The 56,989-nt window shown below is 53.7% G+C and carries 55 protein-coding genes, 1 other RNA gene and 3 riboswitches (1 of these 59 only partly in view); of the genes, 14 read left to right on the forward strand and 42 right to left on the reverse strand.

Features of this window, described 5'->3' with window-relative positions; genetic code table 11:
• The 10 genes from rlmN to NST23_RS17145 form a co-directional block, all read right to left on the reverse strand.
• Nucleotides 1-415 carry the 5' end (the start) of a 23S rRNA (adenine(2503)-C(2))-methyltransferase RlmN gene (gene rlmN, locus NST23_RS17100; protein WP_122965080.1) on the reverse strand. The gene continues 656 nt to the left of window position 1, outside the view, so 415 of the gene's 1,071 nt are visible here — the first part of the coding sequence; it begins with the start codon at nt 413-415; the stop codon falls past the left edge of the window.
• A 198-nt stretch (nt 416-613) separates the two neighbouring features.
• Complete coding sequence (rsmB, locus tag NST23_RS17105) at nt 614-1,960, reverse strand: 16S rRNA (cytosine(967)-C(5))-methyltransferase RsmB (protein WP_217021456.1); 1,347 nt, start codon at nt 1,958-1,960, stop codon at nt 614-616.
• A 3-nt stretch (nt 1,961-1,963) separates the two neighbouring features.
• Nucleotides 1,964-2,914 (reverse strand): methionyl-tRNA formyltransferase, encoded by a 951-nt coding sequence (gene fmt, locus NST23_RS17110; RefSeq protein ID WP_217021458.1) that lies wholly within the window; start codon nt 2,912-2,914, stop codon nt 1,964-1,966.
• Nucleotides 2,915-2,919: 5 nt separating this feature from the next.
• Nucleotides 2,920-3,396, reverse strand: coding sequence for a peptide deformylase (gene def / locus NST23_RS17115; protein WP_063229878.1), 477 nt, complete (start codon nt 3,394-3,396; stop codon nt 2,920-2,922).
• A gap of 16 nt (nt 3,397-3,412) precedes the next feature.
• Nucleotides 3,413-5,848, reverse strand: coding sequence for a primosomal protein N' (gene priA, locus NST23_RS17120; RefSeq protein WP_217021459.1), 2,436 nt, complete (start codon nt 5,846-5,848; stop codon nt 3,413-3,415).
• Nucleotides 5,845-7,095, reverse strand: a complete 1,251-nt coding sequence (gene coaBC, locus NST23_RS17125) for a bifunctional phosphopantothenoylcysteine decarboxylase/phosphopantothenate--cysteine ligase CoaBC (protein ID WP_122965475.1) — start codon at nt 7,093-7,095, stop codon at nt 5,845-5,847. The genes priA and coaBC overlap by 4 nt, the downstream gene beginning before the upstream one ends.
• Nucleotides 7,096-7,169: 74 nt before the next feature.
• Nucleotides 7,170-7,376 (reverse strand): DNA-directed RNA polymerase subunit omega, encoded by a 207-nt coding sequence (gene rpoZ / locus NST23_RS17130; RefSeq protein WP_063229880.1) that lies wholly within the window; start codon nt 7,374-7,376, stop codon nt 7,170-7,172.
• A gap of 3 nt (nt 7,377-7,379) precedes the next feature.
• Nucleotides 7,380-8,000: a guanylate kinase gene (gene gmk / locus NST23_RS17135; protein WP_122965076.1), complete on the reverse strand. Its 621-nt coding sequence runs from the start codon at nt 7,998-8,000 to the stop codon at nt 7,380-7,382.
• Between the two features lie 16 nt (nt 8,001-8,016).
• A complete protein-coding gene (remA, locus tag NST23_RS17140; RefSeq protein ID WP_015891999.1) occupies nt 8,017-8,277 on the reverse strand; it encodes an extracellular matrix/biofilm regulator RemA in 261 nt (86 codons plus the stop codon).
• Between the two features lie 24 nt (nt 8,278-8,301).
• The gene (locus NST23_RS17145; protein WP_173599680.1) at nt 8,302-9,186 is read right to left on the reverse strand and encodes a YicC/YloC family endoribonuclease; all 885 of its coding nucleotides are present in this window, start codon (nt 9,184-9,186) and stop codon (nt 8,302-8,304) included.
• A gap of 187 nt (nt 9,187-9,373) precedes the next feature.
• Here NST23_RS17145 and NST23_RS17150 point away from each other — a divergent pair, with 187 nt between their 5' ends.
• The gene (locus NST23_RS17150; RefSeq protein WP_340964132.1) at nt 9,374-11,113 is read left to right on the forward strand and encodes an Rqc2 family fibronectin-binding protein; all 1,740 of its coding nucleotides are present in this window, start codon (nt 9,374-9,376) and stop codon (nt 11,111-11,113) included.
• A 60-nt stretch (nt 11,114-11,173) separates the two neighbouring features.
• Nucleotides 11,174-11,674: a hypothetical protein gene (locus NST23_RS17155; protein ID WP_122965073.1), complete on the forward strand. Its 501-nt coding sequence runs from the start codon at nt 11,174-11,176 to the stop codon at nt 11,672-11,674.
• A gap of 112 nt (nt 11,675-11,786) precedes the next feature.
• Here NST23_RS17155 and ssrS read toward each other — a convergent pair.
• A non-coding RNA gene (gene ssrS / locus NST23_RS17160) (6S RNA) lies at nt 11,787-11,980 on the reverse strand.
• A gap of 126 nt (nt 11,981-12,106) precedes the next feature.
• Between ssrS and NST23_RS17165 the strand changes: the two genes are divergently transcribed.
• Entirely contained in the window at nt 12,107-12,475 is a 369-nt protein-coding gene (locus NST23_RS17165; protein WP_217021461.1) for a hypothetical protein, read from the forward strand.
• Nucleotides 12,476-12,605: 130 nt separating this feature from the next.
• Nucleotides 12,606-13,028: a Gmad2 immunoglobulin-like domain-containing protein gene (locus tag NST23_RS17170; RefSeq protein ID WP_340964133.1), complete on the forward strand. Its 423-nt coding sequence runs from the start codon at nt 12,606-12,608 to the stop codon at nt 13,026-13,028.
• Between the two features lie 3 nt (nt 13,029-13,031).
• On the opposite strand, the gene NST23_RS17175 is transcribed toward NST23_RS17170, so the two are convergent.
• From NST23_RS17175 to NST23_RS17185, 3 genes are all read right to left on the reverse strand, one after another.
• Nucleotides 13,032-13,805 carry an enoyl-CoA hydratase/isomerase family protein gene (locus NST23_RS17175; RefSeq protein ID WP_340964135.1) on the reverse strand — a complete coding sequence of 258 codons (774 nt, stop codon included), beginning with the start codon at nt 13,803-13,805 and terminating at the stop codon, nt 13,032-13,034.
• Between the two features lie 238 nt (nt 13,806-14,043).
• Nucleotides 14,044-14,394, reverse strand: a complete 351-nt coding sequence (locus NST23_RS17180; protein ID WP_173598032.1) for a DUF4870 domain-containing protein — start codon at nt 14,392-14,394, stop codon at nt 14,044-14,046.
• A gap of 536 nt (nt 14,395-14,930) precedes the next feature.
• Nucleotides 14,931-15,875: a GntR family transcriptional regulator gene (locus NST23_RS17185; protein ID WP_122965069.1), complete on the reverse strand. Its 945-nt coding sequence runs from the start codon at nt 15,873-15,875 to the stop codon at nt 14,931-14,933.
• A gap of 137 nt (nt 15,876-16,012) precedes the next feature.
• Between NST23_RS17185 and NST23_RS17190 the strand changes: the two genes are divergently transcribed.
• A complete protein-coding gene (locus NST23_RS17190) occupies nt 16,013-16,183 on the forward strand; it encodes a YjzC family protein (RefSeq protein ID WP_083955748.1) in 171 nt (56 codons plus the stop codon).
• A gap of 63 nt (nt 16,184-16,246) precedes the next feature.
• Here the strand turns inward: NST23_RS17190 and NST23_RS17195 are convergent, their stop codons facing one another.
• On the reverse strand, nt 16,247-16,498 hold the full coding sequence (locus NST23_RS17195) for a hypothetical protein (protein WP_063229936.1): 252 nt from the start codon (nt 16,496-16,498) through the stop codon (nt 16,247-16,249).
• 168 nt (nt 16,499-16,666) lie between these two features.
• Here NST23_RS17195 and NST23_RS17200 point away from each other — a divergent pair, with 168 nt between their 5' ends.
• Complete coding sequence (locus NST23_RS17200; RefSeq protein ID WP_173598031.1) at nt 16,667-17,203, forward strand: DUF309 domain-containing protein; 537 nt, start codon at nt 16,667-16,669, stop codon at nt 17,201-17,203.
• Here the strand turns inward: NST23_RS17200 and NST23_RS17205 are convergent.
• Together NST23_RS17205 and NST23_RS17210 are read right to left on the reverse strand one after the other, a co-directional pair.
• Nucleotides 17,200-17,757 carry an RNA 2'-phosphotransferase gene (locus NST23_RS17205; protein ID WP_340964137.1) on the reverse strand — a complete coding sequence of 186 codons (558 nt, stop codon included), beginning with the start codon at nt 17,755-17,757 and terminating at the stop codon, nt 17,200-17,202. The genes NST23_RS17200 and NST23_RS17205 overlap by 4 nt on opposite strands.
• A gap of 29 nt (nt 17,758-17,786) precedes the next feature.
• Nucleotides 17,787-18,467 (reverse strand): CPBP family intramembrane glutamic endopeptidase, encoded by a 681-nt coding sequence (locus tag NST23_RS17210; protein WP_340964139.1) that lies wholly within the window; start codon nt 18,465-18,467, stop codon nt 17,787-17,789.
• Nucleotides 18,468-18,659: 192 nt separating this feature from the next.
• Here NST23_RS17210 and NST23_RS17215 point away from each other — a divergent pair, with 192 nt between their 5' ends.
• Together NST23_RS17215 and NST23_RS17220 are read left to right on the forward strand one after the other, a co-directional pair.
• On the forward strand, nt 18,660-19,859 hold the full coding sequence (locus tag NST23_RS17215) for an MFS transporter (RefSeq protein ID WP_122965065.1): 1,200 nt from the start codon (nt 18,660-18,662) through the stop codon (nt 19,857-19,859).
• Between the two features lie 108 nt (nt 19,860-19,967).
• The gene (locus tag NST23_RS17220) at nt 19,968-20,450 is read left to right on the forward strand and encodes a CcdC family protein (protein WP_063229897.1); all 483 of its coding nucleotides are present in this window, start codon (nt 19,968-19,970) and stop codon (nt 20,448-20,450) included.
• A 287-nt stretch (nt 20,451-20,737) separates the two neighbouring features.
• Here NST23_RS17220 and NST23_RS17225 read toward each other — a convergent pair whose 3' ends face one another.
• On the reverse strand, nt 20,738-21,145 hold the full coding sequence (locus NST23_RS17225) for an NUDIX hydrolase (RefSeq protein WP_122965064.1): 408 nt from the start codon (nt 21,143-21,145) through the stop codon (nt 20,738-20,740).
• A gap of 57 nt (nt 21,146-21,202) precedes the next feature.
• The gene (locus tag NST23_RS17230) at nt 21,203-22,009 is read right to left on the reverse strand and encodes a VOC family protein (RefSeq protein WP_122965063.1); all 807 of its coding nucleotides are present in this window, start codon (nt 22,007-22,009) and stop codon (nt 21,203-21,205) included.
• A gap of 75 nt (nt 22,010-22,084) precedes the next feature.
• On the opposite strand from NST23_RS17230, the gene NST23_RS17235 reads away from it, so the two are divergent.
• Both NST23_RS17235 and NST23_RS17240 read left to right on the forward strand, forming a co-directional pair.
• Nucleotides 22,085-23,230, forward strand: coding sequence for a CapA family protein (locus NST23_RS17235; RefSeq protein ID WP_340964142.1), 1,146 nt, complete (start codon nt 22,085-22,087; stop codon nt 23,228-23,230).
• Nucleotides 23,231-23,331: 101 nt separating this feature from the next.
• Nucleotides 23,332-23,484 (forward strand): hypothetical protein, encoded by a 153-nt coding sequence (locus NST23_RS17240; RefSeq protein ID WP_217021478.1) that lies wholly within the window; start codon nt 23,332-23,334, stop codon nt 23,482-23,484.
• 33 nt (nt 23,485-23,517) lie between these two features.
• Here NST23_RS17240 and NST23_RS17245 read toward each other — a convergent pair whose 3' ends face one another.
• Nucleotides 23,518-24,780: a homoserine dehydrogenase gene (locus tag NST23_RS17245; protein ID WP_173598028.1), complete on the reverse strand. Its 1,263-nt coding sequence runs from the start codon at nt 24,778-24,780 to the stop codon at nt 23,518-23,520.
• Nucleotides 24,781-24,859: 79 nt separating this feature from the next.
• A riboswitch (SAM riboswitch) is annotated at nt 24,860-24,970 on the reverse strand.
• Nucleotides 24,971-25,118: 148 nt separating this feature from the next.
• A riboswitch (SAM riboswitch) is annotated at nt 25,119-25,224 on the reverse strand.
• Between the two features lie 700 nt (nt 25,225-25,924).
• Nucleotides 25,925-26,122: riboswitch (cobalamin riboswitch) on the reverse strand.
• 515 nt (nt 26,123-26,637) lie between these two features.
• Here NST23_RS17245 and NST23_RS17250 point away from each other — a divergent pair.
• Entirely contained in the window at nt 26,638-27,855 is a 1,218-nt protein-coding gene (locus tag NST23_RS17250; RefSeq protein WP_173600261.1) for an IS256 family transposase, read from the forward strand.
• Between the two features lie 98 nt (nt 27,856-27,953).
• On the opposite strand, the gene NST23_RS17255 is transcribed toward NST23_RS17250, so the two are convergent.
• The 4 genes from NST23_RS17255 to zwf all read right to left on the reverse strand — a co-directional run bounded on the left by NST23_RS17255 (nt 27,954) and on the right by zwf (nt 31,778).
• A complete protein-coding gene (locus NST23_RS17255; RefSeq protein ID WP_340964144.1) occupies nt 27,954-28,478 on the reverse strand; it encodes a DinB family protein in 525 nt (174 codons plus the stop codon).
• 28 nt (nt 28,479-28,506) lie between these two features.
• Entirely contained in the window at nt 28,507-29,130 is a 624-nt protein-coding gene (locus NST23_RS17260; protein WP_122965058.1) for a cyclase family protein, read from the reverse strand.
• Nucleotides 29,131-29,187: 57 nt separating this feature from the next.
• Nucleotides 29,188-30,174, reverse strand: a complete 987-nt coding sequence (locus NST23_RS17265; protein WP_340964146.1) for a Gfo/Idh/MocA family protein — start codon at nt 30,172-30,174, stop codon at nt 29,188-29,190.
• Between the two features lie 104 nt (nt 30,175-30,278).
• Nucleotides 30,279-31,778, reverse strand: coding sequence for a glucose-6-phosphate dehydrogenase (zwf, locus tag NST23_RS17270; RefSeq protein ID WP_340964147.1), 1,500 nt, complete (start codon nt 31,776-31,778; stop codon nt 30,279-30,281).
• Between the two features lie 493 nt (nt 31,779-32,271).
• Between zwf and NST23_RS17275 the strand changes: the two genes are divergently transcribed.
• Nucleotides 32,272-33,474, forward strand: coding sequence for a saccharopine dehydrogenase family protein (locus NST23_RS17275; protein WP_122965055.1), 1,203 nt, complete (start codon nt 32,272-32,274; stop codon nt 33,472-33,474).
• Between the two features lie 76 nt (nt 33,475-33,550).
• On the opposite strand, the gene kynB is transcribed toward NST23_RS17275, so the two are convergent.
• The 3 genes from kynB to NST23_RS17290 form a co-directional block, all read right to left on the reverse strand.
• Nucleotides 33,551-34,168: an arylformamidase gene (gene kynB / locus NST23_RS17280; RefSeq protein WP_340964149.1), complete on the reverse strand. Its 618-nt coding sequence runs from the start codon at nt 34,166-34,168 to the stop codon at nt 33,551-33,553.
• Between the two features lie 140 nt (nt 34,169-34,308).
• Nucleotides 34,309-35,490, reverse strand: coding sequence for an AAA family ATPase (locus NST23_RS17285; RefSeq protein WP_287102355.1), 1,182 nt, complete (start codon nt 35,488-35,490; stop codon nt 34,309-34,311).
• Nucleotides 35,491-35,773: 283 nt separating this feature from the next.
• The gene (locus tag NST23_RS17290) at nt 35,774-37,009 is read right to left on the reverse strand and encodes a peptidoglycan-binding domain-containing protein (RefSeq protein ID WP_340964151.1); all 1,236 of its coding nucleotides are present in this window, start codon (nt 37,007-37,009) and stop codon (nt 35,774-35,776) included.
• 191 nt (nt 37,010-37,200) lie between these two features.
• On the opposite strand from NST23_RS17290, the gene NST23_RS17295 reads away from it, so the two are divergent.
• Together NST23_RS17295 and NST23_RS17300 are read left to right on the forward strand one after the other, a co-directional pair.
• Entirely contained in the window at nt 37,201-37,518 is a 318-nt protein-coding gene (locus NST23_RS17295) for an ArsR/SmtB family transcription factor (protein WP_063229913.1), read from the forward strand.
• Nucleotides 37,519-37,610: 92 nt separating this feature from the next.
• Complete coding sequence (locus NST23_RS17300) at nt 37,611-38,690, forward strand: saccharopine dehydrogenase (protein ID WP_173597057.1); 1,080 nt, start codon at nt 37,611-37,613, stop codon at nt 38,688-38,690.
• 269 nt (nt 38,691-38,959) lie between these two features.
• Here NST23_RS17300 and pyrE read toward each other — a convergent pair whose 3' ends face one another.
• The 15 genes from pyrE to NST23_RS17375 all read right to left on the reverse strand — a co-directional run bounded on the left by pyrE (nt 38,960) and on the right by NST23_RS17375 (nt 56,972).
• Nucleotides 38,960-39,598 (reverse strand): orotate phosphoribosyltransferase, encoded by a 639-nt coding sequence (gene pyrE, locus NST23_RS17305; protein WP_063229915.1) that lies wholly within the window; start codon nt 39,596-39,598, stop codon nt 38,960-38,962.
• A 28-nt stretch (nt 39,599-39,626) separates the two neighbouring features.
• Nucleotides 39,627-40,364: an orotidine-5'-phosphate decarboxylase gene (gene pyrF, locus NST23_RS17310; RefSeq protein WP_340964153.1), complete on the reverse strand. Its 738-nt coding sequence runs from the start codon at nt 40,362-40,364 to the stop codon at nt 39,627-39,629.
• 51 nt (nt 40,365-40,415) lie between these two features.
• Nucleotides 40,416-43,631, reverse strand: a complete 3,216-nt coding sequence (carB, locus tag NST23_RS17315) for a carbamoyl-phosphate synthase large subunit (protein WP_122965049.1) — start codon at nt 43,629-43,631, stop codon at nt 40,416-40,418.
• Nucleotides 43,615-44,712, reverse strand: a complete 1,098-nt coding sequence (locus NST23_RS17320; RefSeq protein WP_122965048.1) for a carbamoyl phosphate synthase small subunit — start codon at nt 44,710-44,712, stop codon at nt 43,615-43,617. Before NST23_RS17320 ends, carB begins: the two co-directional genes overlap by 17 nt.
• Nucleotides 44,713-44,797: 85 nt before the next feature.
• The gene (locus NST23_RS17325) at nt 44,798-46,078 is read right to left on the reverse strand and encodes a dihydroorotase (RefSeq protein WP_122965047.1); all 1,281 of its coding nucleotides are present in this window, start codon (nt 46,076-46,078) and stop codon (nt 44,798-44,800) included.
• A complete protein-coding gene (locus NST23_RS17330; protein WP_173597056.1) occupies nt 46,045-46,986 on the reverse strand; it encodes an aspartate carbamoyltransferase catalytic subunit in 942 nt (313 codons plus the stop codon). The genes NST23_RS17325 and NST23_RS17330 overlap by 34 nt, the downstream gene beginning before the upstream one ends.
• Nucleotides 46,987-47,159: 173 nt before the next feature.
• Complete coding sequence (locus NST23_RS17335) at nt 47,160-48,494, reverse strand: solute carrier family 23 protein (RefSeq protein ID WP_173597055.1); 1,335 nt, start codon at nt 48,492-48,494, stop codon at nt 47,160-47,162.
• Between the two features lie 153 nt (nt 48,495-48,647).
• Complete coding sequence (pyrR, locus tag NST23_RS17340) at nt 48,648-49,187, reverse strand: bifunctional pyr operon transcriptional regulator/uracil phosphoribosyltransferase PyrR (protein ID WP_063229922.1); 540 nt, start codon at nt 49,185-49,187, stop codon at nt 48,648-48,650.
• Nucleotides 49,188-49,401: 214 nt separating this feature from the next.
• Nucleotides 49,402-50,745 (reverse strand): PD40 domain-containing protein, encoded by a 1,344-nt coding sequence (locus NST23_RS17345; RefSeq protein ID WP_173597054.1) that lies wholly within the window; start codon nt 50,743-50,745, stop codon nt 49,402-49,404.
• 103 nt (nt 50,746-50,848) lie between these two features.
• Nucleotides 50,849-51,250, reverse strand: a complete 402-nt coding sequence (locus tag NST23_RS17350; RefSeq protein WP_122965043.1) for a VOC family protein — start codon at nt 51,248-51,250, stop codon at nt 50,849-50,851.
• A gap of 17 nt (nt 51,251-51,267) precedes the next feature.
• A complete protein-coding gene (locus NST23_RS17355; RefSeq protein ID WP_340964156.1) occupies nt 51,268-52,197 on the reverse strand; it encodes an RluA family pseudouridine synthase in 930 nt (309 codons plus the stop codon).
• Between the two features lie 36 nt (nt 52,198-52,233).
• A complete protein-coding gene (gene lspA, locus NST23_RS17360) occupies nt 52,234-52,686 on the reverse strand; it encodes a signal peptidase II (RefSeq protein ID WP_063229926.1) in 453 nt (150 codons plus the stop codon).
• Nucleotides 52,687-52,760: 74 nt separating this feature from the next.
• A complete protein-coding gene (locus NST23_RS17365) occupies nt 52,761-53,402 on the reverse strand; it encodes a serine/threonine-protein kinase (protein WP_122965041.1) in 642 nt (213 codons plus the stop codon).
• A gap of 163 nt (nt 53,403-53,565) precedes the next feature.
• Nucleotides 53,566-54,999, reverse strand: a complete 1,434-nt coding sequence (locus NST23_RS17370; RefSeq protein WP_122965040.1) for a phosphoglucomutase/phosphomannomutase family protein — start codon at nt 54,997-54,999, stop codon at nt 53,566-53,568.
• An 11-nt stretch (nt 55,000-55,010) separates the two neighbouring features.
• Nucleotides 55,011-56,972 (reverse strand): glycoside hydrolase family 15 protein, encoded by a 1,962-nt coding sequence (locus NST23_RS17375; RefSeq protein WP_173597052.1) that lies wholly within the window; start codon nt 56,970-56,972, stop codon nt 55,011-55,013.
• Nucleotides 56,973-56,989: the final 17 nt, after the last annotated feature.

Below are 56,989 nucleotides of genomic sequence, written 5' to 3' on the forward strand. Positions count from 1 at the left end.
CATCCAAGTTGCGCTTCAATCCGCCGAGCGTGGAGGCGCAGAACGTGCAGCCGATCCGGCATCCGACCTGCGTCGTCACACAGATGCTGTTTCCGTAGCTGTGGCGCATGATGACCGTTTCGATTGCGTGCCCGTCAACGAGCTGGAACAAAAACTTGATTGTGCCATCCGTTGATTGCTGGTGCGTAATTTCTGTCAAAGAGTCCAGACGGAATGTCTCAGCAAGCTTCTGCCGCAAGTCTTTGGACAGGTTGCTCATCTCATCAAAGGAAGTCACACGCTTTACGTACAGCCAGTCAAAAATTTGCTGGGCGCGAAAAGCCTTGTCACCTACGCTGATGAGCCACTCTTTCATTTCGTCTTGGGTCAAGCTGTAAATAAGCGGCTTAGCGCTTGTAAATGTCGTGAATGGCATTTCTTTTCCACATCCTCAAAATCATTGCTTGCACAAATTATCATTCTATCATTGTACCTCGCCACGCGTCACGCTTCAAACGGTTTTGGCATCCATTTCAGAAATGCGTCCCTTTTCCTAGTGTAAACCAATCCGCACATGCGCAAACAAAGGCAAAGGAGTGGCATTTTCCGCAATTGGCACGCCACCCCTCCCTTGCTATCCTTTTCGTTTCAATCGCGCGATAAAGAAGCCGTCACTGTCAAAATGCTGAGGCAAAATCTGCACGCAGGCACCAGACTCGTCCACTTGATTGCGAACGGCGTCAGGCAAGTCTTGCCCAAGCGTATCATCCAAAACAAACTCCGGGTGCTCTTTGACGAAGCGCTGGACAATTTCCTGGTTTTCCTTTGGCTCAATCGTGCACGTACTGTAGACGAACACACCTTCTGGCGCAAGCATCGGAGCCAATGCCTTGAGCAGCTCGTACTGGAGCTGGGCAATCGCCCGCACGTCCTCGGGTGTTTTGTTCCACTTCAAGTCGGGCTTGCGCCGGATGACGCCAAAACCGGAGCACGGTGCATCCAGCAAAATCCGGTCAAATGTCCCGAGTCCTCTGTCTGGCAAATCGAGCGCGTCGCTTGTAATCGGCTCGATAATCGTGATTCCCAGCCGCTTGGCGGTTTGGGCAATCAGCTCGCGCTTGTGCGGATGCAAATCGCTGGCGATAATTTGTCCGTGATTTTCCATCATCTCCGCTATATGCGTCGTCTTGCCGCCCGGAGCCGCACATGCATCGAGCACGCGCATGCCTGGCTTGGCAGCGAGTGCAGGGGCGACCAGCATCGAGCTTTCATCTTGGATCGTAAAAAACCCTTCCCGGAACAAACGCGATCCGGCCACGTGTCCGCCAGCCACCACGATCGCTTGCGGGCTCAGGGCAGACGGCTGCGCTACCGCTTCCTCTTGCGCAAGCTTGTCCAGCAGTTCACTGACCGTTGTTTTCAGCGAGTTGCTGCGGATCGAGCTGTGCGGCGTGCGGTTGTTGGCTTCGCAAATCGCGATCGTCGCTTCTTCGCCGTACACTTTCAGCCACTCGCGGACGAGCCATTCCGGATGGGAATGCGCAACGGAAATTTGTGCGGCGCGGTCGCCTTTTGGCAAACGCTCCCACACATCCGGCTGGCGCAGTACATTGCGCAAAACCCCGTTCACCATCGAGGCAATCCCTTGATGTCCGCGACGCTTGGCCATTTCTACAGCCTCGTGAACAGCGGCGCGCTCTGGAATGCGGTCGAGGAAACGAATTTGGTACAAACTCAGACGAAGCAAGTTGCGCACCCACATCTGCAGCTTTTTGTTCCCGACAAAATGGGACAAAACATGATCGAGTGTCAGCTTGCGCTGGATCGTCCCGTATACCAGCTCGGTCACCAATCCCGTATCCGCCGCACTGAGCTGCGCGCGATCCAGAACGCCTCTCAGCTCCAGATTGCTGTACGACTTATGCTCCTCTACCCGATTCAAAACGTCTAGCGCAATATCTCGTGCTCCCTTTTTTGCCACGGACTATTCTCCTACCTTTGTGCCGATTTCAATGCTGCTGCCCGCTCCGCGCAAAAAGTCGAGAGCACTCATCCGTTTTTTGCCTTCTGGCTGCAACTCGGTTACTTTTACCGCACCGCTTCCGCAGGCGATGACCAATCCGTCCTCTTCGCGGGCGATAATCGTGCCCGGCTCGTATCCGCCGCCAGCCTCCAGCCTTTTTTCCACCCACCACAGCTTCCACACTTTGCCTTCGCAAGTCGTGAAGGCGACAGGCCACGGGTTCAAGCCGCGCACCTGGTTGTAGATTTGCGTAGCGGTTTTCGTCCAGTCGATTTTTTCATCCGTCCGCTTGATGTTCGGGGCAAATGTCGCTGCCGAATGGTCTTGCGCTTCCGGCTGAATCTCTCCGGCCAGCAAACGAGGCACCGTCTCCAGCAAAAGCCGGGCACCCGCTACCGCCAGCTTGTCATGCAACAGCCCGACCGTATCCCGCTCCTCGATCGGCACTACGACCTTGGACAGCATATCTCCCGCATCGAGCGCTTCTACCATGTACATGATCGTCACGCCGGACTCGGCTTCGCCGTCGACGATTGATTTGTGAATCGGCGCGCCACCGCGATATTTCGGCAAAAGCGAAGCGTGCACGTTGATGCAGCCAAAGCGCGGAGCATCCAGCAAGCGCTTCGGCAAAATTTGCCCGTATGCCGCCGTGACAATCAGATCAAAAGACAGCGCGAGCACTTCTTCCAAAGCTTCTTCCGCCTTGATTTTTTCCGGCTGCAACACAGCAAGTCCATGACGCAAAGCCGCCTCCTTGACGGGGGGCGGCGTCAGCACTTGCTTGCGTCCTACGGGACGATCCGGTTGCGTAACAACTCCAATCACGTTATAGCCTGCTTCGATGAGCGCATTCAGGCTCGACACCGCGAAGTCAGGCGTACCCATAAACAGGATGCGAGCATCTTTCAAATCGGTTATTCCCCTTCCTCTTCCGGGTTCACCTGATACACCTTGTCGGCTACATCGATGAACAGGACGCCGTTCAAGTGGTCGATCTCATGCTGGGCGCAACGGGACAAAAGATCGTCTGCCTCCAGCTCGATCTCGTTTCCGAAGCGGTCTTGCCCGTGCAGCTTGATCCATTTGTGGCGGCGAACGTCTCCGCGCAGTCCCGGGATGCTCAGGCAGCCTTCCGGATAGTCAAACTGCTCGCCTTTGTGCTCGACGATTTCCGGGTTGACGATTTCGATCAGTCCGTCTCCGCAGTCCATCACAATCACGCGCTTGGAAATCCCTACTTGCGGTGCAGCCAGACCTACGCCGTCTGCATCGTACATCGTGTCAGCCATATCGTCCAAAAGCTTGTGCAGGTTCGAATTGAACTTGGTCACTTTGATCGCTTTTTCACGCAAAATCGGATCTGGATGTTTTACAATTGTGCGAATCGCCATGTGAATCATATCCTCCCTAAAGCAATACGTATGGATCGACGTCAATCGTCATCAATACTTTCTGCTGTTTGTTCCATTCTTCAAATGCCGCTGTCGCCTGAGCAAGCAAGTCAGACAGTTGCGGTTCATCCCGATATTTTAGCATGATCTGAAAGCGAAATCTATCCTTCACGCGCGCGATGGGCGAAGCGACAGGCCCAAGCAAGATCGTCGTTTGGGCAAGCCGCGGGCGCAAAAAGTCTGCCAAGGTGTGGGCGCCGCGTATTACGACAGGCACTTCCTCATGGCTGAACGTGATCAGCACCAGCCGGAAATACGGAGGGTATCCCGTGCGTCTGCGCTGCAACATTTCATCGTGATAAAAAGCCGGATAGTCGTGCCGGGTGGCGTGGACGATGCTGTAATGCTCCGGCGTGTACGTCTGGATGACGACATCGCCTTCCAGTTCGTGCCGACCGGCGCGTCCGCCTACCTGGGTCAGCAGTTGGAACGTCTTTTCCGCCGCGCGAAAATCAGGCAAATGCAGCGAGCTGTCCGCCGCGATAATGCCTGCCAGCGTCACCCGCGGAAAATCGAGTCCTTTGGCGATCATTTGCGTTCCCAGCAGCACATCGCCCTGTCCGTTGCGGAATTTGTTCAACAGCTCCTCATGTGCGCCTTTTCGCGAGGTCGTGTCCACATCCATGCGAATGACGCGAATGCCTGGAAACAGCTTGGCAAGCTCGGCTTCGACTTTTTGCGTTCCCGTCCCGAAAAAGCGGATATGCTCGCTCTGGCATTCCGGGCAATGGGTGGGCTGGGCGATCGTGTAGCCGCAGTAGTGGCAGCGCGCCGTATGGTTCGTTTTATGGTAGGTAAGCGAGATGTCGCAATGAATGCAGCGCATCGTATAGCCGCACGAACGGCACATGACGAACGTGGAAAAGCCGCGGCGATTGAGGAAAATGACCATCTGCTCCTCTTTTTGCAGACGATCCGCAATCATCGCATGCAGCTTCCGGCTGAACATCGAGCGATTCTCGGCTTGCAGCTCTTCGCGCATATCGACGACGTGCACCTGCGGCATCGGGCGATTTCCGACGCGGTCTGGCATTTGCAACAGGCCGTAGCGGCCACGCGTAGCCAGCGCATACGTCTCCAAAGCCGGAGTCGCGCTTCCCATAATCAGGACAGCATCGTTTCTTTTCGCCCGCCAGAGCGCAACCTCCCGCGCGTGGTAACGAGGTGTCTCCTCTTGCTTGTAGGAGCTTTCATGCTCTTCGTCGATCACGATCAGGCCGACATTGCGAAAAGGAGCGAAAATAGCGGAGCGTGCGCCCACCACGACTTTTACTTGATTGCGAATGATTTTGCGCCACTCGTCGTACCGCTCCCCTTGGGACAAGGCACTGTGCAGGACGGCAACATCGGCCCCGAAGCGCGCTTTGAACCGCTCCACCATCTGCGGCGTCAAAGAGATTTCCGGAACGAGAAAAATCGCCTCGCGCCCTTTTGCCAGCGTCTGTTCAATCGCCTCCAAGTACACTTCTGTCTTGCCGCTGCCCGTAACCCCGTGCAGCAAGTACGAGGAGTAAATCCCCATTTTTATAGATTGCAAAATCGGTGCCAAAACCTGCTGCTGGAGCGGGGTAAATTCCGGCTTCGGCTTCTCGGAAAAGCGCCGATTGGCGTATGGATCGCGGTACACTTCCACCTGCTCAATGACGAGAATGCCTTTTGCCTCCAAACTCTTCAAGGACGCGCGGCTAATGCCGTACTCCGCTTGCAGCATCTGGGTCGAAAACGCTTGCCCCTCATGCATGCGAAACAGTTCGAGCGCTCGGCGCATCTGCTCGGCACGCGCTGGCAAGGAGCGGATCGCTTCTTCCAGGCCGGATGCATCCAGCAAACTGCGCACAAAAGATTGCTGCTTGCGGGTAATCCGATCCGTCACCTGGTATTCCGTCGCCAAAAGTCCGCTGGAAATCCAGCCCGGAACGAGCAAATACTCCTCCGGAAACTGTTTTTCCACCTCTGCCAGCGGAAGTTGCCGTTTTCGCGACAGTTCCCATAAAAGCCCCGACTGTCCGCATGCGTCAGCATCCAACGCCTCTGTCGCGACCAGCCATTTCTCCGACTTTCCTTTCAGGACAGCCGGAATCATCGCCTGAACAGCAGTCACCCACGGGCACAAATACTGTTTGGACATCCATTCGCCCAGCTCCAGCAGTTCCGGGCTAAGCGGAGGCGTATCGTCGAGCACTTGCTCCACATCTTTCAAACGGGACGACGCGATTTCTCCGTCCGCTAGTTCCACAATTCCGGTCACATACCCTTGCAGCTTGCGCGGGCCAAACGGGACGATTACCCTGCTGCCCACACGGATGAGCGGACTAAGCCAAGACGGTACCTTGTAGTCAAAAGGCCGATTCGTTCGATTGACAGGCACGTCTACAATCACTTGAGCGATCATGACAGCTCCGACAGCGGCTTATGCTGCAGCTTCAACAGCACGGCATCAAACAGTTTGTCAGCTACCGCCCGCTTGCTCAGTTTATCCAGCGCCACTTGCTCGCCTTCCCGCGTCAAAAGGGTGACGATATTCGTGTCGCTTCCCATTCCTGCCCCTTCCAGCAGGACATTGTTGGCCACGATCATGTCGAGATTTTTGCGTTCGAGTTTGGACTGCGCATGCAGCAGGACATCTTGCGTCTCGGCAGCAAACCCGACCACGAACTGCTTCGTTTTGCGTTCGCCGATCGTCTTCAAAATATCCGGCGCTTTGTCCAGCTCCAAGACAAACGGACCGTCGCCCTTTTTCATTTTATGCTCCTGCACCGTTTTCGGACGGTAATCGGATACAGCCGCCGACTTCACGACGATATCGCTTTGCGGCAGATGCTCCATGACCGCGTCGAACATCTCCTGTACCGATTCTACCGCTACGAACTCGACACCAGCGGGACGGGCAAGCGAAGTCGGCCCGCTGATCAGCGTCACTTTCGCTCCCCGGTCGCGCGCAGCTTCGGCAATGGCATAGCCCATTTTCCCGGAGGCGTGGTTGGTAATGTAGCGAACCGGATCGATTTTTTCCCGGGTTGGCCCTGCTGTCACCAGTACGTGCTTGTCCAGCAAGTCCTGCTTGATCGCCGCTCCTGCTTGATCGTCCGCTTGGGCAAAAAAGCGTTGAACCGCTTCGACGATTTCCTCCGGTTCAGCGAGACGCCCTTTGCCGATCCAGCCGCACGCCAGCAAGCCTACCCCCGGCTCCACGAACCGATAGCCGAAAGACGCGAGCTTTTCCATATTCGCCGCGACCGCCGGATGGTGATACATATTGACATTCATCGCGGGTGCGACCATCACCGGGGCCTTGGTTGCAAGCAAGGTCGTCGTCAGCATGTCATCTGCGATTCCGTTCGCGATTTTGCCGATCACATTGGCCGTGGCAGGAGCGATCAGCACGAGGTCAGCCTTGTCCGCCAGCTCAATGTGGCTGATGACGTGCGGGTCTGGCTCCGTAAACGTATCGGTGTAGACCGGCAGATGCGACAAAGCTTGAAATGTCAGCGGCTGAACGAATTTCAAGGCGTTTTCCGTCAAAATGACATGCACTTGTGCCCCTGCCTGTGTCAGCTTGCTTGTCAGCGCCGCCGCCTTGTAAGCCGCAATGCCGCCACAGACTCCGAGCACGATTCGTTTTCCCGAGAGCGTATTCATCATCTGCAACTCCCCCTCTTCTTCCCTATCCGAAAAAAACAACCTGCTTGGAGGTTGTTTTTAAAGGTAAGCTCTTATTTACGTCCGTCCAAAAACTCGTGCACCAGTTCGTCGGAGATAAACTCTTCGAGAGCCACGCCTACAAACTTTTTGGATTTTGGTCTGACTACCTGCATTTCGCTGTTTTCGCGCAATTGGCGCGCGCGTTTGGAAGCGACAGTCACCAAAATGTACTTGCTTTCTGCTTTCGCAGTCAATTCGTCAATAGATGGATACAACATGATCTATTCAACCTCCTTTAACCATTTGCGATATTTGTGAACCTGGCGATCTTTTTTCAGATGCTCGGCTGTAATAATAGCCTGAATGCGATCGCAGGCAGACTCGATAACATCATTGACCACGACGTAATCGTAATGATCCATCAGCTCGATTTCCGCGCGGGCTACTTCCATCCGCTTGCGGATAACATCCTCTGTCTCCGTGCCCCGTCCTACGATCCGGTTTTCCAGCTCGTGCAAATCAGGCGGAGCGAGGAACAGGAACGTCCCTTGCGGAAAGCTTTCCTTCACTTGCAGCGCGCCCTGGACTTCGATCTCCAGAATGACATCGCGTCCTTCGTCCAGCATCTCATCCACGAATTGGCGGGGCGTGCCGTAGAAGTTCCCTACGTATTCTGCCCACTCCAGAAGAGCGTCTTGCTCAATCATTTGCTTGAACTCTTCCTGTGTCTTGAAAAAGTAATTGACTCCTTCCACCTCGCCCGGGCGCGGAGAACGTGTGGTAGCCGAGACGGAATACACCAGCTCGGGCATTCTTTCCCGAAGCGCCTTGCATACCGTGCCTTTGCCCACTCCCGCAGGTCCGGAGAGAATCAAAAGGAGACCGCGATCAACCATGCTCATTGTGTACACTCCTACTTTATTCGTCCGATTCGTCATCCTTCGTCGTCAGTCGCTGCGCCACCGTTTCCGGCTGCACCGCCGACAAAATGACGTGATCGCTATCCGTAATAATCACAGCGCGCGTCCGGCGCCCATACGTTGCATCCACCAGCATATTGCGATCACGCGCTTCCTGGATGATCCGTTTGATTGGGGCAGATTCCGGACTTACAATGGAAATGATACGGTTGGCATTCACAATATTGCCAAACCCGATATTGATTAGCTTGATTGCCATAACGGCCCAGCCCATCCTTTCATGCTACTCGACATTCTGTACTTGCTCTCTCATTTTCTCCAGCTCGGTCTTGATCTCGACAGCGAGGTGCGCGATTGGCAAGTAATTCGCCTTGGAAGCAATCGTATTCGCTTCCCGGTTCATTTCCTGGAGCAAAAAATCAAGCTTTCGCCCGATCGCTTCGCTTGCCGTCAATTGCTTTGCAAACTGGAGACAATGACTTTCCAGGCGGGTAATCTCCTCGCTGATATCACTCTTGTCAGCGAAAAAGGCCACCTCTTGAGCCACACGCGCAAGGTCCAGTTCAAACGGAACCTGGCTGGCCCACTCCCCCAGACGCTGCTGCAGGCGGGTTCGATGTTCCTCGATCCCCATAGGAGCCAACTGTTGAAGCTCCGCCACCCACGCTTGAATCTGTGCGAGCCGACTGGATAAATCAGCGTACAGTTGCTTGCCTTCCGCCTCTTTCATGGAAAGCAAGTCGATCGCCGCAGTTCGTACCTGATCCAGCAGCCATTCGGCTACTTCGTCATGGTCGTCTGCCGTTTCTTTTGTATGTATCACGCCAGGGAAGAGCAAAAGCTCCTTGACGCCAAGCGGACTTTCCAGTGAAAAGCGCTCAGCCATCGTGCGCGACAACGAAACAAGCTGTTCGGCCATCTGCCAGTCAATATCGATAGCAGAAGCCGCCTGACTTTTTCCGTCGATCGCGATGGTCACATCGACACGGCCTCTTCGGACGTACTGGCTCACCAGCTTGCGCACCTGATCCTCCAGCATGCTCCAAGCTTTTGGCAGTCGTACCTGTATCTCGGAATACCGATGATTGACGGCGCGAATCTCCACAGTCAAACGCACAGTTCCCCTGCTATCCTCTTGCCGTCCATAACCTGTCATGCTTCTAACCATCATTTTCACTTCCACAGACGCAAAATCGTTAATTTATTATAGGAGACAACTCTTGGCAGTGTCAACCGAAGGCGCAAGGCGACAACAAGATTCCTCCCTCTCCCGCTTTATGCTACACTGTGACTGGCAAACATTTTCTCCATTCGTTTTTCCTTCTCGGCATTTTTTAGGATAGAGGTGAGCTATAGTGGCATTTGACGGCGTAGTGACCCGTGCCTTGACACGGGAATTACATAAATGTATCGGCGGACGCATTTCCAAAATTCATCAACCGCATCATAGCGATATTGTCATGCAGGTGCGGACACCTGGGGAAACGGTCAAGCTCCTGCTCTCGGCAAACCCGACGTACCCGCGGATTCACATTACGACAGAAGAATTTACAAATCCGCTGGAAGCCCCGATGTTTTGCATGCTGCTGCGGAAGCATTGCGAAGGCGGCGTAATCGAGTCCATCGAGCAGATCGGCATGGAACGGATCATCCACATCGACGTCCGCACCCGCGACGAGCTGGGAGATACGGCGACCCGCCGCATTATCATGGAAATCATGGGCAAGCACAGCAACATCATTCTCATCGATTCGGCTACCGGGACGATTCTGGACAGCGCGATGCACGTCACCTTGGCGATCAGCCAGTACAGGCAGGTCACACCCGGCAGGACGTACGTCTCCCCACCGAGCCAAGACAAGCGCAACCCGTTGGCTGCGACCGAGCAAGAGTTCATTTCCTCCATCGATTGGAACAGCGGACGCCTGGACAAGCAGATCGTCGACGGCTATACGGGAATCAGCCCGCTTTTGGCAAAAGAGATCGTGCACAGAGCGAAGCTGGCAAATCGGGAAACGCTGTGGGAAGCTTTTTCTGCGGTCATGGAAGCAGTCAAGGCGCACGCATACGCTCCTTCCATCGTGGAACACGCTGGCAAAGCCTACTTCCACGTAATCGAGCTGACGCACCTCGCCGCGGGCACGACAACGCCGTACCCATCCGTGCAGACGTGCTTGCAGGCGTACTACGAAGGCAAAGCTCTGCGCGATACGGTCAAGCAGCGCGCCCACGACTTGATTCGCTTCGTGACTGGTGAACGCAACAAAAATGAAAAGAAAATCGAAAAGCTGGAGCAAACGTTACAGGAGGCGCACGACGCTGACCAATTCCGCCTGTTCGGCGAGCTGATTACCGCCAACATGCACCAAATGAAGCGCGGCGACACCGAGCTGGTCACGGTCAACTGGTACGACGAAGCGGGCGGAACCATCACGATTCCGCTCGATCCGCTGAAGACGCCGTCCGAAAATCTGCAAGCGTACTACAAGCGCTACAACAAGGCAAAAAACAGCCTGCAAATCGTCAGTGAGCAAATCGAGCAAGCCAAAGCGGAAATTCTTTACCTGGACGGCCTTTTGGTTCAGCTTGGGCACGCCAGCCTAAAGGAAGCCGAAGAAATTCGCGACGAGCTTGTCGAGCAAGGCTACATGCGCGATCGGAAAAAGCGCGGGCCGCGCAAGAAAAAAGATACGCGCCCTGAGCTGGAAACGTACGTGTCCACAGACGGAACGGAAATTTTGGTCGGAAAAAACAACAAGCAAAACGAATTTTTGACGAACAAACTGGCCGCTTCGCATGAGACATGGCTGCATACGAAGGACATTCCCGGCTCTCACGTCGTCATCCGCTCCCGGGAATACTCCGAGCAAACGTTGCTGGAAGCGGCAAATCTGGCCGCCTATTTCAGTCGCGCCAAAGAAGGCAGCCAAATTCCTGTCGACTACACCTTGATCAAGCACGTCAAAAAACCGAGCGGCGCCAAGCCGGGCTTTGTCATTTACGAGCAACAGCGCACCTTGTACGTCACACCGGACGAAGCCCTCGTCCGCCAGTTGAAAGCGAACGCTTCCTCCACGCATAGCGAAACCCGCTAAGCTCATACTAAGAGCAAAGAAGCATATCTTCGTGGTTTCAACTTTGGAAGGAGGATCAGGATGAACGTCATTGGCATCATCCAGACTGATCTAAACGAATTCAGCGTATTGTTTGAGCAGCAAAACGGTGGACAAGGCGGCAGCGGCGGTGGTGGCGGACAAAACGGTGGCGGCGACCAGCATTCGCAAAGCGGCGGTGGACAGGATTTTCAAGACAGCGACTCCATGTTCCTCAGCTTTCTGGACGAACAGCCCAGCTCCGGGGAAGGAAGCTCCACTAGCGGCCAGGGCGGGCAAAGCCAGGGGCAGGGGCAAGGGCAAGGGCAGCAAGGCGGGCCACAGGAACTGACCGTGCGCATTAAAGGCATACCCGAAGGCCAGAAAGCAAACTTCCTGCAAATGTACCAAATCCTTCAGGACGCTCAAGATTCTCAATCCCTGGAGCAAAGCTTGACGATTGTCAATAACAACGATCAGCAAGACGGACAAGATTCGTCGAGCCGCAGACAAAACCAAGGCCAGGGACACGGTTCCGGCAAACAAAACAGAACGACTCATTGATCGCCATGCTGCGAAAATCGTTTCGTCGACAACAGAAGACATAGAAAAACCACCTGGAAATCTCCAAGTGGTTTTTTCATGCTATCGGCAAATCTTTGCTTTTACATGCTTTCAAGTCCCCGCTTTGCCGTTGACCTCATGTTTCTATAACCTGCGCTCACACAGGTGGGTGACTGGTCTGCCCTTCAGCCTTCCCATGCATCCCCAAAAGGGAGGTGGGCCTGACATCCATCACAAATTTTCGTCTCCCGAAAAACACGTATAAGGTTAGAAACATTTACGGCCTTACGTACATCGCAGGATCTTGATACAACTACTTTACCACAGAATCATTCCACGCTCAACGGATTTTCTTTCCTTTCGTTTCCCATTCTTTTCCCACACCTTTTTGTAAGCTTGGACCCATCAGGCGAAAAGGAGTGAGGATTGTGTATGGATGAGAATGTGAAGCGGCTGTACGACAAAGCCGGATTTGGCAGCTACACGGGCGGAGCCGGCCTGCAAGCGGCGATCAAACAGCTCGTGACTGCTGATCCGGCTCCCCGCAGCTTCGAATCGCTCACCTCCCTTGTCGAGTTGCTGCTTGCTCATCCCCGTACGGCCGTTTTTGTGACGGAAAAAGTATTGCGCGCCTTTTACAAGCCTGCGCCAAGTGCCGACGAAATCGAATACTTCGCCCGGATTTATCGCCATTTTCGCAGCATTTATGCAAGCGTGATCGACGGCTATCTGGGCGGCGCTCATAAAAACGTCCTGGGACAAACATACGAAACTTTGCCGATTTTTCGGACAGGCTCCTAGCAAGCGAAAAAAGCTTTGGCCTTTGACAGCCAAAGCTTTTTCCTTTGGGACCGTTGCTTTTCCAGAATAAAACACCTGGCAGGTCGCCATCTTAAAAACGACACATACTTCTGGAAAAGGAAGGGATATCATGCGTTTTCCCCAAAAGCTTCTCGTCTTGTCCTTGCTGGCTGCCGCGTCCGTCGGTATGACCGCCTCCCCGCTGTTTGCGTCTGCGACTGCCCTGGAGCAACCTGCTGGCGAATCAGGCGGCAAATACGAGAACGAGTCCTTTCGCAACATATCGGTGACGAAAACGGGAGCGGGCCAATACACAGTAAAAGGCGAAGCACGCGTATTCGAGGCGACCGTCCGCTTTGTCGTGACGGATGGAAACGCCACATTGGCCGACAGTTTTGTTACAGCCAGTCAGGGTGGGCCAGCATGGGGTACGTTCAGCATCAACCTGAACCTCGACGCCTCCAAGCTGAAGGAGCCTGTCCTCGTCCTGTTTGAAGAAAGCGCCGAATCAGGGCAGCGCATTCACGAATTGAAAATCCCGTTGCCAAAATAAAGCTTACGTCCGCTTCCTTTTGGCACGAACGAGCGACTGAAACTCGGGATGGGCAATCAAGGACGGCTGCTGCTGTTTTTCCCAGGCAAGCGCGTACTCCAGGCCGTTAAACTGGCACCGTCCCAGCCCTTCCTTCGTAACTGCGTAAGCCTGGCTTGGCAAGCGGCGCACCATGGACACCAGTGCTTCCACTTCCTGCTCGATCCGGGCAGGCTCCACAGCTCGATAAATCAGACCGATTTGTTCGGCTGTTTGCCCGGAAATTTTTTCGCCAAGCAACGCAAGACGTTTCGCCCAAGCTGTTCCGACGAGCCGTGGCAACAAATAGGTGCCGCCGAAGTCCGTCGTCAGTCCGATCTGTACAAACGGTTCTTGCAAGACCGCATCTGTCGCCGCGATGACAAAATCCGCGTGCAGCGCCAAGTTCAGCCCCGCTCCGACTGCTACCCCTTCCACGACCGCAATGACTGGCTTGGGAATCTGATTCAACCGGGTAATGAAATCGTTGATCACCGAAAGCGCGTCATCTGCCTCGCTTTTCTCGCTCAGCGATGTCAATACGGTCAAATCGGCTCCCGAGCAAAAATGACCGCCCGCTCCCCGCAGAATGAGCACTTCCACCTCCGAATCATCCGCCGCCTCTGCAATCGCCTGTTGCAGCAAGGAAAACATCTCCACTGTCAGCGCATTCAGCACATGCGGGCGATTGAGCGTAATCGTGCAAACTCCCGCTTCTTTTTTTACCAAAAGGCTTTCTGCCTGTCCTGTGTGTTCCATTCTTCTCACTTCTCCTTTCTATTGGGACGCTTCCGGAATAACGCCTTGACGCTGTAGCTTGCGCAATCCTTCCTCTGTCCGCAAATTGAGCGAAATGCTCTTGTGGTGCGAACGCAAGGAAAACGCTCCGCTTGCTTTCTCCCCTATTTTCGCGATGAATGGTCATTCACCCTGCCTTTTTTGCGAGAAAATTACGAAAAAACCGCCCCTCAACGGAACGGTTCCCTCGTTTTGCTTTTCATTTCACAAAGCGCAGCGTCAGCGGATAGCGGTACGATTTGCCCTCGTTTGCCCGGATGGCGGCGATGACAACGAAGACGATCCAGAAAATGAACAAGGCGGTCAATAAGATCGCGCCGATAAAGACAATCAGCAACAAGCCGGAAATCGCGGCATAAATCGTAATCGAGATGCCAAAATTGAGCGCTTCCTTCCCATGCTCTTGAAAAAACTCGCCCTCTTCCCGCTTGACCAGCCAAATGACCAGCGGCCCCAGCACATTGCCAAAAGGGATCAGAAAGCCTGCCAGAGCAGACAGATGCACAATCATGGCCCACATTCGCTCGTCTTTTCCGCTCAAATGATTCATCGTTCACTCCCCCATTCCATTCCCGTTACTGTAAGTGTACGATATCTTCGCTTGAAACTTGCGAAAAAACGAAAAAAGCGCCCAAAAGGCGCTTCCCTCGCTATTAATATTTGCCACCGTGACTGTGTCCACCCCAAGAGGACCCAAAATCGCCGCCATGTCCACAGCTTTCACCGTGGTGGTGATGGTGACCGCAGCCACCGCGACCTGTTTTACATTCCATTTTGTAGTAAGGCTTGTAGTAGCAATGTTTTTTGTAGTATTTCTTCTTGCAGCACTTCTTGTAGTAGCACTTGCAATGAGACTTTCTGCATCCGCAACCCATGAACCTCACCCCCTCCTGATCGTTACATCTACAAGGTATGTAGGTGAAGGTGCATTGGCATGGTACACTTGTCTATTGTTGAGCCAAAATCAGCGGGTGTCCTGCCTGGCACAACAAAGCCGACAGAGCATCTGCCGGCGGGGTTTTGTCTATGTGTATGAAGAAAAAAGCTCTGGCAGGCGGCCAGTGAATAAGTGCGGGGATGAATCGATCATTGCGTGACAATTTTTCGCAGCTCGTTGATTCCGTGATGATCGGGAATTTCCTGGTATTCCTTCACTTTTGGCAAAGTCAGCAAATGCGGCCTGACCATATAGCCAGGCTTCGAAATATACACGACATCGCAGTTTGTAATCAGCTCGAACACATCGGGATGATTCGCTTCGATCGTGCGAATGTCCAGATGGGTAATGCCCGCGTTGTACAAATCATTGATCATTCCTGCCGCCCCGCGAATGGTAGCACAGACCAGTCCCACTTTTGTATGCCGGGGGTAAGCTTCCATGGCGGGAATTACCGTTGTCGGGTCGGGTATAAAGTCGAGACTGACGACTGGCGGGGCTTCGCGCGGCAGCCGATGCTTCGCGCGCAAATTCACGGAAGGATGCGTCACAATCGCTTTGTATTGTTGCAAAAAGCTCGGGTCCTGCTCGACTCGCTGGGAAAAATCCTCGAAGGTTCGCCCTTCCAGCATGACACTCGGAAGATGGTATTGCACCAGACGCAAATATTCGGCAAGCTCCAGCTCGGTGAAGCGCAGAAACAAAACGGGAAACTGGTTGATTTCCTGCATCACACAAGAGAGGACGCGGGTAAACTCATCCATCGAGTACCCCATCGCCTTTACTTTGTGCAATGTCTCTTTGGCCAGCAAGGCGAGATGCGCCGGATTGCGGGTCAATAGTGGATCGTTGACGATGTTGCTGACGATGGTCCCTCGCCCCTGTCGCGAGTCCACCATACCTTCCTGCTGCAAGCGGAGATAAACGCTGCGGACCGTGTTGTAATTGACCTTCAGCTGCGCAGCAAGCTCCCTTACTGTCGGCAACTGTTCATTCGGCGGAAGTTCTCCGCTGCGAATCGAGGAGGCAATTTGTTGGTAGATCTGTTCGTGGTACGAAACATTCGAATCCTTTTGCAGGGTCAGGCGTAGCATGAATTCACCTCTTCATCCATCATTGAAAACATCGTATATGAATTGCGAATCGAACGTCAATAGAAGCCGTCGGCATGATCCGTTCCTTCGCGGCAATACTAAGGCTGATCACACATCACGAGAAAGAAGGTGCCCTGATGGGAGAACAAAGCCGTTTTCGTGAAGGCGACAAATCGCCGAAAAATGGCGTGTACATGGAAATCGGGGAGACTGGCGCCAGCGTACAAGACCCGATGATCATCGAGCTGGACAGAGGACAAAAGTTTCCCGCTACACGCAACAAAAACCGGGTATGGACCCAAAAGTAGGCGCTAGTCCCACGCTCACGATCAAAAAACCAACCTTGCTGACACAGCCAGGTTGGTTCCTTTTTAGTTCTCGTCGTCTTCGTCCGCTTCGTCCTCGTCCTCATCTTCTTCATCGCCACTCAAATAGATGATGGTGACCCCGAGGCTTTCCAGAAGACTGATCACTTCTTTGTTCAGCTCCTGATCCATCAACAGTCCCAGGCTTTCCACCAATTCCAGCTCTTCCAGATCGCCTTGCTCGGCATCCTCAATCAATTCGATAATTTCCGTCATCCGCTTTTTTTCCAGGACGGCCATGAGTTCATCTCTTGTCATAAAATGTTTCACACCTCGATTTCTCTTCTCTATGCATTATAATAGTACATAACGAAACGGTTGAAAACAAAACGCTCTTGATCGTTTGACTGACCGCAAGCGGCGCACCCGCTTTCGCGAAAAAACATCGAGACGTTTTTCCCAAAAAAGAGCGAGGTGAAGTCCACCATGTATCCTGAGCCGTATCTGGACTACCTGGTTCAGTTTCATGTCGAACGCGACTACTTCGAGTGTCACGAGATTCTCGAAGAATATTGGAAGAGTGCTCCAGCAGAAAAGCGCCAGCCTGTGTGGGTCGGCCTGATCCAAATTGCCGTGGGCCTGTATCATCACAGACGCGGCAACCTGAATGGCGCTGGCAAGATGCTCACAAGCGCCCACGCGTTGGTCAAAGAACACCATGAAGAGATCGAGCGCCTTGGCTTGGACAGCATGGCCCTGCAGCGATTGCTGGCAGAGCGCCTGGATGAGATTCAAAAAGGCATGCCATACCGCAGCCTCACCTTGCCGATGCAAGCCGCAGAGCTGATATCCGCGTACAAAGCGGCTTGTGCCCGGCAAAATCAGCCTGAGCACCGCGACAGCGACATGAGCGATCCGTTTTTGCTGAACAAGCATACGTTGCGCGACCGCAGCGACGTGCTCGCAGAACGAGAGCGGCAACTGCAACTGCGCCAAGGAAAGCAGATCAATCCGGCGGACTAATACGCTTCTTCTGTTACAAAAGCGGCTGGAATCGCATCGCTGTACAAAAATGCTCCGCTCCCTTTGAAAAATCGGATGCCGGTTGCCCTCGCCTCTGCCGCCTGCACGGTCAGCACAGAGAGCGTGTCTTCCGGCATCCCGATCTCTTCGATCGTGAGCGCAAGCTGCACAAAGTCACTCGCGATGGGCAAAAGTCCGCTCGTGAGCACTTGCCGAACAAGCTTTTCGTGCGTGCCGTAGTACAGAAGCGCTGGAGGCTCCACCTCTGCGAGTCGGCCTGCTGCCTGGACTGGGCTTGAAGCAAAGCCGTAGGTGGCGCGAAGCAAAACGCCGCCATCCCAGTCAATTTGCCGCTGCGGGTCATTGTCCACGACTTGCCACAGATCGGAGCGGCGAATATTTTCCCACCCTTTGATCGAGCGCAAATAAGCGAGCAATGGTCCTGTTGGCGTGAATCCATATGTATTGAAGTAAAGCTGGACGTGCTCATTCTTTTGCCGCAGGATGCCCAGCAGATGCTTGCGCAGCTGGACTTCTTCGTGTGGCGCCAGCATGGCTTTCTCTCCTTTCCCTTATCTTCCCGCTAGTAAATCCACAAAACAACCGCCAAAGCCAACCCCAAATCTGCGAGCAAATGACTGAACCAGGTAGGATATATCGATGGGAACAGCCCTTTCAGCCAGCCCCAAATAACCCCGGCCACATATACTGCGCTGGTCAGCAGCAAGCCTCGCCACAAGCCAAACAAGGCTGTCGTGACAATCAGATGATAGAGCGTATAAAAAAAGCTGGTCAAAAGCACGGAGACGGCACGGGAAAGCGAACGCAGCATCCGCTGCAGAACAAAGCCTCGCCAAAACAATTCTTCCAGCAACGAGTTCACGAACACGAGGTATACGGCAAACCAGCCGATCCATTTGCGGCTCAACCCCCACGATTCCAAACCCGCCCGCACAGCAGCAGGCAAGCCCTCCGCTTGCAAAAGCAACCACAATCCAGCCTGAATCCCCGTAAAAAACAGCACGCCCAGCGCGATTCCAAACAGCGCTCCCCGCTTTTCGAACCGGCCCCACGCCAACTGCCAATTTTCCTGCAAACTTTTCTCCCACCAGCCGTGCAGCAGCGGGATTCCCACGCATACGACCAGATGGAAGGCAACAAACGTAACAAACAAGCTGTGCCGCTCTACCAGTCCGTAAAAGATGGCAAGCGTGGCAGCAAATCCATACCCGATCAACAGAAGCAGCGTACGTTTTCGCGCCATGCCGATTAGCTCCTTTTTTGCGTAATCGCCGCTCATTGTTCCAGTAATTTGCCCGTTATTGCTAGGAAGCATACATACAGCGTCAATAAATATACAAATATTTGGGCAGATGCTATACTGGGTTTTACCGTTTTGAAAAACTCGATCGGTTCATTTTTTTGTCAAAAACCAAAAAGATATGGAGTGGCTCTCATGTTGTGGCGCAACCGAACCTTTCTTTTGCTGATGACAGGGGAGATTGTCGCAGGTGCAGGCATGTGGATTTCCATCATTGCCAATCTGGCGTTCATGCAGAGCCTGATCCCTTCCGAAACCGTGAAGGGTCTGATTTTGATGAGCGGTCTGATCGCAAGCATCCTGTTGGCTCCGAAAGCGGGCGTCGTCATCGATATGTACGACAAGGGAAAAGTGATGCTCTTTGCCAGCATGGCCCGGACTTTAAGCCCTGTGTTCATGTTTCCCGCTCTCGCGTACGATTCCATTCTCTGGATGATCGTCTCCCTGATCGTCATGCAAGTGTCTGCGGCGTTTTACTTCCCGACCGTGCAAGCCTCCTTGCCTGCCATCTTGAGCAAAGATGAGCTTTTGAAAGCGAACAGTGCGTACTTGAATATTTCCACCCTGTCGCGCATTGGCGGAACGGCTCTCGGGGGTGTGCTCGTCGTCTCCATGGAATTGCCCATGCTGTACATTTGCTCGATCATTGCCTACGCGATTTTGGCTGTCGTCACCTTGTTTTTGCGGATTCCGCCCGTTACCTCGCGGAATATGAAGGAAAAAGTGGAGTTCCGCGAAGTGCTGATGATTGCCCGCAAAGACCCTGCCTTGTTTGTCGGATTGATCAACAACGGTTTGATTACGTTGTTTTTGGGCGGACTCAATCTGATGATCCTCAACCTAAGCGAGATGCAAAACGAGCCGCAGCTCATGGGCTGGATTTACGCGGTCGAGGGCACGAGCATTTTGATCGGCGGACTGCTCGCCAAACGGTGGATCGGCGGCAAAAATCTGGTCGCTGCCTCTACGCTCATGCTGTTTTTCTTCGCGCTTTCCCAATTCGGAATGTCCATGGCAGACAACAAAGCGATGGTGCTGTCTTCCTTTTCCGTGTTTGGCTTGGTCGTCGCCTTCTTTTTTCCGGTCATTGCGACGATCTTTCAGAAGCGCTTGCCAGCCCACCAGCAAGGACGTTTTTTTTCCTTCAAAAGCATGCTCGACCGCGGCTGTTTTCTGCTCGCGCTGGGGATTACCGGGGTCGGTCTCGACCTGCTCGGCATCACCGGCTACCTGCTGTTTATCGGCTCGCTGACGCTCTTGTCCGGCCTCTTGACGCTCCTCTACAGCAAAAAACACAAGCTCGATGTCCGGGCCAGCGACGAAGCGGCGGCTTAGCAAAAATGCCGCTTCGCTGTCTGCGGCTTCCCCATACGTCTCAATTTGGTGTAAACTAGACAAGACAACATTGAAAATTTGTTGAAAGTCTATGGAGGCGTTTTTTCCATGCAGATACTCACTTCTTCATCCTTTGGCATTTTGGTGCCGCTGGTGATGGCAACCGCGGTCATCTTTTTGCGCATGCGCCGGCAAAAAAAGCCTGTGTCTGCAAAAAGCATTATCCTGCCGCCGTTCTTCATGGCTACTGGCTTTGCCATGTTTTTCTTTCCGGAAGCGGCGCTGCCACCGATGTACGATCTGGCGGCTTTTGTAACCGGATTGATTTTCTCCATTCCCTTGATTATGACTTCGCGCTTTGAGATCATCGGTCAAGACGTTTACCTCAAACGTTCCCGTGCGTTCTTCTTTATTTTGGCAGGGCTTCTGATCATCCGGCTGATTATCAAGCTGGTGATCAACGACAGCTTCACCCCGATCCAGACAGGCGGCTTGTTCTTCCTGCTGGCGTTCGGCATGCTGGTTCCGTGGCGCATTGCCATGCTGTACATGTACCGCCAATTGACGAAAAAGACGTTCGGAACGCATTGATCGCCGGCGATGTTGATGTCGCAGAAAAGAAAGAGCAACCTGATTCCTTTTTTCGCAAAGGGAACGGGTTGCTCTTTTTTCTATGATTCAGTTATTCAGTCAAGTGCGTTTGGAAAAACTCAACGATGTGGCTAATCAGTTGCAAAAAGCTCTAAGGCCCGCCGTGAATGAGCAAACACACTCACTTTTTTCTCAAAACAAAAAAGCCGTCCCTGTTCGGACAGCTTTTTGCCTGCTGATTGATTTCGCCCGCTCTTTTCACTACGACCTACACTTGCCCGTTTGCCCTAAAACTCCACGTAAAACGGATGCTTTTCCTCCTGCAAACATAAAGAGATGCGCTGTCTGAAATTGCTCCAGGTCACCTTTTGCAAAGCTTCCTCGATCGGAAAGAAGCCCGACTCCAGACACTCAGGCGTTGTGATTAGTTTTCCGCCGATCGGTCTGGCGAGAAACAGGGCGTTGCAGATCGACTTGCTGACATTTTGAAACACGCCGCAAAATTTCGTCACTTCAATGTCCAAGCCGCATTCTTCCTTCGTTTCCCTGATCGCTGCTTCGCGGATGGACTCCCCTTGCTCCACCTTTCCGCCGGGCATTTCCCAGCCCCGTCTCGGCCCTTTGATCAGCAGCACTTCGTTGCGATCATTGACGATAATCGCCGCAGCGGACAAAGAATGCTTGGGTGATGTCACAAGCTCGCCTCCTTTGCGCCATTTTCTTGCTTTGCCCCTCGTTACTTTCTAGCAAATTCAAATCAGGTACGTCCCGCCACAAATGGAGTGCGATTCGTGAAGCGCTTTTGCCGCGCCTACTCTTGCAAAAAAAGGACGCTCTCCGCGCGATTGCAGCATCCGCTTGGCCGATCCATCCTGCTGCGGTTCACACAGCACGATATTTCCGCCAGGTAAAGCAAGCGTCAGGCAACGAGCGCCCATTTGCTCATCGTCGAACACTGCTTGGCTCGGCAAGCCGAACCACCGCGTCCAATCCGCTGCTGCCGCTTCCAGATCGGAAACAGCATAACCAACCGCTTGCAGCTCCGTCGCGCCATTTGGATGCGGAGCGATGATGCCGCGCTGTGTCAAATCGGCTTTGCGCTCCTCGTCTGTCTCGCTCCATTCAATCAGAAACGGCATTTGTCTCGCACTGTGCGGGTCTTCGGCAAACAGCATGCGCCACTGCAAAATCTTCCCGTCGTCTCGCGTGCGGCTGCCCGCTACCGGCCCTGTCACTTTGAGACCAAGTGACTGAAATCGCTCTACCCACGCGTCCATTTGCCGAGTGCGCAGGGCAATTTGCCCAAGTCCCTCACCGCGATTCGCCTCCCAGACCAGTTGCCGGATGAGCGGATTGTCGGATTGCTTGGCGACAGCTGCCTCCTCCACCGCCAAAAACTCCACATAAGATAGTCCCAAGTAGCTGAGACTGTTCCATGTTCCCCAATGGGTATGACGTCCGCCCGCGACAGCGTGAAAGCCTGCTTCCTGAAAAAGCCGGGCAGCCTCTCCAGGGGGACGGTGCACGAAATGAACCAGATGATCGAAGGAAAGCTGCATCTTTTTTCGCCCCTTTTCGTATTAGCTCTATAATAACAAATTCACCCATTTTTCGTTACCGTTGAAAGGAGCATAATGAATCAGACGCAGCAAAACCTAAAGCACATCCGGCGAAAACAACGACAAAAGAAGGGGCAAAGGATGGCGAAGCAAACGCTCTTGTTCAGTCTGCTCGTCATCCTTTGCTCAGGGATTTACTTCGCTTTCGACAAGCTGGGAAGCCATTCCGCCTCCCCTGAACACGATTCCGCACCACCTCCGGCTGTTGCCCACGAGCCGACTGTCCGGCTGACCTTCGTCGGAGATGTGATGATGTCCGGAAATGTGGAAAAAACGTTGCTCGAAAAAGGCTACGACTACCCGTTCACGCACGTCCGTTCCCTGTTTTTGCAGGATGACTTTACCATAGCCAATCTGGAGACGCCACTTACCACAAAAGGCACGCCTGCCGACAACAAACAATACGTTTACAAGTCCTCTCCTTTGGCTGCGCCTGCGATGAAAGCAGCAGGGATCGATGCGGTCAACCTGGCAAACAACCATTCGATGGATCAGGGCGTGGCCGGATTGCTCGACACGTTTGACGCGCTTGCCAAAAACGGGATCGCTTACCTCGGCGGCGGCAAAGACTCTGTGGAAGCCTTCACTCCCGTCGTGGTGGAGCGAAACGGCATCAAGCTCGCCTTGCTCGGATTCAGCCGGGTCATTCCCGAAGTCAGCTGGTTCGCCACGGAGAAACAGCCTGGACTGGCTGGCTCCTATGATTCCGCCAAAGCCGTCCAAGCGATTCAACAAGCAAAGGCACACGCTGATCTCGTCGTCGTGATCGCCCATTGGGGCAAGGAACGGGAAGACTTTCCCGTCGATCACCAAAAAGAATTGGCCAAAGCTTACATTGACGCAGGAGCAGACTTGATCGTCGGTGGTCATCCTCACGTCCTGCAAGGCTTTGAACGCTACAACGGCAAGTGGATTGCCTACAGTTTGGGCAATTTCATTTTCACCCGCTCGACGGAGCCAAAAACGTGGCAGACGATGGTACTGCAAGCAAGCTGCACAAAAGACGCTTCCTGTGAACTGACGATGCTCCCGTTCCATGCCGAGCTGGGACGAGCGGTACCGATGAATGACACGGATGGGGCAGCGCTTCTGCAACGAATCGAATCACTGTCGGAAAACGTTCAGATTGAAGCCGATGGTCACGTACAGGCACGCTCATGATAAATGAGGCGTGCCCGTTGCCTTTTTTGGCGAAACTTTTCCATATTGCTTTCGTAGACCATAGTAGAACCACTTTTTCCAGCGAAAAGGAGGCGGCACATATGACCGGATTGATTATCACCGTATCGGCGATCGGCCTTATTATACTCTGCAGTTATTTCATGACCAAATGGGAAAAAGTCGTCTTCCCCGGCAATCAGAAAAACGGGCCTTCAGATACCGATCAACAGCTCTCGGATAAAAAAAGCAAGTAGAAAGGATCAGCGCTGATCTAGACAGACTGCGAGCTATGCCGATTCGATCAGCGGGAAGCAGCGCACGGAAAGTCCGAAGTCACTTTTCAGCACTTGCTCATGCTCTGCGCGAATACCTGTAACGATCAAGCCCGCGCGCAGCACACCGCCCAAGTCGAATTGCACCTTCAATTTCGTCACGTTCACGCCAGCCTCCCGCAAGAAATGCAGCACGCGATCAGGTGTGGCGGCGATACACGAGCCTTCCAAATAACACAGCACCCGTTCGTCTTGCCCTTGCTCCAACTGAGCCGCGGCATTTTTTTCTGTCCAAACAGGATGCGGCGTAAATGGCTGGGTCAACAAGTAAGCCAAATCTTCAACGACAGCGCTTGCGGTCGGCAGTTCGCCTGCACCCCGGCCCGTAAACAACAGGTCGCCCACGATGTTCCCGGAGAGCTGCACCGCATTGAACGCATCCTGGATTTGCGCCAACGGATGGGCAATGGGCAGCACAGTCGGCTGAACCGAGAGGCGGATGCCTTGCTCGGCTTTTTGTGCCTGGGCAATCAGCTTGATCCGGTAACCCAGCTCGCTTGCGATCCGGATGTGTCCGGCAGACAAATCGGCGATTCCTTTACGCACGACATCCGCAAGCGGCAACGACTCCCCGTACACAAGCTGCGCGAGAATGTACAATTTGTACATGGCATCGAAACCTTCCACATCCGAACGCGGATCAGCTTCCGCATAGCCCAGCTCCTGCGCCTGCTTCAGCACTTCCTGATAAGAGAGCTGTTCCGCCTCCATTTTCGTCAAGATGAAGTTCGTCGTCCCGTTGAGAATACCGCGAACTCCTTGGATGTCATTTGTGCGCAAAAACTGCCGCAGCACACTCAAAATCGGAATCCCGCCAGCTACGCTCGCTTCATAAGCCAGATGCACCTGATGCTGGTTAGCCAGATCGACAAGCTCAGGGCCGCGTTTGGCGAGCAGCTCTTTGTTCGCCGTTACCACATGGCAGCCTTTTTCAATCAGGGCACGCACGTAATCATACGTAGGCTCGACACCGCCCATTACCTCCACGACAATGTCCACATCGCTTTTTAGCACATCCTCAAAATCGGTAGTCAAAAGCGCAGGATCAACCTGAACCGCCCGTTCTTTTTCCGAATCGCGAACCAATGCTTTGACAATCTCGATCCGTTTGCCCAACCGCTGCGCCAGCTTCTCCTGTTGCGAGCGAATCGTTTTGATGACGCCGCCCCCTACTGTTCCCAATCCCAGCAATCCTACTTTGATTACACCTGCGCTCATTATTACCACCTCATGTCATGTTTTGGAAAAATAAGAAAAACCTTCTTGCTAAGAAGAAGGTTTGGCATCAAGGTCCTTCTCCTTATCTCCCAGAACGATTTTCGTCCTGCAGGAATTGGCACCTTGTCACAAACTGCGTAACGGTTGCCGGGCTTCATCGGGCCAGTCCCTCCACCTCTCTAGATAAAGAAAACTATGAATTTTTGTTCTTTGCTAGATGTCAGTTCTCTCTTGTCTTTGAAATTGGGCAAATGTTTGCCTCGTTCCCACTTTTTCATACATCAAAAAACCTTCTCCGCTAAGAAGAAGGTTCGTCTTGACTGCTACGAGGCACCCGCTTCTTATCTATCGAGACGAAACGTCCCGCAGGAATTGGCACCTTGTCGCAAAAGCAACGGTTGCCGGGCTTCATCGGGCCAGACCCTCCACCTCTCTGGATAAGAACTATGATTTGCTATTGAGCCTATTCTAAGAAATTCCAATGCATTCGTCAACACAATTCTTTTTGTTTGCTGACAAGACTCGCAAGCAGGAAGACAGAACGGCAACCCCCTCAGCAAAGCAGCCGTTTCCACGCGCAAACACACTTTCCACTTCTGCCATGTTGCAGCAAGCGCACGTAACGATTCCTGCTTCGCTTTCCTCTGGCACTTCTTTTTCTTCAACATAGCCGCACCATGGACATATGAAAAGCTGAACCACGCCACTCCCTCCTTTTTCACGGCGACAATCTGGCAACGATATCCTTAAAAAGGCTCCGGTTCGCAAGCTTGCGATCCCTCACATTCGTACAAGATCTAGTCAAGTTGAATTTAATCGCGAGTCATCGTAGCCTCTTTGACAGGTAGATCAACCGCGAGACGCCCTGGTCCATTCGACGAACCGCTGCAAGCGAGAGGCAGCTTCAGCTCAGCTCTTTCGATTTTAGCCGCTTCTATCGCGAAGCTACTCCAGCGCCTCGATTAATCGCATCAATTTCGAGACAAGTTACCCCCTTCGACAGACCACACCAATCCCCCAAACAAAAAAAGCATTTTCCGACGACCGATACGATCGTTAGAAAATGCGCAAGCAAAGAGAAACGTATTCGTCCCCCTGCTGTCATGGCGAGTCCTCTAACACCTCCCTATCTCCCGTAGGTCCATCAGTGTCGTCGAAACAGGCAGGTCTCCTGACTTTGGGATCATCGTCTGGCGCTGCCTTCCCCATCCAAGTCTGGACAAGTGGCCTGTATGCGCAAAACTCCCCTCTTACAGTGGCGGGACCGTGTCGGATTTGCACCGAGCTTCCCTATTATCCTTGCGGCGATATACCTCAAGGAACCTGTTCCCACATATGAAATTGGAAAAATCACTACTGTTATTGTACCCTACCATTGCCGAGATAGGGAGGGCGAGTTGCGAGCGGCAGCGAAAAGATAGCGAGGAACACGCAGCGACAGCTGGAAAGCGAAAAACGAGAAACGAAAAGCGAGTAACAAAAAACGAGAAACGAAAAACGAGTAACAGAAAATGAGCGACGGAAAGCAAGCAGCAGAAAACAAGCAACGGAAAACGAGTAACGCAAAACGAGTAACGCAAAACAAGTAACGCAAAACGAGTAACGCAAAACGAGTAACGCAAAACGAGTAACGCAAAACGAGTAACGAAAAGCGAGTAACGAAAAGCGAGTAACGAAAAGCGACACACAGAAAGCGAAACAGCGGGCTTCTCCCGGCTTACAGCGAATACCGTTCCCGCAAAATTCTACAGTGGTGCGCCTCGTGTCCGGCGATAATATAGGCCAATGTGCGTGCCGACGAGAGCGTAAAAAGTTTTGTGTAAATGGTTAAACTTCCCATTAAGGAGATGATCATTTATGCAAGACAAGAGAGACATGACCATCAAGGAGTTAGCGAAGGATTGCCGAACCATCGAGGACGTGCACATCATGCTAAAAGATTTGTTCCGTGACACCATCCAGCAGTTGTTTGAAGCAGAAATGGATGACCATTTGGGCTATGCCAAACATAGTGCCGATGGTGATCATTCAGGAAATAGTCGGAATGGGTATAGCAAAAAGACGCTGAAAACAAAGTTCGGCAATACAGAAATTCGTGTCCCCCGTGATCGCAACGGCGAATTTGAACCTCACATTGTGAAGAAGCATGAAACAACCACAAATGGCTTGGAGGAGCAAATCATCGCACTCTACGCCAAAGGTATGTCTACTCGCGATATTGAAGAACACATGAAGGATCTGTATGGGATCGACGTGTCTCCTACGATGGTCAGTAAAGTAACCGACAAGATTATGCCGATGGTGGCAGAATGGCAATGTAGACCACTTGATCGAGTCTATCCGATCGTGTTTCTTGATGCCATTCACTTCAAAGTTCGGCAAGAGAATCGTATCGTTAACAAAGCAGCATACAGCGTTCTTGGCATTACTATGTCTGGTCATAAGGACATTTTGGGCATTTGGATCGGCGAGCACGAAAGTGCAAGCTTCTGGCTCAATGTGTGTACAGAGCTGAAAAGCCGTGGTGTAGAAGACATTCTCATCGCCTGCAAGGACGGTCTTTCAGGGTTTTCTGAGGCGATCCATGCTGCTTTTCCGAAAACCCAAATTCAACTGTGCGTCATCCACCAGATTCGTAACTCTATGAAATATGTTCCGTTCAAAGAAGAAAAGTTAGTCTTGGCAGATTTAAAGAAAGTCTATCAAGCCCTTACGTTAGAAGAAGCTGAGACTGCTTTTTCTACGTTCAAAGACAAGTGGGGAAAGAAGTACCCCATCATTATTCGCTCCTGGGAAAACAACTGGCTCGAACTGACCGCCTATTTCAGCTATCCCCCAGAGATACGCAAGATGATTTATACGACGAATATCATCGAGGGCTATCATCGGCAACTCCGTAAGGTCACAAAGACAAAAACGGCTTATCCATCCGACGATGCTCTACGGAAAATCATCTATCTGGCTACCGTTGAGGCATCGAAGAAATGGACTATGCCGCTTCGGAGTTGGAAAGAATGTATATCGCAACTTGCCATCCATTTTGGAGATCGATTGCAAGGGGAACTGTCCGCATAATCAACTGTTGAGTCGGCTTGACATGGAGCCTCTGCGGGCATGATTTCTTGCGATTGGGCGATGCCAGTAAAATATGCATCGCATGGCAAGCGAGCCTATCATGCCCGCCACTCCATGTAAAGCCGTTGACGTAACTGTCCACCCGTTAAAAACCCATTTACACAAAAAAATTTACATTCCCGTGCCGACAGCTTATTGCCATTTGCTGTGCCCGTTCTCGTCCACGCCTCGGCAGCAATCCCCCGCAGTTGGGCCAGCGTCGACTGTCGCACAGCGTTGTATTCTGCGAGCAAATCCGTCAGACTGCGCTCCTGATAGAAGCCTTCTGCTACATACGTATTTTCATCGAACCCCGCCAGCTCAGTCTGATCCCCTCTGGCGATTCTCAGCAAGCGATAGCTCATGATTCGCTCGGTATCGATGATATGGCCCAGCACTTCTTTTACCGTCCATTTGCCCGGAGCGTAGCGATAATCGATTTGTTCCCCTGTCAATCCGGCGAACATCTCCCCTGTCTGTGCTGCCTGTTGTTCGAGAATCGTCAGCAGATCACCTTCTGGCACTTGACTGACGTAGGTAGCAAAATAATCTTGGTACTCCTCCCGGTTTGGGCGGATCAGCATGCTCATGTCCTCCTCGGCTTCTCTCTATTTATCCTTCTTGCCAGCCTTCAAACAGCAGCACCCGCGCAGGAGCCGCATCTGTTCCTACAAGCTTCAGCGGAGCAGCCACCATAAAGTAGAGGCCCGGTGGCACATCGCGCAGACGCAGCCCTTCGATCACGACGATACCTGCGGCAAACAGCGTTTTATGCGTCGGATGCCCCTCTTGGCTCCGTTCAATCCCCAAAGCATCCGTGCCAATTCCCCGTACGCCTTTTTCAGCCAAATAAGCAGCGCCATCGTGCGCCAAATAAACAAATTCAAACGAAAAGGCGTCGTCTTGCGAATTTTTCGTTTGAAACAGGAGAAACTCTCCCGGGGCGATATCAAACTTTTCCAGCTCAGCCCGGCCAATCTGGTCCTCAACGTGCGTCAAGTCAAGCACACGGCAGTTCCCGACCAGTTTTTCCAGCGAGATGCTCTCAAATGTCTCTCCATCGTTCACCATGTGCAGCGGCGCATCTACGTGGGTGCCAGAGTGCACATCCATATCGATTCTGGACTCGGTTACGTACCCATTCGTAACCGTCTGTATTTTCGGTTGCTTTTCCGGCTTGTTCTTGTACACCGTCATGCCTTCAAAGATTGGTGCCGTCACATCGAACATTCTCATCGCGTTTTCGCCCCCCCTTGTCTTCCTGCTTTTTTATGATTTAGCTGTTCCCTTCCTTCAACGCGGCAAATCAGCAGGGTACACAACACCGATTTGTCTTCGCGCTTCGTCCATGACCTCCATGGTCCAGCGGGAAGCTGTATGTGAATTTGTCTCTGACTCTCTCAAGCCTGCCTCAGCCAAGCGAATGAACTCTCTGATCTCATAATGCATCGTTTTGGGCGTCTGGGGCCTGGTCACATCCTCGACCCTCCCGTCGCGGTAGCGAATCTCGATACGCGTGAGATGGTTGATTTTATCGATCACCATCGTCGCGTCCTCCCCCTGAATCTCCGCAGGCTGGTACGAAGTCGTGATCTTGGAAAAGCTGATGACGGCATCCATATTTTCGTACTTCAACAGCATGCTGCCCTCGCCATCTACCCCTGATTGCAGTAGAACGCCTTCCGCCTTGACCTGTTTTGGCTTGCCAAACAGCACAATCGCAGGATAGAGACAGTAAATCCCGATGTCCAGCAACGCTCCGTTGGAATAGGCGGGATCAAAAGCTCGCATAACCTGGCCCTGTCGGTAGGCATCGTAGCGCGAGGAATACTGGCAGTTGCTTGCGATATATCGGCGAATGGTGCCGAGCTTGGGCAAATGATCCTGGACTGTAGAAAAATTGGGTACGAGGGTTGATTTGACGGCTTCCATGAGCAGCACATCATTTCTTTTCGCTGCCGCAAGCATAGCTTCGACTTCTGCCGCGTTAGAGGCAAACGGCTTTTCGCACAACACATGCAGCCCCATGTCCATGCACAGGATCGCCTGTTCCGCATGAAAGCAATTGGGGCTTGCGATGTAGATGGCATCGATGGTTTCGCTCGATGCCATCTCTTTTATATCCGTGTATACAAAAGGGGCTTGGTATTTTTCAGCAAATTCCTGGGCGCGTTCGCTCGTCCGCGAGTAGACCGCCTGAAGAGAAAAGCCTTCGACGGTCAAACCTGCCTGGATGAACTCATCTGTAATCCAGTTGGTGCCGATTACGCCAAAACGCATGAATCGCTTCCCCCTTCTTTTTCACTTGACTCACCCCTGGCTTGAGCCAGTCTCAACCCGAAATGAGCAAGACACTCGCATAAGCCGAGGTGTACAGTCAGCCATTACCGATGCACCGGCTCTGGCTCCCTCTCTTCTACTTCATCCAACCACCAGGAAAATCCTTCCGCTTGCAGCAATTGTTTCGCTGCATCCGGCCCGTATGTTCCCGCTTCATACGAGACAAGCGGTACGAGATTGCGCTCAAAAGCCGTCAAGATTGGCTCTACCCATTTCCACGACAGGCGCACTTCATTCCAATGGGCAAAATAGGTCGAGTCTCCACGCAGCGCATCGAACAAGAGGCGTTCATAAGCCTCTGGGACGTCCTTCTGCCCGGAACTGAAATCAACGGTCACAGGCTCAATCTTTCCGCTATTGGCCGGATTCTTACTATTCAGCTGCAAAGCGATTCCTTCCTGTGGATTCACATGAATGATCAACAAATTCGGCGCTGTCTTTTCCTGTTGCTCCCGATACAGCTGCTCCAGCGGGTTTTTGAACTCAATGACGATTCGCGTCGACTTTTCCTTCATCCGTTTCCCTGTGCGAATGTAAAAGGGCACTCCGCTCCAAAACGGGTCGTCAATCCAGACTCTGGCTGCGATATACGTCTCCGTCATCGAGGTCGGCGATACTCCCGGCTCTTCCCGGTAGCCTGCCACCGGAACTTCCCCCATGCTTCCTGCGCGATACTGCCCCCGCACGATGTTTTTCGCCACTTCTTCAAGCGCCAGCGGCCGCACTGCTTCCATTACTTTACGTTTCTGCGCGCGAATGTCTTGCGCCGTAATCCGCTTGGGAATGTGCATGGCAACCATCATCAGCATTTGCAGCATATGATTTTGCAACATGTCACGCAGCGCCCCAGCCTGTTCGTAAAAACCAGCCCGCTCTTCTACCCCGACCGTTTCGCTCGCTGTGATCTGTACGTTTGCAATGTGACGATTGTTCCAGAGAGCGGCGAAAACGGGATTGGCAAACTCCAACGCCTCCAAATTTTGCACCATCGCTTTGCCCAAATAATGGTCGATCCGGTAAATTTCTTCTTCAGAAAAAGCTTTGGCCAGCTTCTCATTCAAGTCTTCCGCCGATTGCAGATCGCGTCCGAACGGCTTTTCGATGATCAGGCGCTTCCAGCCGTCAACAGAGCCGAGTCCGCTCGTCTGGATATTGGCAGCAATCACCTCGAAATACTCAGGGGCAACCGACAAATAAAACATCCGATTTTGCGGAAGCTTGTATTCGTCCTCGCGCTGCTTGATCCGTTCCAGCAGTGGCGTGTAAGCTTCTGCTTTCGTCACATCGACAGCTGCATAGGAAAAAGCTGCCAAAAATCGTTCAAGCTGTGCCTGATCAATCGCATCTCGCCGGGAAAACTCCCGGATCGACTGCTCCACGCTGCAAACAAACTCCTGACCAGACCAAGCTCGCCTGCCCACACCGACAATAGAAAAGCTGCCGGGAAGCTTGTCATCTACGTATAAATTAAACAAGGCCGGATAAATTTTGCGTTTTGCCAAGTCTCCTGTCGCGCCAAAAAGAACAAAGCTCATCGGTTCCATTTGTGTTTCCATCCTTCCGTACACTCACGATGCGGAATGCTTCGTTGGTTTACACCGTTATTATTAGAGAAATTCGCTTTATTATCAAGACAACTCTGCTTGACGAGTGCACCTCGACTTTTTCATGAAAGTGGATACAACCGCTTGCGGTCAACACTTTTCGCAACCCGCAGAGAGGAAAAACCGAGTCGTAGCTGTTTGCTGGAAAGACAAGTCCCATCCCCGAAAAAGAATTGCGCTTCGATATTCACTGTCGCGCATGGGACGTGAGGAATGCTTCATATACATGTACTATTCACCTTGCTTTTTCAATCGTTTGGTGAACAATCAAAACGAAAAAGGAGGTTTCTCATGGTGCTTTCCTTGCGTCCCCGCGAGCCGATCGATGATGCCCTGGCGGGAGTCCGCCGTTCATCGTCCATTTCGTTATTTTTGCAAAAATGGCTGTTTCGAATGCGAAGATAGCAGATTTGTCACCAGGGAGGAGGACTCTATGCGAGTCGCAATCTTAGGAGTAGGTGGAGTCGGACAAGTAAGCGCGTGCGAGTTGATCAAATCCCGTTTTGTCACCAAGCTTGTCCTGGCCGATATAGCCATCGGCCCAGCAGAAGAACTGGCCCAGGAGCTGCGCCGGGAGACGAATGTGGAAATCCAGGTAAAATGCGTGGATGCCCGCGACGTGTCCAGCGTCCAATCCATTTTGGGCGACATCGACCTTTTGCTGCACATCGGCTTGCCAGAAAACAACCTGGCGGTGATGCAGGCTTGCCTTCACACACGAACTCATTATATTGATACGGCTTCTTGCGGTCCGCAATGGCTGCAGCAGCAACTGTCCTGGAACGACCGTTTTCGGAAAGCAGGTATTTTGGGAATCATGGGACTCGGGTGCGACCCCGGTTTTTCGAACATCGCCGCACGATACGCTGTAGATTCGCTCGATGAAGTAGACGCCATTCTCATCCGGGATGGAGATAATTCGGTAGTGGATTACGACGGCTTCTGCTCCTATTTCAGCCCGCAGACGGCCATACAGGAATGTCTGGCAAAACCCAACTTCTGGACTGCGGCAAAAGGCGAACAGTATTTCCCGACACCTTTTGCCAACAAAGAAGAATTTGAATTTCCGGAGCCGATCGGCTGGCTGGACTGCTACAACGTGGAGCATGAAGAAGCCACTACGCTCGGCGAGACGATTGGACGGGCAAAAGGCTGCAAATACGTCGACTTCAAATACGCCCTGCACCCCGATTTCGTCAACACCTTGAAAGTGTTGCGCTATCTTGGGCTGGACAGCGATGAAGAGATTGAAGTAAAAGGAGTGCGCGTTGCCCCGCGCGACGTGGTCGTAACGACGATGCCCAAACCAGTAGACCTGGCAGGCAAAATCCACGGCTACTCCAGCGTCGGCGCGCTCGTCAAGGGCAGAAAAGATAACAAGCGAAAAGAAGTTTACGTCTACACGATCGCCAATCATGACGAGGTTTTCCAAAAAACCGAATTTCAGGCAACGATTTGGCAAACCGGCATCCCGCCTGTCGTTGCCGTTGACATGATGGCAGAGGGACTGCTTTCGATGACAGGCTGCATACCTCCAGAGCTGATCGATCCGATCCCGTTTCTCGCCAGACTGAAAGCGCGCGGCATGAATTGGGACGTCATTGAGAAAACTTCCCCCCTCTTGCAAATCACGTAGAGCGTAAGTTGAAATAAAGTTAGGAAAAAACCGTTCATGCCGCTCTAAGGTATGAGCGGTTTTTCATCGCTACAGCCTATCGGCGCAGGACAGCCCGCACAGGACTTCCATCAGCACCAGACAAGGCGAGCGGCAGTGCGATCAATTCATAGTCGCCAGGCTCGATGGCATCTAGCCATAACCCTTCCAAAATATAAATGCCATGCTGGTGCAGCCCGTGGTGGGCAGGCAGCTCTTTGCTCTCTAGCGGATCGACGGAAGGCACGTCCAGGCCAAGCAGCCTGATTCCTTTTTCCGCCAGAAACGGCGGCAGATCAGGACGAAGGTAGCAAATCTCAGCAGGAAACGTCTCGGGTTCGGACCACGACATGGTTTTGAGCAACAATCGGGTTACCCCTGACAAGTCGATTCCCGCCAGATCATCCGCTCCGATGCTTGCACGCCCCGACACATCGACTACTCTGGCTGCGCCTACGTACAGATCAAGCGGCAATTCCAGCGTCGTTTTCCCGTGATCATCAAAATGAAACGGCGCGTCCACATGCGTTCCCGTGTGAATGCTCATCACGAGCTTCCCGACATTGACGGAGCCGCTTTCTGATTTGGGCCAGTTCACGGTGTACTGAAAAGCTGTGTCCCCCGGCCACGTCGGCGTAGCTTTTGTGAGTGGTCGAGATATGTCATACAGCTTCATGTCGATTCCTCCCATTCCTTGCTGAATCAGCTCGATTACCCTCAGATTATAGAAAGACAGTCGTTGCGTCAATATTCTTTCTATTTCAGGAAAAACGGCAGGACCCCCTCACGTTTTTCAAGTGAGTCCGGTCCTGCCAGTCAAATGCGCCGATGCATGTCCAAATATTGTGCGACAGCCGCATAATGTCCGTCTCGGTTGATTTCTTGCAAATGTTCTTTGACCGTCCGCAGCCACTCGATCGTCGTCGGCCGAGTGGCTGCGATCGATTCGCGCAAATCGCTCATCTGAATGGGCCTTTCCACCCCTTTGGTCAAAAAATCGTGCAAGACTTGCTCGGTAGCAAGCTCAACTACGTACTCAATATCCGCTCCTGAATAAAATTCCGTCCAGCCTGCCAGTTGCGCGTAATCAATCGGCTCGGCGGGCCTGCCTCTCAGCTTCAACCGGAAAATTTCTGCCCGCGCTGCCCGATCCGGCGGACTGACAAACAGCATTTGCGCAAAGCCGATTTCCCGCAACCATGCGATGTCCAGCTCCCAGGGAACGGTAGTCGCTCCCATAAGGAACAGCCCTCGCTCAGCCTGCTGCCACTCGCCCAGTTTCGCAAGCCATGCAAATTCCGTATCCACCTGCTTCTGATAGGCGATCTGTTGCCCTTGTCGCCCGTCCAGCTCGTCCCAAAAGACAAGCAGCGGCTTATTTTGATAGCTGTCTGCCTCCGCAACAGCAGAAAAGGAAGACTCAGCGAGATAGGACATAACGTCGCTTCCTGCCGATTGCGCTATCGGAAAAAACGGAACGCGGCACTCCTCTGCCGTCGCTTTAGCGAGCAATGATTTGCCACAACCGGATGGGCCGTAAAGCAAAATCCCTCCTCGCTCTCCCCTTTCATGTACCACGCCTTGCTGTGTCAGGGCAGCGAATGTGTTTACGATCACTTCTTTTTCAGCTTGCAACCCGCCAACCGAATGATAGCCGGTCGTAAAGTCGGGCAACGCGCAACCATGCTCAACTGCTTTTCCTTTGCCCCCCTCTATCACCTGGATTCGTCGCGAGGGCCTCCAGCCAAAAAGAGAAGCCTCCCAAGAAGCGCTTCCTTTTTTGCTTTTGGAAAACGGCATTTCCCTTTGCAGCTTGTTCAATTCCACTGCAACTTTATCTTTTATTTCCCCATCTCCGAGTGAGAGAGCTTGCGTAAAAGCTTGCAATGCTTCCGTGCGATCCCCCAGTTCCGCATGCTCCATTCCCAAAAGAAACCATGCATGGGCATTTCCCCGATCATTGCTCAGCATGCTTTTTATGATCTCTATTTTCGCCATGTGATTCATCCTCTGCCATCAATATCCTGTGTCGTTATGTATGTCAGCTTTTGTTTTGCATGACTTCCATGCTAGGGAAAAAGTCTTCCACCCCATCCGAAAAAGGAGCGCGGACGTCTTTATTATAATGCAAACGTCCTGCAAGCAGAATATGGAAAGTCGGGATTGCGAACATTGGCGGACGAAGGACAAAATGACGTTGCAAACCGTTGCTTCGCCTGTCTAAACGAAAACGCTTCGTCTCTTTGGGAGAAACGAAGCGTTTTTGCCAGGTAACGGTTTTTTAGTCTTTGCCGTTTCCTTCGTTGTCCTCGGCATTTTGACCATTGTCTTTGCCAGATCCATTGCCATTGCCGGAACCGTTGCCTGTACCGCCGCCGCTGCCGTTTCCTTTGCCGCCGCCTTCTCCGGTTCCACCGCCGCTGCCGTTTCCTTTGCCGCCGCCTTCTCCGGTTCCGCCGCCGTTACCAGTTCCTTTGCCGCCGCCTTCTCCGGTTCCGCCGCCGTTGCCGTTTCCTTTGCCGCCGCCTTCTCCGGTTCCGCCGCCGTTGCCGTTTCCTTTGCCGCCGCCTTCTCCGGTTCCGCCGCCGTTGCCAGTTCCTTTGCCGCCGCCTTCTCCGGTTCCGCCGCCGTTGCCAGTTCCTTTGCCGCCTTCTTCACCAGTTCCGCCGCCTTGGCCTGTTCCACCACCGATGCCTTTCCCGCCACCTTGGCCTGTTCCACCACCGATGCCTTTCCCGCCACCTTGGCCTGTTCCGCCGCCTTGGCCTGCTCCACCGCCTTGGCCTGCTCCACCGCCTTGGCCTGCTCCGCCACCGATGCCTTCACCGCCACCTTGGCCTGCTCCACCACCGATGCCTTTGCCGCCACCTTGGCCTGCTCCGCCACCTTGGCCTGCTCCGCCACCTTGGCCTGCTCCGCCGCCGATGCCTTTACCGCCACCTTGGCCTGCTCCGCCGCCGATGCCTTTACCGCCGCCTTGACCTGCTCCGCCGCCAAAGCCTTTACCGCCACCTTGACCTGCTCCGCCACCGATGCCTTTGCCGCCGCCTTGACCTGCTCCGCCGCCAAAGCCTTTGCCGCCACCTTGGCCTGCTCCGCCGCCAAAGCCTTTGCCGCCACCTTGGCCTGCTCCGCCTCCGATGCCTTTGCCGCTACCTTGACCTGCTCCGCCGCGGTGTGGATTGGAAACGACTCGATCATAAGAGTAAACCATGCGATTAAGCGTGCGCTTGTCCACAGAGCCTGTCGCAGGCAAGCCGTGTTTTTTCTGGAAATGCTTGACGCCGCGCACCGTGACATCGTCGTAGTATCCGTTGATTTGTCCAGAATAGCTACCTAATGATTTCAACATCCCTTGAATCACATATACGTCTGGTCCCTGCGCGCCTTTGCCTACCGCGAGACCTGTGCTCGGGATGAAAAAGAGCAACGCCAGCGCCAGAAAGCAAGAGCCGAATACCTTTCTGATTTTCCCTACTGCTTCGCGGGAGACTGCGCTCCCCGTCCATTCCTTCATGACATAAGCACCTTCCTTCAACTTATTTGTAACCCCTCTTACTATTCCCTGATTTGCTTTTCCATTACATGAATCACAGCGAGAGCCGTTGCGGAAAAACCTTTGCAAATCAGCCGTTTTGAAGGTTGCAAAAAAAAGGAAGGAGGATTATAATACGTTCAAATGATTAAGTTTATTAACGGAGTGTAGCTATGAATCATCCAACCTGTAACGAAAAAGCGATCCACCTTTTTATGCAGCTGAGTCCTTATTTCCAAGGGCTAGGTGATCCCGTGCGCCAGCAAATCGTCGCCCTGTTGATTGACAAAGAAAGCTTGAACGTCACGCAAATTGCCGAGCATATCCCGATGTCCAGGCCGACCGTTTCCCATCATTTGAAAATATTGCGGCAAGCCGGATTGCTCCACTCCGAGAAAAAAGGAACAGAAATTTACTACCGCTTGGAAATTACAGAGGCGATGCTTCTGTTTAAACAACTCGTCACATTTGTCGAAGAAGAATGTTCATAACGAGCAACTGGCAAGGGACAGCGCGTCCCTTTTCTTCTCTACTTTATGTTGATAAACTTAAACAAATAAACATACAAACGGAGGAGTTTTCTTTGGCTGAGAAAAAAGGATTAATCGTCGGCGGGTATGGGACTGTCGGCAGCCAAATTGCCCGCATTTTACACGAGCAAAATCACGACTTGCAATTGCTGCTCGGGGGCAGAAATCCGGGGAAGCCGCTTCCTTTCGCCTCTCCCCGAGTTCATTCGCTTTTCGTGGACAATACGGCAGCAGACCCGCTTATTAATGCGCCAAAAGACCTGTCTCTCATTATTAATGCCGTCAACGATCCTGATGACAGGCTGCTGCTCGCAAGCGCTCGGCGGCAAATTCCGCTCGTGGACGTCACCCGCTGGACAGAGCGATTCTCGGGAGCCATCGACCGACTGCGAAGCGTTGATCTTCGTGCGCCAATCGTCCTCGCCTCTGGGTGGATGGGAGGAACGCCCGCCCTTTTCGGCAAAATGTACGCCGACGGCTTGCAGGAAGCGTCTGTCAATATATACGCCCTTTACTCTTTGCAGGATAAAGCAGGGCCGGATTCTACCGCGTACATGAACAGGATGACGATTCCTTTTCACGTTTTCGAAGGCAGCCAAACGCGAACCGTTCTGCCTATGACAGAGCCGCGTCCGGTTACTTTTCCGAACGGCTTTCGGGCCAAATGCTATCGGCTGGATACGCCCGATCATGTGACATTGGTACAAAATTCGTCTGTCCATTCAGCAAATTTCCGTATCGCTTTCGATCAAACATGGTCCACGTCCGCACTCGTTTTCCTCGTGCGGAGCGGAGTGTGGAAGCTGCTCGGGCAAAAGGCGCGGCAAAGCATTTTGTACAACCCGGGCACAGGCGCTGCGCACCATGTCACCGTCCAGATTGAAGGACGCGACCAGCACGGTGTGCTCACGCGCAGACAGGTGGAGATCACAGACCCGCAGGGACAAACTCACCTGACCGCTACAGGAGCTGCCATCCAGGCGCAAAGAATCTTGATGGAAGGCAACAATCTGGCTACTGCTGGCGGCATCTTTTTCCCTGAACAACTGGCTGATCTGCGTGAAGATCAGACGTGGATCACCCGCTTTTTCGAAGCAGAAGGTGTTCAAATTCGCGTCCGAAATCAAGTCTGACGGGCGTTTCCACTGCTACGCAGAACAGGCAGGCAAAAAGGATGGCCCCTGGATCGGGCACTCTTCTGCGCTCTCCAGTTGCGTTTGCAACGAACCATTCGGATGTCTTGCTTTTCCATCTGGCGACTTTTTTCCCCGAAGCGTAAACTCTCGCCCAGTCCGCCACTTTGTGCGTGCCAAGACAATCCTTGTTGGTCGTTTCCAAAAAACAAAAAGAGTGGAGCCGTTACTTCAACGGTGTCCACTCTTTTCCGAAGCCAAATCAGTTTTTATGCAAAAAACGTCCGTGGAGATTTGCGCCATTCGCCCAGCACGCTCTCCTGTTCCGCTGTGATTACGCCTTGTTCTTTTGCCGCCTCAAGCAGTGCCGTGTAGTGGGAAATCGTCGTGCAAGGAACGCCTGCTTCGGCAAACAAGCTTTCCGCATCCGGGAACTGGTAGCTGAAGATCGCTACGACGCCCAGCACCTCGCCGCCCTCTGCCTGAACGGCTTGCGCTGCTTTCAGGGAGCTGCCGCCTGTAGAAATCAGGTCTTCGATGACCACTACTTTTTGTCCGGCGGAAAGTGCGCCTTCGATCTGGTTTTGGCGGCCGTGTCCTTTTGCCTTGTCGCGCACGTAAATCATTGGCAAATCAAGAACTTCTGCCACCCATGCCGCGTGCGGAATGCCAGCCGTAGCCGTTCCCGCCACAACTTCGGCGTCTGGATACTTTTCTTTGATCAGCTCGGCAAATGCCTGGGCAATCGCCCGGCGTACGTGCGGGTAAGACATGGTGATGCGGTTGTCGCAATAAATCGGCGACTTGATTCCCGATGTCCAGGTAAAAGGTTGTTCCGGGCGCAGGTGAACCGCTCCGATCTCCAGGAGGTTCGCTGCAATTTGTTTGGCTGTTGTGTTTGTCGTCATTTCTCTTCATCCCTTCCGGCGTGAATGCTTACGCGCGATCTGCTTCTACCGCTGCCACGATGCTTTGCCAGACGCCTGCGGGATCTTTTGCCCCTGTGATGGCACGTCCGATCACGAGATAGTCGCTGCCCAGGCGGAAAGCCTGTTCCGGTGTCGTAATCCGCGTCTGATCTCCTTGATCTGTTCCCAAAGGACGGATGCCTGGCGTCACGGTTACGAAAGACTCGCCCGCTGCCTGTTTGATCATCGGCACTTCCAGTGGAGAAGCGACAACCCCGTCCAATCCGGCTTGCTTCGTCATCATGGCGTAATGCACGACGACATCTTCGACGGAGCCTGGGATCGCAAGCTCCTGGTTCATCGTCTGCATTCCTGTCGAAGTAAGCATCGTTACGCCGATCAGGAGAGGACGAGCAGCACCTGCCGCTGTCCCCAGCTCCAATCCTTCCCTCGCCGCTGCCATCATTGCCACGCCCCCGGCCGCATGCACGTTCACCATGTCAGCGCCAAGACGCGCGAGGCTTTTCATCGCCCCTTTGGCTGTGTTCGGGATGTCGTGCACTTTCAGGTCGACGAACACTTTCAATCCTTGTTCTTTCAAGTACGTAACGATGGCTGGGCCTTCAGCGTACGCCAGCTCCATCCCCACTTTTACGTAGCGGATGTGCCCGGAGAGCGGCTCCAGGCACTTCTTCACTTCATCCATGGTGGAAAAGTCGAGCGCAACAATCATGCGCTCCCGAACATCTGTCAATTGCTGTTGCACACTGCTCTCCCCTTTTCTCGTCCAGTCTGGTCTGCTACCCTTGACCCTCGTCTAGGATACGGTTGCTGCCACTTTCGCACCTGCGCGTTGGGCAGGCATTGCTTCTGTCGAGAACGTGATCGTTTCCAGCACATGCAGAAGGGCAGAAGCTGTGTCCAGCGAAGTCAAGCATACCGCGCCGTTCTCTACTGCTTCGCGGCGGATGCGGAAGCCGTCGCGCTGTGGCGTTTTGCCTTTTGTCAGCGTGTTGAGCACGATGTTCGCTTCGCCTGTATGGATCACGTCGAGCAGATTTGGCGTGCCTTCGGACAGTTTGTTCACGCGTGTAACCGACAAGCCTGCTTGCTCCAGATAATCAGCCGTTCCTGCCGTCGCCATCAGCTTGAAGCCGAGGTGGCGGAAACGTTTTACGATGTCGAGCGCTTCTTCCTTGTCTTTATCTGCTACTGTTACGAGCAAGGTTCCTTGTGTCGGGATGTTCATGCCAGCAGCGACCAAGCCTTTGTACAGCGCTTTTGCCAGCGTGCTCTCCCGGCCCATGACTTCCCCGGTCGACTTCATTTCCGGGCCGAGCGTAATGTCTACGCGACGCAGCTTGGCGAAGGAGAAGACCGGAACTTTGACCGATACAACCGATTCTTCCGGATGGTAGCCCGGTGTGAAGCCTTGCTCGACGATCGAGTGGCCGAGAATCGCTTTCGTTGCGATGTTCGCCATCGGAATGCCTGTCACTTTGGAAAGGAATGGCACCGTACGGGAAGAGCGCGGATTCACCTCGATGACGTATGGGCGATCTTTGTAGATGACGAACTGGATGTTGAGCAAACCTTTGACTTGCAGCGCACGCGCCAGCTTCGTCGTCATGTCGATCAGTTCATCCTTGATCGCCTGGGACAGCGATTGCGGCGGGTAAACCGCGATAGAGTCGCCGGAGTGAACCCCTGCGCGCTCGATGTGCTCCATGATGCCTGGGATCAGCACATTTTCGCCATCGCAGATCGCATCGACTTCTGCCTCTACCCCGACCATGTAACGGTCGACCAATACCGGGTGATCCGGGTTGACCTTCACTGCTTTTTCCATATACTCACGAAGCTCGGCTTCGTTGTAGACGATCTCCATTGCCCGTCCGCCCAAGACGTAGGATGGACGAACCAGTACCGGGAAGCCGAGAGATTCCGCTGCGACTACCGCTTGCTCGACAGATGTTACCGTCTTGCCAGGCGGCTGCGCGATATCCAGGCTGCGCAGGAGCGCTTCGAACTTCTCGCGGTTTTCTGCCGCATCGATGTTTTCCAGGCTCGTGCCCAAAATTTTGATGCCGCGCTCGGCCAGCTTGTCAGCCAGGTTGATCGCTGTTTGTCCGCCGAACTGCACGATCACGCCTTCCGGTTTCTCAACATCGAGAATGTTCATGACGTCTTCGATGTACAGCGGCTCGAAGTACAGGCGGTCGGATGTATTGAAGTCTGTCGAAACCGTCTCCGGGTTGTTGTTGATGATGACCGCTTCATAGCCCGCTTCGCGCAAAGCCCAGACAGCATGCACGGTTGCGTAGTCAAACTCGATCCCTTGACCGATCCGGATCGGGCCGGAGCCAAGTACGACCACGCGCTTTTTGCCTGTTTCGATGCGCTCATCTTCTACCTCGTAGCTGGAGTAGTAGTAAGGCGTTTGCGCTTCAAATTCGGCTGCGCACGTATCTACCATTTTGTATACCGGAACGAAGCCTTTTTCCATGCGAAGCGCACGTACTGCTTCTTCGGTTTCGCCGCACAGCTCGGCGATTTTCCGGTCGGTGAAGCCCATCCGTTTTGCTTCGAACAGTTTGTCAGCTGTCAGTCCGTTTGCCAGCTCTTGTTCAAAAGCGATCATTTTGTGGAACTTGTGCAGGAAGAACAGGTCGATCTTCGTCAAGCTGTGCAGTTGGTCGATGGTCCAGCCGCGGCGCAGTGCTTCCGCCAGCAGGAACAGTCGCTCATCGTCGGCCTGAATCAGACGGGCTGTCAGTTCCTCTTCGGAAATCTCTCCCGCCCCTTTGATCTCGATGTGGTAGGAACCGATTTCCAGGGAGCGGATCGCCTTCATGATCGATTCTTCGAAAGTGCGTCCGATCGCCATGACTTCGCCTGTCGCTTTCATTTGCGTGCCGAGCTTGCGGTTGGCAGACTGGAACTTGTCAAACGGCCAGCGCGGGATTTTGCTCACGATGTAGTCCAGTGTCGGCTCAAAGCAAGCGTACGTCTGTCCTGTCACCGGGTTTTTCAGTTCATCCAACGTATAGCCGATGGCGATTTTCGCTGCCATTTTCGCAATCGGGTAGCCAGTCGCTTTGGAAGCCAGCGCAGAGGAACGGCTTACGCGCGGGTTTACCTCGATGACGTAATATTGGAAGCTGTGCGGATCAAGCGCGTACTGCACGTTGCAGCCGCCTTCGATGCCGAGTGCGCGAATGATGTTCAGCGCGGAAGAGCGCAGCATTTGGTACTCGCGGTCAGCGAGCGTCTGGCTGGGCGCTACGACGATCGAGTCACCTGTGTGAACTCCTACCGGGTCGATGTTTTCCATGTTGCAGACCACGATGCAGTTGTCGTTGGCATCGCGCATGACTTCGTACTCGATTTCCTTCATTCCGGCAATGCTTTTCTCGATCAGGCACTGGGTAATCGGCGAGTATTTCAGACCGCTTGCGACGATCTCGCGGAGGCTTTCTTCGTCGTCGCAAATTCCGCCGCCTGTTCCACCCAGGGTGTAGGCTGGGCGCACGATGATCGGATAACCGATTTCGTTGGCGAAATTGACCGCTTCTTCGACTGTGCTGACGATCACCGATTCAGGAACCGGCTCGCCCAGCTCGTTCATGAGTGCGCGGAACAGCTCGCGGTCTTCCGCCTGCTTGATCGATTCCAGCTTGGTGCCGAGCAGCTTCACGTTTTCTTGCTCCAAAATGCCTGCTTCTGCGAGGGCAACCGCCATGTTCAGGCCGGTTTGACCGCCAAGGGTAGGCAAAAGTCCGTCCGGCTTCTCCTGGCGGATCACGCGCGCTACAAATTCAGGCGTGATTGGCTCAATGTACACTTTGTCAGCCATGTTGGTATCGGTCATGATAGTCGCCGGGTTGGAGTTGATCAGGACAACTTCCATGCCCTCTTCTTTCAATGCTTCGCAAGCTTGCGTACCAGCGTAGTCAAATTCCGCAGCTTGCCCGATGACGATGGGACCCGATCCGATCACGAGGATTTTTTTCAAATTAGCGTGTTTTGGCATGAGTTTTTTCCTCCTTAGCGGTTTCCATCATCGCAAGAAACTGGTCGAACAAGTAGCCGGAGTCGTACGGCCCTGGAGCCGCTTCCGGGTGATACTGAACGGAGAAGGCGTTCTTCGCTTGGTTGCGCAGTCCTTCAATCGTCCCGTCATTCAGAGCGATATGGGTAACTTCCAGCTCGGTTCCCGCGAGCGAATCTTCTTTTACAGCGTAGCTGTGGTTTTGGGAAGTGATGTATGTGCGTCCCGTCGGCAGCTCTTTCACCGGATGGTTGCCGCCGCGGTGGCCGAATTTCATTTTCATCGTGTCTGCGCCAGAAGCGAGGGCGAACAGCTGATGTCCGAGACAGATGCCGAACAGCGGGTATTCTCCCAAAATGCTGCGGATCATCTCGCTCGCTTGCGGTACATCTTTCGGGTCGCCAGGGCCATTGGACAAAAGGATGCCGTCTGGCTGGATGCGGCGAATTTCTTCTGCCGTCACGTCGTACGGCACGACGACCACATCGCAGTTGCGCTTGGTCAGTTCGCGCAAGATGCCGTGCTTGGAGCCAAAGTCAACGAGTGCGACGCGATGTCCCGTCCCCGGGCAGCTGAACACGCTTTTTGTAGAGACGCGGGAAACTTGATCCGTCATCAAGGTCGTGCTGTTGAGCGCTGCCACGAGCTCGTCAAGCGGGGCTTCACTGGTCGTAATCATGCCTTTCATCGTGCCGTGGTAGCGGATTTTTCTCGTCAGCATCCGCGTGTCTACTCCGGCGATCCCCGGGATGTCGTATGTTTTCAGCAGCTCATCCAGCGTGTTGGTGTTGCGCCAGTTGCTCGGCATATCGCAATGCTCGCGGACGACGAAGCCGTGAATGTACGGACGAACAGCTTCAAAGTCGTCGCGGTTGATCCCGTAGTTCCCGATCAGCGGGTATGTCATGGTTACGATCTGCCCGCAGTAGGACGGGTCAGACAGAACTTCCTGGTATCCTGTCAGTCCTGTATTGAAAACCACTTCCCCGTAGGATTCCTTCGTCGCTCCGAACGCTGTTCCGATAAATTCTGTTCCGTCTTCCAAAATCAATCTTGCACGCATCTATGCTCCTCCTTCATTTTCGTGTAAAAGCTGCCGTCTCTCCCGTAGGTGCCCGCTCGCTTGCTAGTTGACAGGCTGAGTCGTTTTACACGCCTTGATGTACGATCTTGCCGTCTACCAGTGTTAGGATCGGCCAGCCTTTGCACGCCCATCCCGTAAACGGTGTATTGATTCCTTTGCTGGCAAAGGTTGTCGGATCAATTTTCTTTTCTGTCTCCAGGTCGATGACAGTCAAGTCTGCCACCGCGCCTACTTCCAAACGTCCGGCCGACAGTCCGAAAGCTTTCGCTGGCTGTACAGTCAACAGCTCAACCAGTCTTTGCAGCGTCAGCTCGCCTGTTTGCACCAGGTTGGTGTAAAGCAGCGGGAAAGCTGTTTCCAGACCGACGATGCCGAATGGCGCGCGAGCCATGCCGTTTGCTTTTTCTTCCTGCGTATGTGGAGCGTGGTCTGTCGCGATCATGTCGATCGTGCCGTCTTTCAGCCCGGCGATCAGCGCTGCGCGATCCTCGCGGGAGCGCAGCGGCGGATTCATTTTCCAGTTCGTATCCAGATTGTCCGGGATGTCCTCGTCACACAGCAGCAAGTGGTGTGGCGTTACTTCGCAAGTGACGTTCACACCTGCACGCTTGCCGTCGCGCACGAGTCTTACAGATTCTTTTGCGCTGATGTGGCATACGTGGTAGTGCACACCTGTCTGTTCCGCGAGCAAAATGTCGCGTCCGACGTGGATGGACTCGGATTCGGACGGAATGCCAGGCAGTCCGTGGCGCGCTGCGACCACGCCGTCGTGCAAGGCTGCTCCCGGAATCAGCAGGTCTTCGTCCTCGCAGTGGGCGACAATCGAAATTCCCAGCTCGGCTGCTGCTGTCATCGCTTTTTTCATCATCGCCGTGGACTGCACGCCGACACCGTCATCTGTCAGGGCAAAAATTCCCGCTTCCTTCAAGCCTGCGAAGTCTGTCAGTTCTTTTCCCAGCTGGCGTACGGTGATCGCGCCGTAAGGAATCACGCGGGCCTTTCCGGCTGCACGCGCTTTGTCCAGGATCGAGGTCACGGTTTCCACACTGTCAATGGAAGGACGGGTATTCGGCATGCAGCAGATCGTCGTGAAGCCGCCACGCACGGCTGCTGTCGCTCCTGTCTCGATTGTTTCTTTATGTTCAAAACCCGGCTCGCGCAGGTGGACGTGGACATCAATCAATCCCGCACTGATCATTCCGCCTTTGCAATCTACCCAGTCATGACCTTCGCGCGGCAGGCTTTCTCCCATCGCGGCGATTCGTCCCTCTTCCACCAATATTTCTACCGGGATCAGTTCTCCCGCCTGATTTAGTACGTTGCCGTTGCCAAGGATGGTTCCCATTTTGCATCGCTCCCTTTCAGCAGAGTTTCCAGTACAGCCATTCTCGCTGCGACTCCATTAGTTACTTGTTTTTGGATCAAGGATGTTTCGCATTCTACCAGGTCGGTGTGAATCTCGACTCCGCGATTGACAGGAGCCGGATGCATGATGACCGCGCCTTGCTTCATCATGGTCGCCCGCTCCAGCGTCAGCCCGAATGCTTTGTGGTACTCTTCCTTGGAAGTGTAGAGCGATTCAGTGTGGCGCTCCAGCTGGACGCGGAGCATCATGACTACATCTGAAGTTTGGATCGCTTCTTCCATGCTCACTACTTTGACGCCTTGCGGGATGTCCGCTGGCATCATCGCAGGCGGACCAGCCAGCAGCAGATTGATTCCCAGCTTAGGCATGGCGTGCAGGTGCGAACCGAGCACGCGGCTATGGCGCAAGTCGCCGATGATCGCCACCGTCAAGCCCTCCAGCATGCCGAACTGCTGTTTCATCGTCAGCAGGTCGAGCAGGCATTGGGTCGGATGCTCGTTTGTCCCGTCTCCGGCGTTGACCAGCTTCATGTCTACCGTCTGCGCCAGCTCCTGCAACAGCCCTTCCTTTTTCGTGCGGATCACCGCAGCCTCCACGCCCATCGCTTCCAGCGTGCGGATCGTGTCATACACCGTCTCGCCTTTTACTGTAGAGGAGGTTTCCGGGATGAAGTTCAACACATGTGCGCCGAGTCTCTTTTGAGCTACTTCGAAAGAGAAGCGGGTTCTGGTGCTGGCTTCAAAGAACAGATTCGCCACGAAGCGACCGCGCAAGATGTCTGCTTGCTCACTGGGTCTAGCTGCCCAGTATTGCGCGCGGTCCAAAAGCTGGACCAACTGTTGTTTGGACAAGTCTTTCAAGCCAATCAGGTGCGCTAGGTTGTTCATCGAAAATCCCTCCGGTTAATCTGATTTATCGAAAGAAAAAGCTTCTTGACTCACGTTACCTATGGAGAGGTAGCAGAGACAAGAAGCCGGACGGATGCCGATTTTGGGCAGCCAAAACAGCGTTCTATGCCTTGCCAGCCTCTCGGGACTGGATTTAAAGGAATGGGGAACGTTTACGCGATTTGTTTTTCGTCTTCGCGGGATGCTTCCCCCATCGCCGACTCTTTGCCAGGCAGGATGAGGTGCAGGAAGATTCCCAGGAAGGTAGAGAATGCGATATTGTCAATGGTCAGGTCGCTGAAAAGACCTCCACCTGCAAAGCTGATCTTGTATCCGCCGATCCCGGTGACGAGAATCGCAGCGGCGACAATCATGTTGCGTTTATTGGCAAAGTCTACTTTGTGTTCGACGTACATCCGCAAACCTTGTGCCGCGATAATCCCGAACAGGATAATCGACACACCGCCAAGCACCGGAGTCGGAATCGTCATCAACAGCGCGCTGATTTTGCCGATGAAGGCGAACAGGATGGCGAAGACGGCTGCCAGACCGATGACTACTTTGCTGTACACCCGAGTGATGGCCAATACCCCGATGTTTTCGCCGTACGTTGTCGCTGGCGGCCCACCGATGAACGCGGCCAGCGAAGTGGCAATCCCGTCACCGAGCAAGCTGCGGTGCAGACCTGGTTTTTTCATCAGGTCACGATCCATGACTTTGCTTGTTACCAACAAGTGGCCCAGATGCTCTGCCAGTGTGACGAATGCGACTGGCGCGATAACCAGTGCGGCGATCCAGGCAGATCCGTTGCCGATCACACCCATCACTTCACCGAACTTGAACGGTGGCGCAACGAACCAGTCGGCTGTAACAACCTTTTGAAAGTCGATCAGTTCCGGGTGACGAATCAGCGTGTATACATACCCTGTGATAATTCCGATCAGGATCGGGATGAGTCCGAGGAAGCCGCGCAGCATAACCGCTGCCAAAATGGTGATCAGCATCGTCACCAGAGAAATTTCGATGGAGGTCAGAGACATTTGCGACTGTCCATCTACCGTTACTTTCGTTGCCATGTCTACCGCTACACCAGCCAGGCTCAGTCCGATGACGACGATGACCGAGGCGATCACAACCGGAGGCAGCACTTTGTCAAGCCACTTGACGCCTGCCTTTTTCACAATGCCCGCGACGATGATGTACACGATCCCGGACAAGAAGCAGCCGAGCAGTGCAGTGCCTACTCCGTGCGAGGCCGTTACGGCGATGATCGGGCCGATGAAGGCGAATGATGATCCGAGATAGTTCGGAATTTTTCCTTTTGTAATCCAGAGGAACAAAAGCGTGCCGATTCCGCTGGTGAACAGCGCCGTCGCTACATCGAGCCCGGTCAGGATCGGCACCAGTACCGTAGAGCCGAACATCGCGAACAAGTGTTGAATGGATAGCGGCAGCAGCTTGGAAATCTGTGGTGTTTCGTCTACATCAACATAGTGTTTTTGGCTCATGGCCTTATTTTCCCCCTGTGTTTCATTTTCTTCCCTCGTTCATACAAAAAGCCTCTTTGTGCGGACACAAAGAGGCTAACTTCACCATACACATGGGAAGTTTCTTGCCTCTTGTCGACCTCACGGGATCGCTGTTAAAGAGGATTCATTCAGTTAGATCAGCTGTCGGATGGACACGATGTCCATCACGTCTACTTCAGCCAGTTGCACGTCGACGATTTCCGTCCGCGCAGTCGGCAAGTTTTTCCCGACAAAGTCAGGGCGAATCGGCAGTTCGCGATGACCGCGGTCAACGAGCACAGCCAGTTGGATCATCCGCGGGCGGCCGCTGTCAATCAGAGCATCCAGCGCGGCGCGTACCGTTCTTCCGGTATAAAGCACGTCATCCACCAGAATGACTGTTTTTCCTGTAATTTGATCGGGGAGCTGCGAGCCTTGCAAAACCGCATCCTCCGATTTGTGTTGCAGATCGTCGCGATAAAAGGTAATGTCCAGCTCGCCGACTGGCACTTTTACGTTCTCGATCATCTCGATTCTTTCGACCAGACGCTTTGCGAGGTAAATTCCTCTGGTCTTGATGCCTACGATGATGCAGTCCTCGACACCCTTGTTTCGCTCGATAATTTCGTGGGCAATGCGAGTAAGCGCGCGGCGGATTGCCGCTTCATCCATGATGACACTTTTGTTGATCATCTCGATATCCCCTCCTCGACGGGAACAGTGGCTTTACGAAAAAAGGCTCCTTGTCAGGAGACAAGAAACCCTCGGACAAGGAAGCCAGCTTGCGCTAGACCTCGCTTGTCATTCCGTGCCCTTGCCAGCCTCACGGGACTGGATTTAAAGGTTCCATTCGTCAAATAGGATTATGTCACGAAACAAGCCGGGTGTCAATGGAATGGCAAGAAATCTAACTATTCCAATAGACGGCGATCCACTCCGGCAAGTAATTGGCGTAATAGCCGATGTCGCCCGTGATCCCTCTGACTAGCTCGGTTTCTTTTCCGTCTGCTTGCAGGAACAAGGAGCCGTCCTCGGCGGAAGCGAGGCGCAAGAACAGGAGCTGCTTGCCGTCAGGAGATGGGGATGGATAGTAATCAGCCGTCTGCAGCGAGCCTTTCGTCAACGGCTGCTCTGCCCCGTTTGCTTCTCGCGTCCAGATACGCTGGCCGGGCACCATCACCTTTTTCGGGTCAAAAGCGTACGGCGTCGCTTTTCCTCTGGAGAAAAACAACGTGTACGGCGGCTTTTGCATCCAGACGGGATACGTGTCGACACTGTCTGCCGGGCTCGCCGAAACGACTTTTCCATCGCGGCTGGACAGCTTCAAGTGTTTGTTTTCCGTCGCCATCCGGTCGTTTCCGTCAATAAAAGCGAGTTGCTGGCTGTTCGCCGTCCACGCCAGCCACTGGGAGTAGGCCAAGCCTGAGCCTAGTTCGAGCGGCTTTTTCGCAGGCTGCTTCAGATTGAACAATTGGATCGGCACGCCGTCCGCAGACAAGGAAGCGGCGTTGTAGCGCACGTAATAGGCGACGAGCTGACCGTCAGGCGATACTTTCATGTTCGTCGCCGCCAGGGCGTAAATCCCATCTTCGACATTCGGCGCCTCTGCGATCGGATACGCAGCGACAGGTTTGCCCGCCAGATTTTGCAGCACCAGCTTCATCGGGCGATTTTTTCCTGCTTCCCACGAGGTCAGGATCGTTTCGCCGTCCGGCATCCAGGTGAAGTCGAAAAACGCAGCAGATGTCTCGCTCGTTGCGAGCACCTCTCCGGTTTCCCGCACTTCCTTGATGCTGAACAAAGTGCGCGGCTGTTCGGCTGTACCGACATTGACTGTGTAGGCCACCTGATTTTTCAGCGGCGACCATTTCGGCTTTCCGGTAATCGCTCTGTCATCGATTTGCACCACTTTGCTGCCATCCGCGCGAACCGCCCACAAATAGCCCGGTTCCGTATAGTTGTCGTTTCCTTTGTATTTCACAAACAACAGCCATTTGCCGTCAGCGGACCAGCCTGCGATTTCGGCAAGCCCGTCTTTGGTGATTTGCTTCGGCGCTTTGCTTTTGTCCTGCCCGTCCAGCAAAAACAGATGCTGGTTGCTCGTAAAAGCTACGTGCGCCGGAACGCTCACTTCCTTGTTCACTCGTTCCGGAAGCTTCACCTGTTCTTGCGCCATCGCCTGCCCGCCTGCTGCCGACAGCATGCCAAGCATCGTCAAAACAGCAGCCGCCTTACGCCACTTCCCTCTCATCTTATCCCCTCCTCGACATCGTTTGCGTCAAAAAAAACGCCAGAAGAAAGCCGTTGCGTTGCTCTCTACTAGCGTTTTCGAATCATACAGCGTTTATGTACAATCACAAGCTGGCGGGTGAAAGCAGCAAGAAGCGATTGCCGTACAAATCCTCGAAAATCGCCTCCATGCCATAAATCACTTCGACAGGCTCGCTGACGAACTTCACGCCGCGCCCGCGCAATGTTTCGTAGGTAGTGGAAAAATCGTCTGTCTCCCAGACCCACATCGGATTTTTGCCGACCGCAGCGAGCATCTCGCGGGCAATTTCCTCGCGGTGCCAGTGCGTCGGATCATGCAGGACGATTTCCACTTCCTGGCCCGGCAATCCGACCGTAAGCCAGCGCGAGCCATCGTCCATGCGCGAATCCATCCGTTTTTCAAAACCGAGCTTTTCCGTATAAAAGACGAGAGCTTCCTCGCAATCGCGAACGTACAGTGTCACATGCGCCAATCTTTTCAGCACTTGCCTTCCCCTGCCTTTTACGCTTGTCTGAGAAAATTCACGATATCGGTCAAGTCCGCAGGCATGTCCGCCTCAAACTCCAGCCGTTCCTGCGTACGCGGGTGTGTGAAGCCGAGCGTCTTGGCATGCAGTGCCTGTCCATCGATCTCCAGCGTGTTTTTCGGACCGTATTTCGGATCGCCCGCCAGCGGGTATCCGATGTATTTCATATGAACGCGAATTTGATGCGTTCGGCCTGTTTCCAGCTTCAACTCCACCAATGTGTACTCCTTGAAGCGCTCCAGCACGATAAAATGCGTAATGGCCGGCTTGCTGTTCTCAAAGACGACCGCCATCTGTTGGCGGTTTTTCGGATCGCGCCCGATCGGTGCGTCAATCGTGCCCATCTCGTGCGGAATGACACCGTGGACAATCGCGACGTACGTGCGATTCACCGTGTGCTCCTTCAATTGCTCCGCCAATCCCATATGCGCCTTGTCGTTTTTGGCGACCATCAACAGTCCTGACGTGTCCTTGTCGATCCGGTGCACAATACCGGGGCGAAGCACGCCGTTAATGCCTGACAAGTCCTTGCAGTGGGCCAAAAGTCCATTCACGAGCGTCCCGCTGTAATGGCCGGGAGCAGGGTGAACCACCAGTCCGCGCGGCTTGTTGACTACCACGACATCGCTGTCTTCATACACGATTTCCAGCGGCATCGGCTCCGGCTGGATCGCCATTTCTTTTGGCGGCGGCACGCGCAGTGTGACCTCGTCCTCCACCTGAAGCTTGTAGTTGCTCTTGATCGGCTCGCCGTTCACGGTGACGCGGCCTTCCTTGATCCATGCCTGCACCTGCGAGCGGGACCAATCTTCATTTTGCAGCGTGATGTATTTATCAATCCGCTCGGTCGCATCCTCGGGTTCAACGTTCCAATCATACCGTTCAAACAATTGCGTGTCGTTCATGTTTGTCTCCTCACAAAGTTACTTCGATCCAGGTGGTTACCGTCCGCTTTTTCTGCCTTCGAGAAAGACATCCAGCAGCAAAATACCGACACCGATCGTAATCGCCATATCAGCGACATTGAAAATCGGGAAGTTGATCAGGGTGAAATCGAGAAAATCGACGACTTGTCCGGTTGTGGCCCGATCGATGAAATTCCCGATCGCTCCGCCCAATACCATCGACAGCGCCAAAGAAGCTCGCGGCTGTTTTTTCCCGAGGCGAATCAGGGAATACACAATGCCAACTACTACAGCAATCGTAATGACAATAAAGAGCCAGCGCTGATTTTGCAGGATGCCAAAAGCCGCCCCCATGTTGCGATGCGAGGTGAGATGAAACACATCCGCGATCAACGGGATGGAATCTCCCCTCTCCATATTATTTACTACAAGGTGCTTGGTCCATTGATCAAGCGCGATAATACCTGCTGCAATCAGAAAATACAACAATGGAATGTCCTCCTTCACCTGCTTCGAGCAGCCATGCAAACACAATGTCAAATGATCATTTTACCAGAGTGCGCTCACCTGAACAAGCGCCTTGCCTTTTTGTACAGCCGATACCCTTTGCGGATTCCGTTCAGCACCCACAGGGGGACTTTCCAGCCGCGGTCTTTCATAAAAGGAAGGTAAATCTTGTAGTACGCCTTGCGCAAGTCCCGCCACTTGCTGTCCGGAACGTTCTTGTAGTAGTCCGAGACGTCAATGAGGTACCCCCGCCCTTGATCCATCAGCACATTTTTGCCGTGGACATCGTGTGGGAACAGCCCTTTTTCGCGCGCTTCGTCCAGCGCATCCTCCACATCCTCGATCACCTGTGGCAGAATGGGAATCCCAAAACGGACGCAGTCGAACAAGGAAATGCCGTTGATTCGTTTGATCACCAGATAGCCTTTGCCATAATCGTACAAGACCGGGAACGAACGAGTCTCGCCCAGCTTCTTGTACACTGCGATTTCATTCTCCCAGCCTGGCCTGCCAGGGGCATACAGCTTGATCACCACACGCGGGTAATCGGGATGGGCAAAAACCGCGGCATAATTTCCTGTCCCAACCAGCTCCCACGGATAGGGCGTGTGGACAACGACGACAGGATCATCCGGCGACTGGCTTTCTACTTTTACTTCATGCAAAAAAGCTTCCAACACTTCTTGGTCAATGCGCATAGGTCCCCATCTTTCATCTAATACCGACTTCTATAAGATGATTCTAGCAAAATGAATTTTTTTAAAAAACCCCGTACGAAAAAAAACTCGAAACAGAGTGAAAATACAAAAGAAAGAACGGCGCTGTTGGGCGTCCGTTCTTCCGCTCTTTTCTTGCTCTTTTTTATACATTAATTTCCGAAAACCAGTCGCGGATCGCTTCCTGAAGCTTGGCAAGCGCTGTCGCATTCGTCGCCTCGCAGTATATCCGCACCAGCGGCTCCGTGCCCGAAGGACGAATCAGTACCCAGTGCCCTTCCTCAAGCAGCAGCTTGATTCCGTCCATCCGGTTGATGCCTTGCACCGCGTATGGCCCGATCCGCTGCGGTGGCGTGGTGACCATCTGCTGAATCCACTTTTCTTTTTCCGCCAGGCGCATGTCGAGGCGCGTATGGAACAGCTCCCCGAACTCATCGTACACATCGCGCAAAATCTGGTCGATTTCCTTGTTTTCAAAAGCGACCATCTCGGTGAGCAACAGATTGATCAGGACGCCATCTTTTTCCGGGATATGGCCGAGGATGCTGGCTCCCCCGCTTTCTTCTCCCCCGATCAGGACGTCGCCTTGGCGCATTTGCTCTCCGATGTATTTAAAGCCGACAGGAGTCTCTACCAGCTCCAGCCCGTAGTGCTCGGCCATGTGATCCAACAGGTGCGTGGTCGCAACTGTTCGCACGATCCGCCCGGTCAGCTTCCTGTTCTTCACCAGATGATGGGTCAAAAGAACAAGCACATCGTTAGGCGGTATGTAGGTGCCAAAACGGTCGACGACTCCGAAGCGGTCAGCGTCACCGTCATTCGCCAGCCCGAGTGACGCTTTGCGCTCCAGCACTTCTTTTTTCAACAGGCCAAGGTGCTTGTCGTTTGGCTCCGGCAAATCTCCGCCAAAAGCGGCGTCCGGCGTTTCCCGGATTCCCACCGTTTTGACTCCGGCTTCCGCAAGCAGCGAGCTGACGTAGCCCATTCCTGCGCCGTGCATCGCGTCCACGACGACATGCAGGGCGGAGTTGCGCAACACATCCATGTTGACCATGCGCCGCAGATGAGCCTCGTAGTGAGGACGCAGCACAATTACTTGCAGCAGCCTGTCGCGTGCGGCATCCGACAAAGCGACTGTCTGCACTGGTTGACCGGAAGACGCGATCTCGCTGATCCACGCTTCCAGCCTCGCCGTGATCTCCGGTGTGGCTGGACCGGCGTATTCGGGAATGTATTTGATCCCGTTGTACTCGGGCGGGTTGTGGCTGGCGGTGACCATGATCGCCCCGCTGGCCGCAAAATGCTTGACTCCGAAGGCGACCGCTGGCGTAGGAGCCGCCTCGTTCACCAAATAAGAACGAATCCGGTTCGCTGCGAGCACACTGGCGATCTCCTCCGCAAACCGTCTCCCGAGAAAGCGCGTGTCATATCCGATCAAAATCGGCTGCTCCTGCTGGCCGACTTCTTTTGTGTAGCTGGCGATTGCTTGTGCGACGATGCGGACATTAGCCATCGTAAAGCCGTCCGCCACGATGTCGCGCCAGCCGTCTGTACCGAAACGGATTGCCGTCATCTCCATCTCTCCCCTCGTTAGCGCAACTCATTCACTTTTTCCAAATAGCGCAGAACAGTAGCTACGAACGTAGCGTGCGACCAGGTCAAAGGCGCAACCGATACGGGGGCACCCGAATACGGGTCAAGCTGCTCGGACAGCACGCCGCTTTGCAGCGCGTGACGCACGACCCAGGCGAGCCTGTTTTTCGGTTCCTGCAATTCGTCGAGCGATTTTGCCTTGGCGATCTCCCAGTCAGCTACCCATAGCGTGCAGATGATCCACGGATTGCCCGGCACTTTGGCAACATCGTGCGACTTTTTGAAATAGTAGTCTCCCTGATAGCGGGCGAAGCCGCCTACCTCTGTATCGACCCGCAGACTCTTTTTCACAGCTTCCATCGTGCGCTGCACGCGCGGATCGTCTACAGGGAATACATCGAGGGCAAACAGGGCGTGCAAGCTGCTCTCCACGGTGAAATCTTTTTCCACGCCACCGTCGGGCCGCACGTAAATTCCCCGCAAAAACCGTCCGATTCCCGGATCGTACAAATGCTTTTCCATCGCAGCGCGGATGCTTTTCGCCCCGTCCTCGTAACGCTTGTGTCGGCGGTCATCTCCGAACAGTTGGGCAAACCGCGCCGCCGCCATCAGCCCGGCGTACACCGTGGCACTGGTGAACGTGAAGATGCCGCGGCGCTCCTCCCACAAATCATAGCTTGGCTTGGGCAACTGCAACGCAGGATGGACGTACTCCAGCAAAAAGCGGGCAGCGGGACGAACCAGCGTCGGATACAGCGCCTGGCAGTCTTCAATCTGCTTGCCGCTCTTGTACTGCTCCCAGAGCGCGTACAGAACGAGAGCTGTTTCATCCTCCTGAATCGGCAACTGGATTTCCCCGTCGACCACGTATGGATGCCAACTGGAGCCGACAGAGCCATCCGGGTTGTACTTGTGCTGCAAGTACCCTTCCTCATTGAGTGCCTCGGCGCAAAAGCGGAAAAACGGAGCGACTGCTCCCGTATACCCCGCTTTCGCCATCGCGCTGGCAATCAGGGCACCGTCTCGCGGCCACATGTAGCTGTAGTGGTCGCGATTGAACTGGAGGATGTCGGAATCATTTGCCGCCAAAATCGCTCCGTTCTGGTCGATCTGCGTCCGCACCAGAAGCAAGCTGGTCTTGTACAGATGGACGATCTCCTGGGGCAGGTCGGCGAAGTCGCGCTCCTCCTTGTTGACCCAGCGCCTCCAGTAGACGGCGACGCGACCAAGCAGCCGGTCCGGGTCATTGTCCAGCACGTACTGATTCAGTGTCCGCACCGCGTCGTACGATTCGCCGACGCACAGCCAGTAGTACATCGTTTTTTCCTCGTGCGGCTGCAACACCATCCGAAACGAGATCGTGCTGTCCACAGAGCCTTGCGCAATCGGATTTCCCGCGAGCAGGCCGTCTTCTGCGTCTCGCCATGTTCCTTCTGCGTAGTTGAACCGCTTGATCCCGACGCTGTACTGGTTGATTCCGCCTTCCGGGGTGACCCCGTTTGCCATCATGTACACATTGCGTTTGTAGTGATACACAGTGCCGAGGCGGGGATCATACACCGCGGTGTCCCCTACCTCCGTCTCGTTCAGGCTGAAATCGTGATTGAAAAACAGCCGGAACTCGCGCACTTCATTGGCATGATTGCGAACGCACACTTTTTTCAAATAAATCGGATCGCGCTGGTGCACCCCGTCTGCGATCTGCAAGGAAACCGCCAGATGCTCATGATGAGCGTGAACATCTGTGACGAGCGATTCCCGGTCGTAGCCCAGCTTTCGTGTCCAGCCGTCTTCATCGAGCCAGGAAAAGCGCCCCTGCACCCATATTCCCAGCTTGCTGAAGTGTCCGCCGACGTGATTTAATTGGCCCACATACGGATAGTACAGATCGCGCATGTGCAGCTTGTCGTCAAAATTGATCAAAAGTCTTCCGTTCCCGACGACGAGCGGTCTCGGCATGCCTTCACATCCTTCCC

Source organism: Brevibacillus sp. FSL K6-0770 (assembly GCF_038000275.1).
GTDB lineage: Bacteria > Bacillota > Bacilli > Brevibacillales > Brevibacillaceae > Brevibacillus > Brevibacillus parabrevis.

Excerpts from the sequence above, each read along its gene's own strand:
- def (WP_063229878.1), bottom strand. The coding sequence starts at position 3,396 with ATGGCGATTCGCACAATTGTAAAACATCCAGATCCGATTTTGCGTGAA.
- priA (WP_217021459.1), bottom strand. The coding sequence starts at position 5,848 with ATGATCGCTCAAGTGATTGTAGACGTGCCTGTCAATCGAACGAATCGG.
- coaBC (WP_122965475.1), bottom strand. The coding sequence starts at position 7,095 with ATGAATACGCTCTCGGGAAAACGAATCGTGCTCGGAGTCTGTGGCGGC.
- rpoZ (WP_063229880.1), bottom strand. The coding sequence starts at position 7,376 with ATGTTGTATCCATCTATTGACGAATTGACTGCGAAAGCAGAAAGCAAG.
- gmk (WP_122965076.1), bottom strand. The coding sequence starts at position 8,000 with ATGAGCATGGTTGATCGCGGTCTCCTTTTGATTCTCTCCGGACCTGCG.
- remA (WP_015891999.1), bottom strand. The coding sequence starts at position 8,277 with ATGGCAATCAAGCTAATCAATATCGGGTTTGGCAATATTGTGAATGCC.
- NST23_RS17145 (WP_173599680.1), bottom strand. The coding sequence starts at position 9,186 with ATGGTTAGAAGCATGACAGGTTATGGACGGCAAGAGGATAGCAGGGGA.
- NST23_RS17155 (WP_122965073.1), top strand. The coding sequence starts at position 11,174 with ATGAACGTCATTGGCATCATCCAGACTGATCTAAACGAATTCAGCGTA.
- NST23_RS17165 (WP_217021461.1), top strand. The coding sequence starts at position 12,107 with ATGGATGAGAATGTGAAGCGGCTGTACGACAAAGCCGGATTTGGCAGC.
- NST23_RS17170 (WP_340964133.1), top strand. The coding sequence starts at position 12,606 with ATGCGTTTTCCCCAAAAGCTTCTCGTCTTGTCCTTGCTGGCTGCCGCG.
- NST23_RS17175 (WP_340964135.1), bottom strand. The coding sequence starts at position 13,805 with ATGGAACACACAGGACAGGCAGAAAGCCTTTTGGTAAAAAAAGAAGCG.
- NST23_RS17180 (WP_173598032.1), bottom strand. The coding sequence starts at position 14,394 with ATGAATCATTTGAGCGGAAAAGACGAGCGAATGTGGGCCATGATTGTG.
- NST23_RS17185 (WP_122965069.1), bottom strand. The coding sequence starts at position 15,875 with ATGCTACGCCTGACCCTGCAAAAGGATTCGAATGTTTCGTACCACGAA.
- NST23_RS17190 (WP_083955748.1), top strand. The coding sequence starts at position 16,013 with ATGGGAGAACAAAGCCGTTTTCGTGAAGGCGACAAATCGCCGAAAAAT.
- NST23_RS17195 (WP_063229936.1), bottom strand. The coding sequence starts at position 16,498 with ATGACAAGAGATGAACTCATGGCCGTCCTGGAAAAAAAGCGGATGACG.
- NST23_RS17200 (WP_173598031.1), top strand. The coding sequence starts at position 16,667 with ATGTATCCTGAGCCGTATCTGGACTACCTGGTTCAGTTTCATGTCGAA.
- NST23_RS17205 (WP_340964137.1), bottom strand. The coding sequence starts at position 17,757 with ATGCTGGCGCCACACGAAGAAGTCCAGCTGCGCAAGCATCTGCTGGGC.
- NST23_RS17210 (WP_340964139.1), bottom strand. The coding sequence starts at position 18,467 with ATGGCGCGAAAACGTACGCTGCTTCTGTTGATCGGGTATGGATTTGCT.
- NST23_RS17215 (WP_122965065.1), top strand. The coding sequence starts at position 18,660 with ATGTTGTGGCGCAACCGAACCTTTCTTTTGCTGATGACAGGGGAGATT.
- NST23_RS17220 (WP_063229897.1), top strand. The coding sequence starts at position 19,968 with ATGCAGATACTCACTTCTTCATCCTTTGGCATTTTGGTGCCGCTGGTG.
- NST23_RS17230 (WP_122965063.1), bottom strand. The coding sequence starts at position 22,009 with ATGCAGCTTTCCTTCGATCATCTGGTTCATTTCGTGCACCGTCCCCCT.
- NST23_RS17235 (WP_340964142.1), top strand. The coding sequence starts at position 22,085 with ATGAATCAGACGCAGCAAAACCTAAAGCACATCCGGCGAAAACAACGA.
- NST23_RS17240 (WP_217021478.1), top strand. The coding sequence starts at position 23,332 with ATGACCGGATTGATTATCACCGTATCGGCGATCGGCCTTATTATACTC.
- NST23_RS17245 (WP_173598028.1), bottom strand. The coding sequence starts at position 24,780 with ATGAGCGCAGGTGTAATCAAAGTAGGATTGCTGGGATTGGGAACAGTA.
- NST23_RS17250 (WP_173600261.1), top strand. The coding sequence starts at position 26,638 with ATGCAAGACAAGAGAGACATGACCATCAAGGAGTTAGCGAAGGATTGC.
- NST23_RS17255 (WP_340964144.1), bottom strand. The coding sequence starts at position 28,478 with ATGCTGATCCGCCCAAACCGGGAGGAGTACCAAGATTATTTTGCTACC.
- NST23_RS17260 (WP_122965058.1), bottom strand. The coding sequence starts at position 29,130 with ATGAGAATGTTCGATGTGACGGCACCAATCTTTGAAGGCATGACGGTG.
- NST23_RS17265 (WP_340964146.1), bottom strand. The coding sequence starts at position 30,174 with ATGCGTTTTGGCGTAATCGGCACCAACTGGATTACAGATGAGTTCATC.
- zwf (WP_340964147.1), bottom strand. The coding sequence starts at position 31,778 with ATGGAACCGATGAGCTTTGTTCTTTTTGGCGCGACAGGAGACTTGGCA.
- NST23_RS17275 (WP_122965055.1), top strand. The coding sequence starts at position 32,272 with ATGCGAGTCGCAATCTTAGGAGTAGGTGGAGTCGGACAAGTAAGCGCG.
- kynB (WP_340964149.1), bottom strand. The coding sequence starts at position 34,168 with ATGAAGCTGTATGACATATCTCGACCACTCACAAAAGCTACGCCGACG.
- NST23_RS17285 (WP_287102355.1), bottom strand. The coding sequence starts at position 35,490 with ATGGCGAAAATAGAGATCATAAAAAGCATGCTGAGCAATGATCGGGGA.
- NST23_RS17290 (WP_340964151.1), bottom strand. The coding sequence starts at position 37,009 with ATGAAGGAATGGACGGGGAGCGCAGTCTCCCGCGAAGCAGTAGGGAAA.
- NST23_RS17295 (WP_063229913.1), top strand. The coding sequence starts at position 37,201 with ATGAATCATCCAACCTGTAACGAAAAAGCGATCCACCTTTTTATGCAG.
- pyrE (WP_063229915.1), bottom strand. The coding sequence starts at position 39,598 with ATGACGACAAACACAACAGCCAAACAAATTGCAGCGAACCTCCTGGAG.
- carB (WP_122965049.1), bottom strand. The coding sequence starts at position 43,631 with ATGCCAAAACACGCTAATTTGAAAAAAATCCTCGTGATCGGATCGGGT.
- NST23_RS17320 (WP_122965048.1), bottom strand. The coding sequence starts at position 44,712 with ATGCGTGCAAGATTGATTTTGGAAGACGGAACAGAATTTATCGGAACA.
- NST23_RS17325 (WP_122965047.1), bottom strand. The coding sequence starts at position 46,078 with ATGGGAACCATCCTTGGCAACGGCAACGTACTAAATCAGGCGGGAGAA.
- NST23_RS17330 (WP_173597056.1), bottom strand. The coding sequence starts at position 46,986 with ATGAACAACCTAGCGCACCTGATTGGCTTGAAAGACTTGTCCAAACAA.
- NST23_RS17335 (WP_173597055.1), bottom strand. The coding sequence starts at position 48,494 with ATGAGCCAAAAACACTATGTTGATGTAGACGAAACACCACAGATTTCC.
- pyrR (WP_063229922.1), bottom strand. The coding sequence starts at position 49,187 with ATGATCAACAAAAGTGTCATCATGGATGAAGCGGCAATCCGCCGCGCG.
- NST23_RS17345 (WP_173597054.1), bottom strand. The coding sequence starts at position 50,745 with ATGAGAGGGAAGTGGCGTAAGGCGGCTGCTGTTTTGACGATGCTTGGC.
- NST23_RS17355 (WP_340964156.1), bottom strand. The coding sequence starts at position 52,197 with ATGAACGACACGCAATTGTTTGAACGGTATGATTGGAACGTTGAACCC.
- NST23_RS17365 (WP_122965041.1), bottom strand. The coding sequence starts at position 53,402 with ATGCGCATTGACCAAGAAGTGTTGGAAGCTTTTTTGCATGAAGTAAAA.
- NST23_RS17370 (WP_122965040.1), bottom strand. The coding sequence starts at position 54,999 with ATGGAGATGACGGCAATCCGTTTCGGTACAGACGGCTGGCGCGACATC.
- NST23_RS17375 (WP_173597052.1), bottom strand. The coding sequence starts at position 56,972 with ATGCCGAGACCGCTCGTCGTCGGGAACGGAAGACTTTTGATCAATTTT.